At 72.2% G+C, this 57,671-nt stretch carries 49 protein-coding genes, 1 tRNA gene, 1 pseudogene and 1 riboswitch (2 of these 52 cut by a window edge); of the genes and pseudogenes, 34 read left to right on the top strand and 17 right to left on the bottom strand.

Annotated elements, in window-relative coordinates:
• Positions 1-299, bottom strand: partial view of an MFS transporter gene (locus tag BIV25_RS25130; RefSeq protein WP_071374677.1) — the 5' end (the start) only. Its footprint begins 1,234 nt before the window's first position; only the first 299 of its 1,533 coding nucleotides appear in the window; the start codon lies at positions 297-299; its stop codon lies off the left edge, out of view.
• Positions 300-770: 471 nt separating this feature from the next.
• On the opposite strand from BIV25_RS25130, the gene BIV25_RS25125 reads away from it, so the two are divergent.
• The 17 genes from BIV25_RS25125 to BIV25_RS25045 all read left to right on the top strand — a co-directional run bounded on the left by BIV25_RS25125 (position 771) and on the right by BIV25_RS25045 (position 22,404).
• Positions 771-1,559, top strand: a complete 789-nt coding sequence (locus BIV25_RS25125; RefSeq protein WP_071374676.1) for an ABC transporter ATP-binding protein — start codon at positions 771-773, stop codon at positions 1,557-1,559.
• Entirely contained in the window at positions 1,556-4,138 is a 2,583-nt protein-coding gene (locus tag BIV25_RS25120) for an ABC transporter permease (protein ID WP_071374675.1), read from the top strand. The genes BIV25_RS25125 and BIV25_RS25120 overlap by 4 nt, the downstream gene beginning before the upstream one ends.
• 201 nt (positions 4,139-4,339) lie before the next feature.
• Entirely contained in the window at positions 4,340-7,885 is a 3,546-nt protein-coding gene (gene mfd / locus BIV25_RS25115) for a transcription-repair coupling factor (RefSeq protein ID WP_071374674.1), read from the top strand.
• 243 nt (positions 7,886-8,128) lie between these two features.
• Entirely contained in the window at positions 8,129-8,851 is a 723-nt protein-coding gene (locus BIV25_RS25110; RefSeq protein ID WP_071374673.1) for an HNH endonuclease family protein, read from the top strand.
• 116 nt (positions 8,852-8,967) lie between these two features.
• A complete protein-coding gene (locus BIV25_RS25105) occupies positions 8,968-9,705 on the top strand; it encodes an N-acetyltransferase (RefSeq protein WP_071374754.1) in 738 nt (245 codons plus the stop codon).
• Between the two features lie 138 nt (positions 9,706-9,843).
• Positions 9,844-10,473, top strand: a complete 630-nt coding sequence (locus tag BIV25_RS25100) for a hypothetical protein (RefSeq protein WP_071374672.1) — start codon at positions 9,844-9,846, stop codon at positions 10,471-10,473.
• 38 nt (positions 10,474-10,511) lie between these two features.
• Positions 10,512-12,005, top strand: a complete 1,494-nt coding sequence (locus BIV25_RS25095; protein WP_256256057.1) for a serine/threonine-protein kinase — start codon at positions 10,512-10,514, stop codon at positions 12,003-12,005.
• 72 nt (positions 12,006-12,077) lie between these two features.
• Positions 12,078-12,905, top strand: a complete 828-nt coding sequence (locus BIV25_RS25090; RefSeq protein ID WP_071374670.1) for a glycoside hydrolase domain-containing protein — start codon at positions 12,078-12,080, stop codon at positions 12,903-12,905.
• 147 nt (positions 12,906-13,052) lie between these two features.
• Positions 13,053-13,709 carry a SurA N-terminal domain-containing protein gene (locus BIV25_RS25085; RefSeq protein WP_071374669.1) on the top strand — a complete coding sequence of 219 codons (657 nt, stop codon included), beginning with the start codon at positions 13,053-13,055 and terminating at the stop codon, positions 13,707-13,709.
• 122 nt (positions 13,710-13,831) lie between these two features.
• The gene (locus BIV25_RS25080) at positions 13,832-14,830 is read left to right on the top strand and encodes a nucleoside triphosphate pyrophosphohydrolase (RefSeq protein ID WP_071374753.1); all 999 of its coding nucleotides are present in this window, start codon (positions 13,832-13,834) and stop codon (positions 14,828-14,830) included.
• 26 nt (positions 14,831-14,856) lie between these two features.
• On the top strand, positions 14,857-16,227 hold the full coding sequence (locus tag BIV25_RS25075) for a cytochrome P450 (RefSeq protein WP_371273064.1): 1,371 nt from the start codon (positions 14,857-14,859) through the stop codon (positions 16,225-16,227).
• 192 nt (positions 16,228-16,419) lie between these two features.
• Positions 16,420-17,529 carry a transglycosylase family protein gene (locus tag BIV25_RS25070; RefSeq protein ID WP_071374668.1) on the top strand — a complete coding sequence of 370 codons (1,110 nt, stop codon included), beginning with the start codon at positions 16,420-16,422 and terminating at the stop codon, positions 17,527-17,529.
• A 182-nt stretch (positions 17,530-17,711) separates the two neighbouring features.
• Positions 17,712-17,886: riboswitch (cyclic di-AMP (ydaO/yuaA leader) on the top strand.
• Between the two features lie 4 nt (positions 17,887-17,890).
• Complete coding sequence (locus BIV25_RS25065) at positions 17,891-18,610, top strand: transglycosylase family protein (protein WP_071374667.1); 720 nt, start codon at positions 17,891-17,893, stop codon at positions 18,608-18,610.
• A 336-nt stretch (positions 18,611-18,946) separates the two neighbouring features.
• On the top strand, positions 18,947-20,233 hold the full coding sequence (gene eno / locus BIV25_RS25060; RefSeq protein ID WP_071374666.1) for a phosphopyruvate hydratase: 1,287 nt from the start codon (positions 18,947-18,949) through the stop codon (positions 20,231-20,233).
• A gap of 123 nt (positions 20,234-20,356) precedes the next feature.
• Positions 20,357-20,833 (top strand): septum formation initiator family protein, encoded by a 477-nt coding sequence (locus tag BIV25_RS25055; RefSeq protein WP_071374665.1) that lies wholly within the window; start codon positions 20,357-20,359, stop codon positions 20,831-20,833.
• Between the two features lie 72 nt (positions 20,834-20,905).
• Positions 20,906-21,454, top strand: a complete 549-nt coding sequence (locus BIV25_RS25050) for a DUF501 domain-containing protein (RefSeq protein WP_071374664.1) — start codon at positions 20,906-20,908, stop codon at positions 21,452-21,454.
• Positions 21,451-22,404: a Ppx/GppA phosphatase family protein gene (locus BIV25_RS25045; RefSeq protein ID WP_071374663.1), complete on the top strand. Its 954-nt coding sequence runs from the start codon at positions 21,451-21,453 to the stop codon at positions 22,402-22,404. The genes BIV25_RS25050 and BIV25_RS25045 overlap by 4 nt, the downstream gene beginning before the upstream one ends.
• A gap of 78 nt (positions 22,405-22,482) precedes the next feature.
• Here the strand turns inward: BIV25_RS25045 and BIV25_RS50450 are convergent, their stop codons facing one another.
• Complete coding sequence (locus tag BIV25_RS50450) at positions 22,483-22,689, bottom strand: hypothetical protein (RefSeq protein WP_143076701.1); 207 nt, start codon at positions 22,687-22,689, stop codon at positions 22,483-22,485.
• 536 nt (positions 22,690-23,225) lie between these two features.
• Here BIV25_RS50450 and BIV25_RS25040 point away from each other — a divergent pair.
• Together BIV25_RS25040 and BIV25_RS25035 are read left to right on the top strand one after the other, a co-directional pair.
• Positions 23,226-24,602, top strand: coding sequence for an NAD(P)/FAD-dependent oxidoreductase (locus tag BIV25_RS25040; RefSeq protein WP_079176875.1), 1,377 nt, complete (start codon positions 23,226-23,228; stop codon positions 24,600-24,602).
• A gap of 241 nt (positions 24,603-24,843) precedes the next feature.
• Positions 24,844-26,139, top strand: coding sequence for a cyclopropane-fatty-acyl-phospholipid synthase family protein (locus BIV25_RS25035; protein WP_071374661.1), 1,296 nt, complete (start codon positions 24,844-24,846; stop codon positions 26,137-26,139).
• A 63-nt stretch (positions 26,140-26,202) separates the two neighbouring features.
• Here BIV25_RS25035 and BIV25_RS25030 read toward each other — a convergent pair whose 3' ends face one another.
• The gene (locus tag BIV25_RS25030; protein ID WP_071374660.1) at positions 26,203-28,731 is read right to left on the bottom strand and encodes an ABC transporter permease; all 2,529 of its coding nucleotides are present in this window, start codon (positions 28,729-28,731) and stop codon (positions 26,203-26,205) included.
• On the bottom strand, positions 28,731-29,501 hold the full coding sequence (locus BIV25_RS25025) for an ABC transporter ATP-binding protein (protein ID WP_071374659.1): 771 nt from the start codon (positions 29,499-29,501) through the stop codon (positions 28,731-28,733). Before BIV25_RS25025 ends, BIV25_RS25030 begins: the two co-directional genes overlap by 1 nt.
• A 427-nt stretch (positions 29,502-29,928) precedes the next feature.
• Between BIV25_RS25025 and BIV25_RS25020 the strand changes: the two genes are divergently transcribed.
• From BIV25_RS25020 to BIV25_RS25010, 3 genes are all read left to right on the top strand, one after another.
• Positions 29,929-30,015, top strand: a tRNA-Leu gene (locus tag BIV25_RS25020).
• A gap of 153 nt (positions 30,016-30,168) precedes the next feature.
• On the top strand, positions 30,169-31,344 hold the full coding sequence (locus BIV25_RS25015; protein ID WP_071374658.1) for a 4-hydroxybenzoate 3-monooxygenase: 1,176 nt from the start codon (positions 30,169-30,171) through the stop codon (positions 31,342-31,344).
• A gap of 170 nt (positions 31,345-31,514) precedes the next feature.
• Positions 31,515-32,372, top strand: coding sequence for a Bax inhibitor-1/YccA family protein (locus BIV25_RS25010; RefSeq protein WP_071374657.1), 858 nt, complete (start codon positions 31,515-31,517; stop codon positions 32,370-32,372).
• Positions 32,373-32,423: 51 nt separating this feature from the next.
• Here the strand turns inward: BIV25_RS25010 and BIV25_RS25005 are convergent, their stop codons facing one another.
• Positions 32,424-32,654, bottom strand: coding sequence for a DUF4287 domain-containing protein (locus BIV25_RS25005; protein ID WP_020940491.1), 231 nt, complete (start codon positions 32,652-32,654; stop codon positions 32,424-32,426).
• Positions 32,655-32,753: 99 nt separating this feature from the next.
• Between BIV25_RS25005 and BIV25_RS25000 the strand changes: the two genes are divergently transcribed.
• Positions 32,754-33,065, top strand: coding sequence for a hypothetical protein (locus tag BIV25_RS25000; RefSeq protein WP_079172946.1), 312 nt, complete (start codon positions 32,754-32,756; stop codon positions 33,063-33,065).
• Between the two features lie 39 nt (positions 33,066-33,104).
• Here the strand turns inward: BIV25_RS25000 and BIV25_RS24995 are convergent, their stop codons facing one another.
• From BIV25_RS24995 to BIV25_RS24985, 3 genes are all read right to left on the bottom strand, one after another.
• A complete protein-coding gene (locus BIV25_RS24995) occupies positions 33,105-33,887 on the bottom strand; it encodes a hypothetical protein (RefSeq protein WP_071374655.1) in 783 nt (260 codons plus the stop codon).
• Positions 33,888-34,170: 283 nt separating this feature from the next.
• Positions 34,171-35,388 (bottom strand): acetyl-CoA C-acetyltransferase, encoded by a 1,218-nt coding sequence (locus tag BIV25_RS24990; RefSeq protein WP_071374654.1) that lies wholly within the window; start codon positions 35,386-35,388, stop codon positions 34,171-34,173.
• Between the two features lie 285 nt (positions 35,389-35,673).
• The gene (locus BIV25_RS24985; protein WP_177235405.1) at positions 35,674-36,693 is read right to left on the bottom strand and encodes an SGNH/GDSL hydrolase family protein; all 1,020 of its coding nucleotides are present in this window, start codon (positions 36,691-36,693) and stop codon (positions 35,674-35,676) included.
• A gap of 164 nt (positions 36,694-36,857) precedes the next feature.
• Here BIV25_RS24985 and BIV25_RS24980 point away from each other — a divergent pair, with 164 nt between their 5' ends.
• Positions 36,858-38,249: a cystathionine beta-synthase gene (locus BIV25_RS24980; protein ID WP_071374652.1), complete on the top strand. Its 1,392-nt coding sequence runs from the start codon at positions 36,858-36,860 to the stop codon at positions 38,247-38,249.
• 299 nt (positions 38,250-38,548) lie between these two features.
• Here the strand turns inward: BIV25_RS24980 and BIV25_RS24975 are convergent, their stop codons facing one another.
• Positions 38,549-39,376 (bottom strand): helix-turn-helix transcriptional regulator, encoded by an 828-nt coding sequence (locus BIV25_RS24975; protein WP_177235411.1) that lies wholly within the window; start codon positions 39,374-39,376, stop codon positions 38,549-38,551.
• Positions 39,377-39,539: 163 nt separating this feature from the next.
• Here BIV25_RS24975 and BIV25_RS24970 point away from each other — a divergent pair, with 163 nt between their 5' ends.
• Entirely contained in the window at positions 39,540-40,301 is a 762-nt protein-coding gene (locus BIV25_RS24970; RefSeq protein ID WP_071374650.1) for an SDR family oxidoreductase, read from the top strand.
• Between the two features lie 18 nt (positions 40,302-40,319).
• Here BIV25_RS24970 and BIV25_RS24965 read toward each other — a convergent pair whose 3' ends face one another.
• A complete protein-coding gene (locus BIV25_RS24965; RefSeq protein WP_071374649.1) occupies positions 40,320-40,745 on the bottom strand; it encodes a hypothetical protein in 426 nt (141 codons plus the stop codon).
• Positions 40,746-40,968: 223 nt separating this feature from the next.
• Here BIV25_RS24965 and BIV25_RS24960 point away from each other — a divergent pair, with 223 nt between their 5' ends.
• The 3 genes and pseudogenes from BIV25_RS24960 to BIV25_RS47580 form a co-directional block, all read left to right on the top strand.
• Positions 40,969-42,528: an aromatic amino acid ammonia-lyase gene (locus BIV25_RS24960; protein ID WP_071374648.1), complete on the top strand. Its 1,560-nt coding sequence runs from the start codon at positions 40,969-40,971 to the stop codon at positions 42,526-42,528.
• Positions 42,525-43,421 carry a MurR/RpiR family transcriptional regulator gene (locus BIV25_RS24955; RefSeq protein ID WP_256256039.1) on the top strand — a complete coding sequence of 299 codons (897 nt, stop codon included), beginning with the start codon at positions 42,525-42,527 and terminating at the stop codon, positions 43,419-43,421. The genes BIV25_RS24960 and BIV25_RS24955 overlap by 4 nt, the downstream gene beginning before the upstream one ends.
• Before the next feature lie 162 nt (positions 43,422-43,583).
• Positions 43,584-44,135: pseudogene (locus BIV25_RS47580) on the top strand (hypothetical protein); the annotation flags it as partial.
• 25 nt (positions 44,136-44,160) lie between these two features.
• On the opposite strand, the gene BIV25_RS24950 reads toward BIV25_RS47580, so the two are convergent.
• The 5 genes from BIV25_RS24950 to BIV25_RS24930 form a co-directional block, all read right to left on the bottom strand.
• Positions 44,161-44,535, bottom strand: a complete 375-nt coding sequence (locus BIV25_RS24950; RefSeq protein WP_071374647.1) for a hypothetical protein — start codon at positions 44,533-44,535, stop codon at positions 44,161-44,163.
• Positions 44,536-44,555: 20 nt separating this feature from the next.
• Entirely contained in the window at positions 44,556-45,059 is a 504-nt protein-coding gene (locus BIV25_RS24945; RefSeq protein ID WP_071374646.1) for a roadblock/LC7 domain-containing protein, read from the bottom strand.
• Positions 45,060-45,120: 61 nt separating this feature from the next.
• Complete coding sequence (locus tag BIV25_RS24940) at positions 45,121-45,915, bottom strand: hypothetical protein (protein WP_071374645.1); 795 nt, start codon at positions 45,913-45,915, stop codon at positions 45,121-45,123.
• Positions 45,912-46,307: a hypothetical protein gene (locus BIV25_RS24935; RefSeq protein ID WP_071374644.1), complete on the bottom strand. Its 396-nt coding sequence runs from the start codon at positions 46,305-46,307 to the stop codon at positions 45,912-45,914. Before BIV25_RS24935 ends, BIV25_RS24940 begins: the two co-directional genes overlap by 4 nt.
• A gap of 179 nt (positions 46,308-46,486) precedes the next feature.
• Positions 46,487-47,863, bottom strand: a complete 1,377-nt coding sequence (locus BIV25_RS24930) for a diaminopimelate decarboxylase (protein ID WP_071374643.1) — start codon at positions 47,861-47,863, stop codon at positions 46,487-46,489.
• A gap of 138 nt (positions 47,864-48,001) precedes the next feature.
• Between BIV25_RS24930 and hutU the strand changes: the two genes are divergently transcribed.
• From hutU to hutI, 4 genes are all read left to right on the top strand, one after another.
• Positions 48,002-49,666, top strand: a complete 1,665-nt coding sequence (hutU, locus tag BIV25_RS24925) for a urocanate hydratase (RefSeq protein ID WP_071374642.1) — start codon at positions 48,002-48,004, stop codon at positions 49,664-49,666.
• Between the two features lie 89 nt (positions 49,667-49,755).
• Positions 49,756-50,958 carry an allantoate amidohydrolase gene (locus BIV25_RS24920; RefSeq protein WP_071374750.1) on the top strand — a complete coding sequence of 401 codons (1,203 nt, stop codon included), beginning with the start codon at positions 49,756-49,758 and terminating at the stop codon, positions 50,956-50,958.
• The gene (locus BIV25_RS24915; RefSeq protein ID WP_071374641.1) at positions 50,955-52,292 is read left to right on the top strand and encodes a formimidoylglutamate deiminase; all 1,338 of its coding nucleotides are present in this window, start codon (positions 50,955-50,957) and stop codon (positions 52,290-52,292) included. The genes BIV25_RS24920 and BIV25_RS24915 overlap by 4 nt, the downstream gene beginning before the upstream one ends.
• 20 nt (positions 52,293-52,312) lie before the next feature.
• A complete protein-coding gene (gene hutI / locus BIV25_RS24910; RefSeq protein ID WP_071374640.1) occupies positions 52,313-53,488 on the top strand; it encodes an imidazolonepropionase in 1,176 nt (391 codons plus the stop codon).
• Between the two features lie 23 nt (positions 53,489-53,511).
• Here the strand turns inward: hutI and BIV25_RS24905 are convergent, their stop codons facing one another.
• Positions 53,512-55,128, bottom strand: a complete 1,617-nt coding sequence (locus tag BIV25_RS24905) for an RICIN domain-containing protein (protein ID WP_079176873.1) — start codon at positions 55,126-55,128, stop codon at positions 53,512-53,514.
• A gap of 287 nt (positions 55,129-55,415) precedes the next feature.
• Positions 55,416-56,324 carry an RNA polymerase sigma factor SigF gene (locus BIV25_RS24900; protein ID WP_071374639.1) on the bottom strand — a complete coding sequence of 303 codons (909 nt, stop codon included), beginning with the start codon at positions 56,322-56,324 and terminating at the stop codon, positions 55,416-55,418.
• A gap of 249 nt (positions 56,325-56,573) precedes the next feature.
• Here BIV25_RS24900 and BIV25_RS24895 point away from each other — a divergent pair, with 249 nt between their 5' ends.
• Together BIV25_RS24895 and BIV25_RS24890 are read left to right on the top strand one after the other, a co-directional pair.
• On the top strand, positions 56,574-56,951 hold the full coding sequence (locus tag BIV25_RS24895; RefSeq protein ID WP_071374748.1) for an STAS domain-containing protein: 378 nt from the start codon (positions 56,574-56,576) through the stop codon (positions 56,949-56,951).
• Between the two features lie 295 nt (positions 56,952-57,246).
• On the top strand, positions 57,247-57,671 hold the 5' portion of the coding sequence (locus BIV25_RS24890) for an ATP-binding protein (protein WP_071374638.1). The gene runs 181 nt beyond the window's last position; 425 of the gene's 606 nt are visible here — the first part of the coding sequence; it begins with the start codon at positions 57,247-57,249; the stop codon falls past the right edge of the window.

The following is a 57,671-nucleotide window of genomic DNA, read 5'->3' as shown; positions in this document are numbered from 1 at the left end:
CCCAGCAGGAACACGGCCGAGCCCACCACCAGCACCGGCTTGCGGCCGAAGGTGTCGGACAGCTTGCCGTAGACGGGCAGCGAGACGGTCACGGCGAGCAGATAGCCGGAGAACAGCCAGGAGAAGACGGAGAACCCGCCGAGGTCGCCGACGATCTGCGGTACGGCCGTGGAGACGATGGTGGAGTCGAGCGCCGCCAGCGCCATCGACAGCATCAGCGCGGCGACGACCGCCCCGCGCCGCCGTGTGCCGTGCCGCTCGCCGGTGCCGCCGCGTATCGCGGGCTGTGTACTCCCCACCGCTGACCCCTCCCCATGTGTCCCGGACCGCCGGACATCCCCGGATCCCCGGGGAACCTACCCCGTGCCCCTTGCAACCATCTGCACGCCGCGAGACCCCCGCGAGCCCGCGGACTTGACCCTGACGCAAGGGGAGGGTGGAGGCTCGGGGCGTCGAAGGGTGGAGACGACCCCGAGACGGTCTCCGCCGCAGGGCGGAGGACCCCTAAGGGTGTCTCCGTACCAGGGCTCGGGGAGGGTTCGTCCGGGCGGAGGAGGAGAGGGGCCGGGAGCGTTCCTTAACCTGGCTTTACGCCGCTGGGGGGCGGCTGACCGAACCGGCGGGGGTGGGGTTTACCCCCGGGAAAGACGGGGCTTCGCACCAGCGCGAGGCACCGCCGCCGACCGCGAGACTCATCGACGTACTCAGGACGACGCACCGCACCGCGGGGCACCCTGCACCGACCTGCCAACCGACATAGGAGACATACCGTGACATCGGCTGTGACCATTCCCAGGCACGGGGGTACTGGAGGGACTACGGCCGTTGCCGCGCGGGCGCGGCAGGTCGTGAAGGCGTACGGGTCCGGCGAGACCCGCGTCGTCGCCCTCGACCACGTCGACGTGGACATCGCCCGCGGCCAGTTCACCGCGATCATGGGCCCCTCCGGGTCCGGCAAGTCCACCCTGATGCACTGCCTTGCCGGCCTCGACACCGTCTCGTCCGGGCAGATCTACCTGGACGAGACCGAGATCACCGGCCTGAAGGACAAGAAGCTCACCCAGCTGCGGCGCGACCGGATCGGCTTCATCTTCCAGGCGTTCAACCTGCTGCCGACCCTGAACGCGCTGGAGAACATCACGCTGCCCATGGACATAGCCGGCCGCAAGCCGGACCGGGCCTGGCTGGACCGCGTCGTGGAGACCGTCGGGCTCGCCGGGCGGCTCAGGCACCGGCCGACCCAGCTCTCCGGCGGACAGCAGCAGCGCGTCGCCGTGGCCCGCGCGCTCGCCGCCCGCCCGGAGATCATCTTCGGGGACGAGCCGACCGGAAACCTCGACTCGCGCGCGGGTGCCGAGGTGCTCGGCTTCCTGCGCCGCTCCGTGGACGAACTCGGCCAGACCATCGTGATGGTCACCCACGACCCCGTGGCCGCCTCCTACGCGGACCGGGTGCTGTACCTCGCCGACGGCCGGATCGTCGACGAGATGTACCAGCCGACGGCCGATCAGGTCCTGGACCGGATGAAGGACTTCGACGCCCGGGGACGTACGTCATGACTGTCCTGAAGACCTCGATGCGCAACCTCTTCGCGCACAAGGGCCGGATGGCGCTCTCGGCGGTCGCGGTCCTGCTGTCGGTGGCGTTCGTGTGCGGCACCCTCGTCTTCACCGACACGATGAACACCACCTTCGACAAGCTGTTCCAGGCCACGGCCTCGGACGTGACGGTCAGCGCGAAGGGCTCCTCCGACACCGGCCAGACGACCTCCACCACCGGCAAGCCCCCGGTCCTGCCGGCCGCCGTGCTCGGCACGGTCCGCGGCGCCCAGGGCGTGCGGTCGGCCGAGGGCACGGTGTTCTCCACGTCGGTCACCGTGATCGACGCGAACAAGGACAAGCTGTCGCCGAGCAGCGGCGCCCCGACCATCGTGGGCAGCTGGAACGGCAACGACGCCCGCACCATGCAGATCACCGCCGGTACGGCACCCAGGGGCCCGGACCAGGTCATGGTCGACAAGGACACCGCCGACAAGCACCACCTGAGGATCGGCTCCGACATCGGCATGATCTCGGTCGTCGGCACGCACCACGCGCGCGTGTCCGGCATCGCCGCCTTCAAGGTCACCAACCCGGGCGCGGCCATCTTCTACCTGGACACGAAGACCGCCCAGCAGACCCTGGTCGGCCGGACCGGTGTCTACACGAACGTCAACGTCACCGCCGCCCAGGGCGTGACGAACGACCAGCTGAAGAAGAACGTCACGGCCGCCCTCGGCCACGGCTACAAGGTGCAGACCGCCAAGGAGGTCGCCGACGCCAACCAGAAGAGCGTCAAGAGCTTCCTGAACGTCATGAAGTACGCGATGCTCGGATTCGCCGGGATCGCCCTCCTCGTCGGCATCTTCCTCATCATCAACACCTTCTCGATGCTGGTCGCCCAGCGCACCCGCGAGATCGGCCTGATGCGCGCCATCGGCTCCTCCCGCAAGCAGGTCAACCGGTCCGTGCTGATCGAGGCCCTGCTGCTCGGGGTGATCGGCTCCGTGCTCGGCGTCGGCGCGGGCGTCGGCATCGCGGTCGGCCTGATGAAGCTCATGGGCCAGATGGGCATGCACCTGTCCACCGACGACCTGACCATCGCCTGGACGACTCCCACGGTCGGCCTGCTCCTCGGCGTCGTGGTCACCGTCCTCGCCGCCTACCTGCCCGCACGGCGGGCCGGCAAGATCTCCCCGATGGCCGCCCTGCGCGACGCCGGCACCCCGGCCGACGCCAAGGCCGGCGCGGTCCGCGCCGTGATCGGCCTGCTCCTCACCGGCGCCGGCGGCTACAGCCTGTACGTCGCCGCCACCGCCGACAAGGCCAAGGCCGGCTCCGGCTGGCTGGGCCTCGGTGTGGTGGCCACCCTGATCGGCTTCGTCGTCATCGGCCCGCTGCTCGCCGCCGGCCTGGTCCGGGTCCTCGGCGCGGTCATCCTGCGCGTCTTCGGCCCGGTGGGCCGCATGGCCGAGCGCAACGCGCTGCGCAACCCGCGCCGCACCGGCGCCACCGGCGCGGCCCTGATGATCGGCCTGGCCCTGGTGGCCTGTCTGTCGGTGGTCGGCTCCTCGATGGTGGCCTCGGCCACCGACCAGCTCGACAAGACCGTCGGCACGGACTTCATCGTCCAGCCGGACAACCAGCAGCTCATCACCCCCCAGGCGGTCAAGCTCATCAAGGCCACCCCGCAGCTCGCGCGGGTCACCGAGTACCGGCCGACCCTGGCCGACCTCACCACCCCGGACGGCCGGACGCTCAAGGACACGGACATCACGGCGGCCGACCCGACGTACGCGACCGACCTGCGCAAGAAGACCGTCGCCGGGGACCTCAAGGACGCCTACCTGCCCGGTTCGATGTCCGTCCACGACAAGTTCGCCAGGGCGCACGGCATCCACCTCGGCTCGAAGATCACCGTGGCGTTCAAGGACGGCTCCGCCGCCCGCCTGACGGTCCGCGCGATCACCAGCAGCGACGACGTGATCGACCAGGGCGCCATGTACACGTCGATCGCGACGCTCGCGCAGCACGTGCCCGCCGACCGGATGCCGCTCGACCAGATGGTCTTCGCCACCGCCAGGGACGGACAGCAGGCGGCCGCCTACAAGGCGATGAAGTCGGCCCTGCACGACGACTTCCCGCAGCTGACCGTGCGCGACCAGACCGACTACAAGAAGGCGTTGAAGGACCAGATCGGCCAGCTGCTCAACATGATCTACGGCCTCCTCGCCCTCGCGATCATCGTCGCCGTCCTGGGCGTGGTGAACACCCTGGCCCTGTCGGTGGTCGAGCGGACCCGGGAGATCGGCCTCATGCGGGCCATCGGACTCTCCCGCCGCCAGCTGCGCCGGATGATCCGCCTGGAGTCCGTGGTGATCGCCCTCTTCGGCGCCCTGCTCGGCCTCGGCCTGGGCATGGGCTGGGGCGCGACCGCCCAGAAGCTCCTGGCCCTCCAGGGCCTGAAGATCCTGGAGATCCCCTGGCCGACGATCATCACGGTCTTCGTCGCCTCGGCCTTCGTGGGCCTGTTCGCCGCCCTGGTCCCGGCGTTCCGCGCGGGCCGCATGAACGTCCTGAACGCCATCGCGACGGACTAGCGCCCGACCGTCGCCCACAGGGGCGGCCAGCTGCGCCGCAGCTGGTCCTACGACCACCGCATACGGGGGTTGCGGGGGAAAGACCCGGTGCCGGGGAGTTCTGCGGGACTCCCCGGCACCGGGTTGTCCACAGGCCCGACGGCGACGTCGGCAGCGTCGTACGCTGGGGGACGTTGCCCACCCCTCGGACGGAAAGCCCACATGAGCCTGCACGGTCTGCTCGACGCCCTCGTCAAGGACCCCGCCCTCGCGGAAGCGATCACGGCGGCCGCGGACGGCAACCGCATGCATGTCGACCTCGTCGGCCCCCCGGCCGCCCGCCCCTTCGCGGTCGCCGCCCTCGCCCGCGAGGCGGGCCGCCCGGTGCTGGCCGTCACGGCGACGGGCCGTGAGGCCGAGGACCTGGCCGCCGCCCTGCGCTCCCTGCTGCCCGAAGAGGGCGTCGTGGAGTACCCCTCCTGGGAGACCCTCCCGCACGAGCGGCTCAGCCCGCGCAGCGACACCGTCGGCCGCCGCCTCGCCGTCCTGCGGCGGCTGGCCCACCCCCGCCCCGACGACCCCGAGACCGGCCCGGTCTCCGTCGTCGTCGCGCCCGTGCGCTCCGTGCTCCAGCCGCAGGTCAAGGGCCTCGGCGAGCTGGAGCCCGTGTCCCTGCGGACCGGTCAGAGCGCCGACCTGAACGACATCGTGGCAGCCCTCGCCGCCGCTGCCTACGCGCGCGTGGAACTGGTCGAGAAGCGCGGCGAGTTCGCCGTGCGCGGCGGCATCCTGGACGTCTTCCCGCCCACCGAGGAACACCCCCTGCGGGTGGAGTTCTGGGGCGACGACATCGAGGAGATCCGCTACTTCAAGGTCGCCGACCAGCGCTCCCTCGAAGTCGCCGAGCACGGCGTGTGGGCCCCGCCGTGCCGCGAACTGCTCCTCACCGACGACGTCCGCGCACGCGCCCGTGCCCTCGCCGAGGAGCACCCGGAGCTGGGCGAGCTGCTGAACAGGATCGCCGAAGGCATCGCGGTCGAGGGCATGGAGTCCCTCGCGCCGGTCCTCGTGGACGACATGGAGCTGCTGCTCGACGTCCTCCCCAAGGGCTCCATGGCCGTCGTCTGCGACCCGGAGCGGGTCCGTACGCGCGCCGCCGACCTCGTGGCCACCAGCCAGGAGTTCCTGCAGGCCTCCTGGGCGGCCACCGCGGGCGGCGGCGAGGCCCCGATCGACGTCGGCGCGGCCTCCCTGTGGTCCATCGCAGACGTCCGCGACCGCGCGCGCGAGCTGGACATGATGTGGTGGTCGGTCTCGCCGTTCGCCGCCGACGAGGAGTCGGACGCGGACACCCTCAAGCTCGGCATGCACGCGCCCGAGACCTACCGCGGCGACACCGCGCGGGCCCTCGCCGACACCAAGGGCTGGCTGGCCGACGGCTGGCGCGCGGTGTTCGTCACCGAGGGCCACGGCCCGGCCTCCCGGACGGTGGAGGTCCTCGGCGGCGAGGGCATCGCCGCCCGCCTGGACACCGACCTCACCGAACCGACCCCGTCGATCGTGCACGTCTCCTGCGGCTCGATCGAGTACGGCTTCGTGGACCCGGGTCTCAAGCTCGCCGTGCTCACCGAGACCGACCTGTCCGGCCAGCGCACCGCCGGCCGCGAGGGCGCGCGGATGCCGGCCCGCCGCCGCAAGACGATCGACCCGCTGACCCTGGAGTCCGGCGACTACATCGTCCACGAACAGCACGGCGTCGGCCGCTACATCGAGATGGTGCAGCGCACCGTGCAGGGCGCCACGCGCGAGTACCTCGTCGTGGAGTACGCGCCCGCCAAGCGCGGCCAGCCCGGCGACCGGCTCTACATCCCGACCGACCAGCTGGAGCAGATCACCAAGTACGTCGGCGGCGAGGCGCCCACCCTGCACCGTCTGGGCGGCGCGGACTGGACCAAGACCAAGGCCCGCGCCAAGAAGGCCGTCAAGGAGATCGCCGCCGACCTGATCAAGCTCTACAGCGCGCGCATGGCCGCCCCCGGCCACTCCTTCGGCGCCGACACGCCCTGGCAGCGCGAGCTGGAGGACGCCTTTCCCTACGCCGAGACGCCGGACCAGCTCACCACCATCGCCGAGGTCAAGGAGGACATGGAGAAGACGGTCCCCATGGACCGCCTGATCTGCGGCGACGTGGGCTACGGCAAGACCGAGATCGCGGTGCGGGCCGCCTTCAAGGCCGTACAGGACGGCAAGCAGGTCGCCGTCCTCGTGCCGACGACCCTGCTGGTGCAGCAGCACTTCGGCACGTTCTCCGAGCGGTACGGCCAGTTCCCGGTCAGCGTGAAGGCCCTGTCCCGCTTCCAGACCGACACGGAGGCCAAGGCTGTCCTGGAGGGCCTGAAGGACGGCGCGGTGGACGTCGTCATCGGCACCCACCGCCTCTTCTCCTCCGAGACCCGGTTCAAGGACCTCGGCCTGGTCATCGTCGACGAGGAGCAGCGCTTCGGCGTCGAGCACAAGGAGCAGCTGAAGAAGCTCCGCGCCAACGTCGACGTGCTGACCATGTCGGCCACGCCCATCCCGCGCACCCTGGAGATGGCGGTCACCGGCATCCGCGAGATGTCCACGATCACCACCCCGCCCGAGGAGCGCCACCCGGTGCTCACCTTCGTCGGGCCGTACGAGGAGCGGCAGATCGGCGCCGCCATCCGCCGCGAACTGCTGCGCGAGGGCCAGGTCTTCTACATCCACAACCGCGTCGAGTCCATCGACAGGGCCGCGGCCCGGCTGCGTGAGATCGTCCCCGAGGCCCGTATCGCCACCGCGCACGGCCAGATGTCCGAGCAGGCGCTGGAGCAGGTCGTCGTCGACTTCTGGGAGAAGAAGTTCGACGTGCTCGTCTCGACCACGATCGTCGAGTCCGGCATCGACATCTCCAACGCCAACACCCTCATCGTGGAGCGCGGCGACACCTTCGGCCTCTCCCAGCTGCACCAGCTGCGCGGCCGCGTCGGCCGAGGCCGCGAGCGCGGGTACGCGTACTTCCTGTACCCGCCGGAGAAGCCGCTGACCGAGACCGCGCACGAACGCCTCGCCACCATCGCCCAGCACACCGAGATGGGCGCGGGCATGTACGTGGCGATGAAGGACCTGGAGATCCGCGGCGCGGGCAACCTCCTCGGCGGCGAGCAGTCCGGCCACATCGCGGGCGTCGGCTTCGACCTGTACGTCCGCATGGTCGGCGAGGCCGTCGCGGACTACCGGCGGCAGCTGGAGACAGGGGAGCCTTCGGCGGGAGGGGCGGAGGAGGCACCGCTCGAGGTCAAGATCGAGCTGCCCGTCGACGCGCACGTCCCGCACGACTACGCCCCCGGCGAGCGCCTGCGCCTGCAGGCCTACCGCGCCATCGCCTCCGTCAACAGCGAGGAGGACATCAAGGCCGTCCGCGAGGAACTCACCGACCGCTACGGCAAGCTGCCCGAACCGGTGGAGAACCTGCTGCTGGTGGCCGGGCTGCGGATGCTCGCGCGTGCGTGCGGTGTCGGCGAGATCGTGCTCCAGGGCAGCAACATCCGCTTCGCGCCCGTGGAGTTGCGCGAGTCCCAGGAACTGCGGCTCAAGCGCCTCTACCCGGGCACGGTCATCAAGCCGGCCGTGCACCAGGTGCTCGTCCCGCGCCCGAAGCCCGCGAAGATCGGCGGCAAGCCGCTGGTCGGCCGCGAACTGCTGGGCTGGGTCGGCGAGTTCCTCGCCTCGGTCCTCGGGTCGTAGCGGGCGGACCCCGAGGGCCGCGTCAAGGCCGGGCGTGCGGGGGTGCGGAGTGACCGGGCGCACGGGTGCCGCGGCCGTACTCCCCCGGGAGGCCCCCGTATGCCCCGACTCGTTCGCGAATTGCGTGGATACGCCCCTTTGGGCCCCATCTTCCCTTGCCTGCAGGGCGGTTACCGTAAGGGAAGGAACGATTCCGCCTGTGTCCGCGAGCGGGCCGGGCTGAGCGAGCGAGGGGGACGTACCGTGACGCGTCTGAGGGGCGGGGCGGTCGCGGCCGCCGCCGTGGTGGTGGTGACCGCCGTGGCCGGCTGCAACACGGACAGGACCAAGGGGGCCTCCGGGCCCGAGCGGTCCGGCGGCGGGGGCGCGGTCATGGCCGCCGTCGACTCACTGACCGTCAAAGGGCGTGCCCCGAAGACCGGTTACTCCCGCGCCCGGTTCGGCACGGCCTGGGCGGACACCGACTCCAACTCCTGCGACACCCGCGACGACATCCTCAAGCGGGACCTGAAGAGCGTGAAGACGACCGGCGGCAGCTGCAAGGTCACCTACGGCCTGCTCGAACCCGACCCCTACTCCGGCAAGGAGATCACCTACCGGCGCGGCGCCAGCCAGGTCGACATCGACCATGTCGTCCCGCTCTCCGACGCCTGGCAGAAGGGCGCCGGGTACTGGGACGCCGCCAAGCGCATCGCGCTGGCCAACGACCCCCTCAACCTCGTCGCGGTGGACGCGAGCACCAACCGCGGCAAGGGCGACGGCGACGCGGCCACCTGGCTGCCGCCGAACGGGGCGTACCGCTGCACCTATGTGGCCACCCAGGTCGCCGTGAAGAAGAAGTACGGCCTGTGGGTCACCGACGCCGAGAAAGCCGCCATGAAGAAGGTCCTGGCCGGCTGCCCGGGCCAGACACTCCCCTCCGGCGGCAACCCGACCAAGGCACCGGAGCGCTTCACGGCGAAGTGAGCCGGTCCCGGCGTACGCACGAGCGAGGGCGGCCGCACGAGCGAGGGCGGCGCCGTACGCCGGGCGGCGGGTAATCCGGTACCGGGCGGGGCGCGGTGCCGCCTACCGTGGCCGGCATGGATGTCAGGGTGAGCAGCATCGCCGACCGGCCCGACCGGCTCCGCGAGATGCTCGAGATGGCCGACACATGGCCCGAGTTCGTGACCAACGACCCCGTGGGCACCGCGCACTACGGCCGTATCGCCGCCGAGCTGCCGCAGCACGCGCTGTTCGCCGAGGACGAGCACGGCGAGATCCTCGCCCACGCCTTCAGCGTGCCCTTCGCCCTCGACGCCGAGGGCCGGGGTGCGCTGCCCGCGCGGGGCTGGGACCAGATCCTGCTGTGGGCCTTCGCAGACCTGCGCCGCGGCACCCGCCCGGACACGGTGAGCGCCGTCACCATCGCTCCCCGAGCCCAGGGCCACGGCCTGTCCGCCGTCATGCTCTCGGCGATGCGGGACAACGCCCGCGCCCACGGCTTCCACGAGGTCGTCGCCCCCGTCCGCCCGAGCGCAAAACACCTGGAACCGCACACCCCGATGACCGAGTACGCCTACCGGTTACGCCCCGACGGGCTGCCGGAGGACCCGTGGCTGCGCGTGCCCGCGCGCGTGGGCGGCACCATCGACTCCGTCGCCCCGGCCTCGATGACGGTCGGCGCCGCACTGGAGGAGTGGCGCCGCTGGACCGGGCTGCCGTTCGACACCACCGGGGACGTCGAGGTCCCCGGCGCGCTCGTCCCGGTCCGCTGCGAGGCGGAGCGCGGGTACGGCGTCTATGTCGAGCCCAACGTGTGGATGCGGCACGCGTTGTGAGGGTGCTGCCTCCCGCCCGACGAGTTCGAGCGGGCGCCGCGGCAACGGTTCGGTACACCCGGGACCGGCTGTCCGTGTCGGCCTATACGCTCGGACACAGCACACACGTCCGTACGTATCAGGTCTCCAGGAGCAGCCATGCACGGCCACGGCTACGCGCCGCCTCCGCCGCAGCCACCCTCGACCGGGGTGCTGGTCGTGTTGCGCGTGATCTTCGTGGTGGTGGCGCTCGGCAGCCTCGGATTCCTCGCGTGGGTGGCGCCGTTGCGCGCGGCGATCGTGTCCCGCAGGCCCGCCGAGTGGTGGTTCTTCGGCGGTTCCCTGGTGGTCCTCGGCATCTGCTTCGGCCTCTTCAGCACCGACCACACCGACGACTTCAGCTCGGCGAACGGCACCCTGGGCATGAGCATGCTCCTGCTGAACGCCGTCGCCTGCGCCGGTTACTACCTCTACGCGGACATACGCCACTTCCATGGACTCCGCCGGGCCTACGCCGGCCGGGTGCCCTCGGCGCCGGGCTACGGATACCCGCGGCCCGTGGGGCCGTACATCGCGACGACCGCCCCGGCCACCCCGAGCACGCCGCAACTCCCGTACGCCCCCGCCCCGATACCGCACACCCCTGCACCGCCCCAGCCGCACGTCCCGGCACCGCCCCGGCGCCCGGCGCCCAGCCACATCGAGCAGGTCCGCGCCGAACTGGACGAGCTGAGCGACTACCTGCGCAAGCACGACGGCCGGCACGACGGGCACGAGGGCGGAAGGTGAGCGTGGCGGCAGGACGAGTCGTCGCCGGCCGGTACGAACTGTCCACGCTCATCGGGCAGGGCGGCATGGGCCAGGTCTGGACGGCGTACGACCGGCGGCTCGACCGGCGCGTGGCGGTGAAGCTGCTGCGCCCCGACAAGGTGGCGGGCCAGGAGGCGGACGAACTGCGCCGCCGGTTCCTGCGCGAGTGCCGGGTGACCGCGCAGGTCGACCACCCCGGCCTGGTCACCGTGCACGACGCGGGCAGCGAGGGCGAGGAGCTGTTCCTCGTCATGCAGTACGTCGACGGCGCCGACCTGTCCGACCACCTCGCCGAGCGTGACCCGTACCCGTGGCCGTGGGCGGTCGCGGTGGCCGCGCAACTGTGCGCCGTGCTGAGCGCCGTGCACGCCGTGCCGATCGTCCACCGCGACCTCAAGCCGCGCAACGTGATGGTGAAGCAGGACGGCACGGTCACCGTGCTCGACCTGGGCGTGGCCTCGGTCATGGACACCGACACCACCCGCCTGACCCACACCGGCTCCCCGATCGGCTCGCCCGCCTACATGGCGCCGGAGCAGGCGATGGGCGGTGCGGTGGGCCCGTACACCGATCTGTACGCGCTCGGGGTGCTGATGCACGAACTGCTCAGCGGGGACGTGCCGTTCGCGGGCTCCACGGCGCTCGGCGTGCTGCACCGGCATCTGTACGAGCCCCCGCAGCCGGTGCGCCGGATCCGCCCCGAGGTCCCCGAGGCGCTGGAGGCGCTCGTCCTGCGGCTGCTCGCCAAGGACCCCCAGCACCGGCCGGGCTCCGCGCAGGAGGTGTACGAGGACCTGGAGTCGCTCCTGCCCGCGCGGGGGACGCCCACCGGGGCGCCCCTGGACCCCACACGCCCTTTCCTGCGCCCGCACGCCCCATGGCCGGACCGCGCGCGGACGCCCGCGCCCCAGCCCGCCCCCGTCGCGCCGCCGCCCCCGGTGGACGGGAAGCCCGACGTCGCCGCGGCCGTGGACGAGGTCAAGCGGCTGCTGGGGGAGGGGCGCATCACCCAGGCCGTGGACATCCTGGGCGCGATCCTGCCCGCGGCCGCCGCACAACACGGCGAGCACTCCCCGGTCGTGCGCTCCCTGCGCAAGCAGTACGCGGCCACGCTCATGGACGACGGCCAGTACCGGCGCGCGCTGCCCGAACTGCGCCGTCTGGCCGCCGAGCGCGCCACCGAGGCCGGCCACGCCGACCCGCAGTCGCTGCGCTACCGCTACGAGTCCGCGCAGTGCCTGGAACAGCTCGGCGAACCGGCCGCGGCGCTCGCCGAGTACCGCGCGCTGCTGCCGTACTACGAGAACCAGTACGTCTCCGGCGACCCCCAGCTCGCGCACGAGGTGCGCCGGCGCATCGGCCATCTCCTGCTCGCGCTCGGCGACCGGCCCTCCGCCCACGACACGCTCGCGCGCCTGCTGATGGACGTGGAGCGGCTGCACGGCCCCGGCCACCCGACGGCCCTGGAGATCCGGCGCACCCTGCAATGGCTGGGCCAGGTGCGCGGCTAGCGGGGGCAGTTGATACCTTGCGCTTCGCTCCGCCGACCGAGCAGGGGCGACACACGCAAGGGGTGGGGATTCATGGCCGGTCACCGGCAGTCGAAGAAGCGCAGATACATCACGTGGGCGGCGGTCGGAGCCGCCGTGGTCGCCGGGGCCGGGATCGCCGCGCAGACCTCCATGGCCGCGACCGCCTGGCCGGCGCAGAAGACCTTCACCGGGCGCGCGTTCGACACGTGCACCGCGCCCTCGCAGTCCGCGATGAAGGCCTGGCACACCGGCTTCTACGGTGCCGCCGCCGTCTACGTGGGCGGCAGGAACCGCGGCTGCGCCCAGCCCAACCTCACCGCCTCCTGGGTGAAGTCGGTCAACTCCCTGGGCTGGAAGCTCATCCCGCTCTACGTCGGCGCCCAGCCGCCCTGCCAGTCCGGCTCCAGCCCGGAGAAGCTGACCGCGTCGACGGCCGCCTCCCTGGGCACACAGGACGCCGCCGACGCCGTCGCCAAGGCCTCCGCGCTCGGCATGAAGGCGGGCAGCCCGGTCTACCTCGACATGGAGGCGTACGACACCACGAACACCTCGTGCGACAACGCCGTGCTGACGTACGTGCGCGCCTTCGACAAGGGGCTGCGCGCCAAGACGTACCGCAGCGGCTCCTACGGCTTCACCAGCTCCAGCGCCAAGGCGATCGCGACGGCCAAGGACAAGACGGACCTGCCGGGCAACCTCTGGTACGCGCTGTGGGACAAGCAGAACACGACGACCGCGGACTGGCCGTGGGGGACGAGCCAGTTCACCGGTCACAGCCGCGGCCATCAGTACATGGTGAACAGCAAGGAGGCGCACGGCGGCGTCACGCTCACCGTCGACCGGGACGCGTGGGACGCGCCCGTGGCCATCGTCGGCTGAGCCCTGCGGCACAAGGGGCGCGTGCGGCGGTGCCCGAAGCGCGCGTGAATCGTTGGTCCCATGGGTTGGCCCCGGCCCTCCCACTGCCTACCATCGATCACCGCAAGACTTTGTGCTCCGTCGCACAATCTCCCCTTGGAGGTTTCCTTGCACCGCCGCCGTCGCACCGCGCTCGTCCTCACCGCCGCGATCGCCGCCGCGGCACCCCTGCTGACCGCCTGCGGAAGCGATGCGCACCCGGGCGCCGCGGCCGTCGTCGGCGGACAGCGGATCACCGTCTCCCAGCTGGAGAACCGGGTCGACGAGGTCCGCAGGGCACAGCGGGCCGCGGTGCCGGACGAGGCGCAGTACCAGCAGGTCCTCGCCTCCACCAGCAGCCTCACCCGCGACACCCTGCACAACATGGTCCTCGACCAGGTGCTGCACCGCGCCGCGCAGGACCAGGGCATCTCGGTGACCCGCCACGAGGTCGAGCAGATGCGTGCGAACCTGGAGCAGCAGGCGGGCGGCGCGACGGCGCTGGAGACGGCCTGGCTCCAGAAGTACGGCATCGCCCCGGCCCGCCTCGACGACAACCTCCGGCTCCAGCTGGAGGCGCAGCAGCTGGCCAAGCAGCTCGGCACCGACACCAGCCAGCCGGCCTTCTGGAAGGCACTGTCCAAGGCGTCCCAGGAACTGCGCATCGACGTCAATCCGCGCTACGGCGCCTGGGACGTGCAGAAGAGCAGCCGGGTGGACGCCAGGACACCCTGGGTGCGGGAGGTCACGACGAGCGCCGGGGGCGGAGAGCCGGTGACGGCCTAGGAGGGGCGTGCGGCCCTGCCGTCCACGCAACACGTCAGCGTGTCGGTCATACGATCGCATGACTCTCCCCAGCCTGTGGATAACCGAATCCGCTCGTCGGCGCCGTGGGTTACGTTCGGATCGTGAACGCATCCAGCTCCGACCTCGCCCCCACGGCCGGCCCCGGCCGCATCGTCCTGCTCACCACCAGTCACCGCGTCGCTCCCGGCCTGCTGTCCTGGCCCGCCTGGCAGGCCCTGCGCGCGGCCGACACCGTGCTGTGCGCGGACGGCGCGCATCCGCAGCTGCCCTATCTGCGCGAGGCCGGGATAGCGGTGGCGCAGGCGTCCCCCGCCGCGCAGGAGCTGGTCGACGCGTGCGCCGGCGGGCGGACGGTGGTGGTCGTGGCCACCGGCGAGGGCGAGCCCGCCCTCACCGACGGCCTGGCCCGGCTGGCCGGCTCCGGCCGCGTCACCATGCCGGAGCTGGAGCTGCTGCCCGCCTCCTACGACCTGCCCGGCGCCCGCCTGCTGGACCTCGTACAGGTCATGGACCGGATCCGCATGGAATGCCCCTGGTCCTCCCGGCAGACCCACGAGGGCCTCGCCAAGTACGGCATCGAGGAGGCGTACGAACTGGTCGAGGCGATCGAGGCCGGCGACCGCGAGGAGCTGCGCGAGGAGCTGGGCGACGTCCTCCTCCAGGTCGTCTTCCACTCCCGGATCGCCGAGGAGCACCCGGACGCGCCGTTCTCCGTCGACGACGTGGCCGGCGGCATCGTCGCCAAGCTCGTCCACCGCCACCCGCACGTCTTCGGCGACGAGAAGGCCGAGACCCCGGAGGACGTCAAGGAGCACTGGCTGCGCACCAAGGCCGAGGAGAAGCGGCGCACCTCGGTCACGGAGGGCGTCCCGCTCGGCCAGCCCGGCCTGGCCCTCGCCGCCAAGCTCGCCTCCCGCGCCCGTGCGGCGGCCCTGGACGTCCCCCTCCCGCGCGGCGAGGGCGTCGGCTACGAACTGCTGGCCCTGGCGGTCCGCGCCGAGGCGGCCGGCGTCGACCCGGAGGCGGCCCTGCGCGCGGCGGCGCGGGCGTACCGGGACGCGATACGCCAGGCGGAAGGCACGGCACCGGAGCAGGGGTGACGGGCGGGCCCGGATACCGTCGAGGGGTGACCGACCAGCACCACCCCTCGACCGCCCCCGGCGCCCCCGGCAGTCCCGGCACCCCGGCCGGCTCCGCCGCGACCCGCGCCCCGGGATCCGCTCCCGAGCTGTTCTCCTGGGAGTTCGCCACCGATCCGTACCCGGCGTACGCCTGGCTGCGGGAGCACGCCCCCGTGCACCGGACGCGGTTGCCCAGCGGGGTGGAGGCATGGCTGGTCACGCGGTACGCCGATGCCCGGCAGGCCCTCGCCGACCAGCGATTGAGCAAGAACCCGGCACATCACGACGAGCCCGCGCACGCCAGGGGCAAGACCGGAATCCCCGGCGAGCGCAAGGCCGAGCTGATGACACATCTGCTGAACATCGACCCGCCGGACCACACCCGGCTGCGCCGGCTGGTCAGCAAGGCGTTCACGCCCCGCCGTGTCGCCGAGTTCGCGCACCGGGTGCAGGAGCTGACCGACCACCTCATCGACCGGTTCGCGGAAAGGGGGTCGGCCGACCTCATCCACGAGTTCGCCTTCCCCCTGCCCATCTACGCCATCTGCGACATGCTCGGCGTCCCGCGCGAGGACCAGGACGACTTCCGGGACTGGGCGGGCATGATGATCCGGCACGGCGGCGGGCCGAGGGGCGGGGTCGCGCGTTCCGTCAAGAAGATGCGCGGCTACCTCGCCGAGCTGATCCACAAGAAGCGCGAGGCGCTGCCCGTCGAGCCCGTGCCCGGCGAGGACCTGATCTCCGGCCTCATCCGCGCCTCCGACCACGGCGAGCACCTCACCGAGAACGAGGCCGCCGCCATGGCCTTCATCCTCCTGTTCGCCGGTTTCGAGACCACGGTGAACCTGATCGGCAACGGCACCTACGCCCTGCTCACCCACCCCGAGCAGCGCCGGCGCCTCCAGGACTCCCTGGCGCGCGGGGAGCGGAGCCTGCTGGAGACCGGTATCGAGGAACTGCTGCGCTACGACGGCCCGGTGGAGCTGGCCACCTGGCGGTTCGCCACCGAGCCGCTCGTCATCGGCGGGCAGGACATCGCGCCCGGCGACCCGGTGCTCGTGGTGCTCGCGGCGGCCGACCGGGATCCGGAGCGGTTCGCCGAGCCGGATGTGCTGGACCTCTCCCGCCGGGACAACCAGCACCTCGGCTACGGCCACGGCATCCACTACTGCCTCGGTGCCCCGCTCGCCCGCCTGGAGGGCCAGAGCGCGCTCGCCACGCTGTTCACCCGGCTGCCCGACCTGCGGCTCGCCGCCGATCCGGCCGAGCTGCGCTGGCGCGGCGGGCTGATCATGCGGGGGCTGCGCACCCTGCCGGTGGAGTTCACCCCGGCCCCCGAGGGCGGGGGAACCGCGGCTGTCGCAGAAGCGTCGTAGGGGTGGGCGAAACCGGCGTAACGGCCTTGTAGAGAACGAAACATGACCGGGGTTCAACTCTGTGATCTTCACGTGATCTGCGCGGCACTAACTTGTGACAAGTGATCGAGTGCCGATACGTTCACCCATCAGCGTGGCGACCGGCACCGGCCGCCGCCGCGCCGGTCCTGCTGTCGCACGAAAGGCTTCCGCATGCTCACCGGGAACGGTCGTCACCGTCGCCCCCGTCAGGCTCCGGCCCTCCTCGTCGCGGCCGGCGTGACCGGCTCCGCCATCGCCCTCCCGCTGCTCGGTGCCGCGAGCGCCCACGCGGCCGACGGCACCACCTGGGACAAGGTCGCCGAGTGCGAGAGCGGCGGCTCCTGGAGCCAGAACAGCGGTAACGGGTACTACGGCGGTCTCCAGATATCGCAGGACGACTGGGACAAGTACGGCGGCGCGCAGTACGCCGACAGCGCCGACCAGGCCAGCCGCAACCAGCAGATCGCCGTCGCCGAGAAGATCCTCGCCGCCCAGGGCACCAAGCCGTGGACCATGTGCGCGCTGACCGCCGGGCTGACGTCCGACTCGGGTTCGGTCGACGTCGACACGGGTGTCGGTAGCTCCGGGAACTCCGGCAACGGCAAGGGCTCGGGTGATGACTCCGGATCGACGGACAATTCCGACTCGTCCGGCCTGTCGGACTCGTCCGGGGCCGATTCGGGCTCCGGGGACGGGTCGGGCTCCCGCTCCGGCTCCGACGCGGGCGCTTCCTCGGACGCCGGTGCCACGCCCGGGCCGAGCGCGAGCGATGGGAACGGCAGGGGGGCGGGTGCGTCGCACGGCTCCAAGGGGGCGGACGGCCATAAGTCCGACAAGGGTGACAAGGGCGGCAAGGCTGGTGCATCCGGTTCCGGCGGTTCGACCGGTTCCTCCGGCGGCGGGGGCGCGCAGGGCGAGGACAGCTCTCCGAGTGCCACCCCTGGAACCGACGAGTCGGACGATTACGGACAGGGTGCCGGTTCCTGGAGCCTGGTCGACACGGGGGCGCTCAGCAGTGGCGGGCGTCACCGCGGCGGAAGCGCGGACGAAAGCGTGACAAACGGTCAGGATGCCGCGTCCCCGGGTCGCCATGCGGGCCGTGAGACGGACACCTACACGGTCCGCGAGGGTGACACGCTCGCCTCCATCGCCGACTCCCTTGGCGTCGACGGCGGATGGCGTGCGCTCTACGACGGCAACAAGAAGGTGGTAGGGGCCGACCCGAACCAGATCACTGCCGGTCAGACCCTGGAAGTTGGTCACGAAACGGACGCGGAGTAGGGCGAGTTGGCGCCCCGCTTGATCGCTAATGTCCGTTTTGGCGAAAGTGTGGGATGAGTCTCAGAAGCCCTGATCGTCTTTGAAATTCCGTCGATCGCCTGTCTACGGTCAGGACCGCTCGTCACCACGAGCCCCGGCTGCCGCAACGCCGAATCCTGCCAGCGGCCGTCCGGGAACAGTCGTCGCGTCAAGCGCCGTAGGCAGGAGCGGGGGACCCAAGGTAGGTGCTGGGACCGGCAGTTGATGCCGGAACCGGCTTGGGGTGGAGCCGCAGGCCCGCGAAAGCGGGCGTGCGGCCGGGCAACTCAACCGGCCCGAACCCGACAGCTCACCTCGCAGGCGTCGGTGAGGGGATCGATCCATGCTGTTTTCCGGCAAGGGCAAGCACCGCCGTCCGTCCAAGACCGTCCGCGTCGTCGCGCTGGCCGGTGTCACCGGTGCCGCCGTCGCCGCTCCGCTGATGGCGGCCGGCAATGCCTCCGCCGCCACCGCCTCCGAGTGGGACGCGGTCGCCCAGTGCGAGTCGGGTGGCAACTGGTCCATCAACACCGGCAACGGCTTCTACGGCGGTCTCCAGTTCTCCGCCTCCACCTGGGCCGCGTACGGCGGCAGCGCCTACGCCTCGACCGCCAACCAGGCCACCAAGGCGCAGCAGATCGCCGTCGCCGAGAAGGTCCTCGCCTCGCAGGGCAAGGGCGCCTGGCCGGTCTGCGGCACGGGCCTGTCCTCCGCCGCGTACAACGGCTCCGCCCCGAGCACCGGCGCCGGCTCCACCGGCAGCAGCTCCTCCGCCGGCAGCAGCTCGTCGAGCAGCACCGCCACCCGCTCCGCCGACCAGCAGGCCGCCACCCGCTCCGCCGAGCGCACGGCCCCGAAGGCGAGCAAGACCGTCACCACCCCGACCGGCAAGAAGGTCAAGAAGGGCGACGGCGAGTACAAGGTCGTCACGGGTGACACCCTCAGCGCCATCGCCGCGAAGCACCACGTCGCCGGCGGCTGGCAGAAGCTGTTCGAGCTGAACAAGGACATCGTCGAGGACGCGAACCTCATCTACCCCGGTCAGCAGCTGCACCTGAAGTGACATCCGGCTCCGGCCGGACGCACAGCGCCCTCACATCCCCACCCCCCACACCGAGGACCCCGTGAGGGTCACCCCCGTCCCCACGGGCTCCCCGTCCCGGCGCGTGTTCCCCCGTACGCGCCGGGACGGGGCTTTCTGTTTCCCCACACTTCAGCCGGGTCTCATCGGCAGCCCCTTTTGTTCCGAGGGTGAACAATGGGTACCGTCTGCGTGTCCCACCGCGTCCACGGGGCGGTCGGTCGCGGGCCGATCCCCCGGAGACGGTTAGGCTCTAGTCGCACGGCGCCGCCGTAAGGCGCACCGCCCCGCACTTCCAGCGTCACATCCAAGAAGGAGATGCTCGTGCCGTCCATCGACGTCGTCGTAGCCCGGGAAATCCTGGACTCCCGAGGCAACCCCACGGTCGAGGTCGAGGTCGGCCTCGACGACGGCAGCACGGGTCGTGCCGCCGTTCCGTCGGGCGCCTCGACCGGTGCCTTCGAGGCCATCGAGCTGCGCGACGGTGACCCGAACCGCTACCAGGGCAAGGGTGTCGAGAAGGCCGTCCTCGCCGTCATCGAGCAGATCGGCCCGGAGCTCGTCGGCTACGACGCCACCGAGCAGCGTCTGATCGACCAGGCCATGTTCGACCTGGACGCCACCGACAACAAGGGCTCCCTCGGCGCCAACGCCATCCTCGGCGTCTCCCTCGCCGTCGCCCACGCCGCCTCCGAGGCCAGCGACCTGCCGCTGTTCCGCTACCTGGGCGGTCCGAACGCGCACCTGCTGCCGGTGCCGATGATGAACATCCTCAACGGCGGTTCGCACGCGGACTCCAACGTGGACATCCAGGAGTTCATGATCGCTCCGATCGGCGCGGAGTCCTTCTCCGAGGCGCTGCGCTGGGGTGCCGAGGTCTACCACACGCTGAAGAAGGTCCTGAAGAACAAGGGCCTGTCCACGGGCCTGGGCGACGAGGGCGGCTTCGCCCCGAACCTGGAGTCGAACCGCGCCGCCCTCGACCTCATCCTGGAGGCGATCAAGGAGGCCGGTTACGTCCCCGGTCAGCAGATCGCCCTCGCGCTCGACGTCGCCGCCTCCGAGTTCTACAAGGACGGCAAGTACCTCTTCGAGGGCAAGGAGCGCTCCGCCGCCGAGATGACGGAGTACTACGAGGAGCTCGTCTCCGCGTACCCGCTCGTCTCCATCGAGGACCCGCTGTTCGAGGACGACTGGGCCGGCTGGAAGGTCATCACCGACCGCCTCGGCGACAAGGTCCAGCTCGTCGGCGACGACCTGTTCGTCACCAACCCCGAGCGCCTCGCCCGCGGCATCGAGGAGGGCACCGCCAACGCCCTGCTGGTCAAGGTCAACCAGATCGGCTCGCTGACCGAGACCCTGGACGCCGTCGAGCTGGCCCAGCGCAGCGGCTTCAAGTGCATGATGTCGCACCGCTCCGGCGAGACCGAGGACGTCACCATCGCCGACCTGGCCGTCGCCACCAACTGCGGCCAGATCAAGACCGGCGCCCCGGCCCGCTCCGAGCGCGTCGCCAAGTACAACCAGCTGCTGCGCATCGAGGAGATCCTCGACGACGCCGCGGTGTACGCGGGCCGCAGCGCCTTCCCCCGCTTCAAGGGCTGAGCCGTTAAGAGGTAAGTCCTAGCCAGTCGTACGTACGTCCCCGTACCGGTCCCGTACCGTGTCCGGGGACGTACGCACGTGTGCAGCGTGCAAGGCACAGCGCAAGGGGAGGCGGAGAGCCAGATGGGCGCGAGGGACCGGGACCGTTTCTCCACCGCGACCAGGCTGCGGCTGCTCGGTGAGCAGACTGCGGCCCGGGTCTACCGCTCCCAGACCAAGCGGCAGGCCCGCCGCTCCCGGCTCACCGGGCGCGCGGCGCTGCTCGTGCTGGTGCTGTGCACGATGATCGTCGCGCTCGCGTACCCGATGCGCCAGTACGTCACCCAGCGCGCGCAGATCTCCGACCTCCAGCGGCAGAAGCAGCAGGCCGAGCAGCGCGTCGAGCAGCTGCGCGACCTCAAGGCGCGCTGGCAGGACGACACCTACGCCGAGCAGGAGATCCGGCGCCGGCTGCATTATGTGATGCCGGGGGAGACCGGGTACACGGTCGTCGATCCCGGCACGGCCAGGCAGTCCCGCGCCGACCTGAAGGCCGCCCAGCGGCCCTGGTACGCCAATGTCTGGGACGGGGTCGACAAGTCCGACGCCTCCGACCAGTGAACCGACGGCTCGCCCCTTCTCCACCGCCCTTTCCCCACCGTCCCTTCTGAGAAAGCCGCTCTGAAAGCAGTCATGGAAACCCCTCCGCCGCCCACTTCGCGCACCGAGCCCACCGACGCGGACGTCGAGGCCTTCAAGCAGCAGCTCGGCCGCCCGCCGCGGGGCCTGCGGGCCATCGCGCACCGCTGCCCCTGCGGCCAGCCGGACGTCGTGGAGACGGCGCCTCGGCTGCCCGACGGCACGCCCTTCCCGACGCTGTACTACCTGACGTGCCCGAAGGCGTCCTCCGCCATCGGCACGCTGGAGGCGAACGGCGTGATGAAGGAGATGACCGAGCGCCTGGCGACCGACCCGGAGCTGGCCGCCGCCTACCGGGCCGCGCACGAGGACTACATCCGGCGCCGGGACGAGATCGAGGAGCTGAAGGGCTTCCCGAGCGCGGGCGGCATGCCGGACCGGGTCAAGTGCCTGCACGTCCTGGTGGCCCACTCGCTGGCCGCCGGGCCGGGCGTGAACCCGCTCGGCGACGAGGCCCTGGCGATGCTGCCGGAGTGGTGGCGCAAGGGCACGTGCGTGACGCTCACCGAGGCCACCGAGCCCACAGAGGGGGACGAGAAGTGACGCGGGTCGCCGCCGTCGACTGCGGTACCAACTCCATCCGGCTGCTGGTCGCGGACTGCGATCCGGCCACGGGCGAACTGGTCGACCTGGACCGCCGGATGACCATCGTGCGGCTCGGCCAGGGCGTCGACCGCACCGGTCGGCTCGCGCCCGAGGCGCTGGAGCGGACGTTCGCGGCCTGCCGCGAGTACGCCGCGATCATCAAGGAGCACGGCGCCGAGAAGCTCCGCTTCGTCGCCACCTCCGCCTCCCGCGACGCCGAGAACCGCGACGAGTTCGTGCGCGGTGTGCTGGACATCCTCGGGGTCGAGCCGGAGGTGATCACCGGCGACCAGGAGGCCGAGTTCTCCTTCACCGGTGCCACGAAGGAGCTGACCGGCCGCGCCGACCTGGCCCGGCCGTACCTGGTCGTGGACATCGGCGGCGGCTCCACCGAGTTCGTCGTCGGCGAGGAGCACGTGCGGGCCGCGCGCTCGGTCGACGTCGGCTGTGTGCGGATGACGGAGCGCCACCTGGTGCACGGCGGCGAGGTCTCCGACCCGCCCGCCGCGGAGCGGATCGCCGCCATGAGGGCCGACATCGAGGCCGCCCTGGACCTCGCCGAACAGACCGTCCCGCTGCGCGAGGCGCGCACCCTGGTGGGTCTCGCCGGGTCCGTCACCAGCGTCTCGGCCATCGCCCAGGAGCTGCCGGAGTACGACTCCGCGCGCATCCACCACTCCCGGGTCTCCTACGACCGGGTCCGCGAGATCACCGAGTCGCTGCTGCGCTCCACGCACGCCGAGCGCGCCGCCATCCCGTCCCTGCACCCGGGCCGGGTCGACGTCATCGGCGCGGGCGCCCTCGTGCTGCTCGCGATCATGGAGCGGATCGGCGCCGAGGAGGTCGTGGTGAGCGAGCACGACATCCTCGACGGCATCGCGTGGGCCGTGGCGCAGGAGCTCCGGTAGCGCCGCGGTGAGACGGAGCGGCCCCGGTTCCGCCCGGGGGCGGAAACAGGGCCGCCGCTTCGGTCACGGGTACGACCGTCACGCGCAGAGGATGCCGATGAGAGCGTGGCAGCCTCCGTGCCCGCCGGCCAAGGCGGCCGCCTGGGTGGTGAGATGGGGAGCGGGCGCCGCCGCCACCGCGGTTGCGGCCGTCGCCGTTCCCGCGGCAAGAGCGATACCCAGGACCGCGCTGATCGCGCTCATACGCTTCGTGGCCTTACGGGAGGCCTTCTGTGAAGGGTTCATGCCTGGCACGCTAGGGGAGCTTCTGCCGGCTCTCGCGCGGTGCGTGGCTGACGGGTGAACGGCGGGCCGGCCGGGTGATGCGCTGTTGCGCGACTCTCTTTTATTACTCATCGGTAGCCTTCTGCTGAGCAGGTCGGATAACGTTTGAGCGGCTTCCGGGGGTCGTCGGGGCCCCTCGGTGACATGTCGTCGGAAAACTTCGTGAAGTTCTTCACAAGGAATTCGGCCCGACCGGGGTGCTCAAGGGGTCCTGTTGGGCCTTTCGGGGGCCGAAGGGCCCTTTGAACGTGTTCAGATGAGGGTCGTACGCTGCCTTCGGATCGCGTACCGAGGGGGGTGTTTCGACCGGCTCGCACCCCCGGTCGTGACCCAGAGGAGCAGCTCACACGGCCTTGACAACGGACATCGGGATGCGGCGGTTCCCCTCGCCCGTCATGACCTGTGTCACGCGAGCCGCGGAGTGTAGCACGGGCGCTGTCGAACCTTGTGAAGGGGCGCACGAGCACCCCTCCTGGAGCGGGTGGATACTCGATGCCATGAGCACCACGGAGCGTCCCAGGATCCTCGTAGTAGGCGGTGGGTACGTAGGCCTGTACGCAGCTCGGCGCATTCTCAAGAAGATGCGCTTCGGAGAGGCGACCGTCACGGTCGTCGACCCCCGGTCGTACATGACCTACCAGCCCTTCCTCCCCGAAACCGCCGCCGGCAACATCTCCCCGCGCCATGTCGTCGTCCCACTGCGACGCGTGGTCCCCAAGGCGGAGGTCCTCACCGGCCGGGTCACCACCATCGACCAGGACCGCAAGGTCGCCACGATCGCCCCGCTGGTGGGTGAGGCGTACGAACTGCCCTTCGACTACCTGGTGATCGCCCTCGGTGCGGTCTCCCGCACCTTCCCGATCCCCGGCCTCGCCGAGCAGGGCATCGGCATGAAGGGTGTCGAGGAGGCCATCGGCCTGCGCAACCACGTGCTGGAGCAGCTCGACAAGGCCGAGTCCACCACCGACGAGGAGATCCGCCGCAAGGCGCTCACCTTCGTCTTCATCGGCGGTGGCTTCGCGGGTGCGGAGACCATCGGCGAGGTCGAGGACATGGCCCGGGACGCGGCCAAGTACTACAAGAACGTCTCCCGCGAGGACATGCGGTTCGTCCTCGTCGACGCCGCCGACAAGATCCTGCCCGAGGTCGGCCCGAAGCTCGGCCAGTACGGCAAGGAGCACCTGGAGAGCCGGGGCGTGGAGATCTACCTCTCCACCTCCATGGACTCCTGCGTCGACGGCCACGTCGTGCTGAAGAACGGCCTGGAGGTCGACTCCAACACGATCGTGTGGACCGCCGGCGTCAAGCCGAACCCGGCCCTCTCCCGCTTCGGTCTGCCCCTCGGCCCGCGCGGCCACGTCGACTGCGAGCCCACGCTCCAGGTCAAGGGCACGGACTACATCTGGGCCGCCGGCGACAACGCGCAGGTCCCGGACCTCGTCGGCCGCAAGGCGGGCAACGAGAACGCCTGGTGCCCGCCGAACGCCCAGCACGCGCTGCGCCAGGCGAAGGTCCTCGGCGACAACGTGGTCTCCGGCATGCGGGGCTTCCCGCAGAAGGAGTACGAGCACGCCAACAAGGGTGCGGTCGCCGGTCTCGGCCTGCACAAGGGCGTGGCGATGATCGTCATGGGCAAGATGAAGATCAAGCTCAAGGGCCGCCTCGCCTGGTACATGCACCGTGGTTACCACGGCATGGCGATGCCGACCTTCAACCGCAAGATCCGCGTCTTCGCCGACTGGACCCTCGGCATGTTCCTCAAGCGCGAGGTCGTCTCCCTCGGCGCGATGGAGAACCCGCGCGAGGAGTTCTACGAGGCCGCCAAGCCGGCTCCGGTCGCCGCCAAGACCGAGGAGAAGGCCAAGGCCTCCTGACCCTCGGGTCACTTGAGCACATCCTGAAGGGCCCCCTGCCATCCGTGGTGCAGGGGGCCCTTCGGCGTTCCGGGAAGCGAGACAGCCCCTCCGGTGATTGAGGAGCGGGGTCAGGGGCGGAGCCCCGTGGCGTCTGCATCTATTTTGCCCACCTGTAACGCCGGTGGGGGACTGTGGCCGAGCCCCGCAGGTGTTTACGTGGTAACCGGCATCCGGGATCGTCGTCTTGGAGGTGTGCGCCATGGCCGACGCCGCGTCGCGGCTGAGTCGTCTTGCCGAGCAGATGCTGGGAGTTCCGCTCCCGGTACGGATCCAGGCCTGGGACGGATCGCAGGCCGGGCCGCCGGGTGCGCCGACGCTGGTCGTGCGCAACCGCCGTGCCCTGCGCCGCATCCTGTTCAAACCGGGTGAACTGGGCCTCGCCCGCGCCTGGGTCGCCGGCGACCTGGACGTCGAGGGCGACCTGTACTCCGCGCTGGACGCGATGGCGTCCCTGGTGTGGGAGCGCGGCGAGGACGCCCGCACCCTGCGCCAGGCCCTGCGCGACCCCGTCGTCCGCGCCGCCGTCCTCGACCTGCTCCGGATCGCCGGGCCCCCGCTGCCGCCCGCCCCGCCGCGCGAGGAGGTCCGCCGGCCCCGCCGGAGGCTGCACACGCGGCGCACCGACAGGCAGGCCATCAGCCACCACTACGACGTCGGCAACGACTTCTACGAGCTGGTCCTCGGCCCGTCGATGGTGTACTCCTGCGCATACTGGGAGGACGGCGGGACGCTGGAGTCCGCCCAGCGCGACAAACTCGAACTCGTCTGCGCCAAGCTCGGCCTGACGGAGGGTCAGCGGCTGCTGGACGTCGGCTGCGGCTGGGGCTCGATGGCGATCCACGCGGCCCGCGAGCACGGCGTGAGCGTCGTCGGGATCACCCTCTCCCAGGAGCAGGCCGCCTACGCCCGCAAGCGGGTCGCCGACGAGGGGCTGACCGACCTGGTGGAGATCCGCGTCCAGGACTACCGGGACGTCGTGGACGGCCCCTTCGACGCCGTCTCCTCCATCGGCATGGCCGAACACGTCGGTGCCGAGCGCTATCTGGAGTACGCGAGCCAGCTGTACGCCCTGCTCAAGCCGGGCGGACGGCTGCTCAACCACCAGATCGCCCGCCGCCCGCAGCGCGACGAGACGGCGTACGAGGTGGACGACTTCATCGACGCCTACGTCTTCCCCGACGGCGAACTCGCCCCCATCGGCACCACCGTCACCCAGCTGGAGCGCGCCGGGTTCGAGGTGCGGGACGTGGAGGCGATCCGCGAGCACTACGCCCGCACTCTGCGCCGGTGGGTCGGCAACCTGGAGGCGGACTGGGACCGCGCGGTCCGGCTCACCGGCCCCGGCCGCGCCCGCGTCTGGCGGCTGTACATGGCCGCCTCCGCGCTCTCCTTCGAGCGCAACCGCATCGGCGTCAACCAGGTCCTGGCCGTGCGCACCCCGGAGTCGGGCGCCTCGGGGCTGCCGCCGCGGACCCGCACCTGGAACACCGCCTGAGGGTCCGTACGGCGAAGGGGGCCTCGCAGCCGCGAGGCCCCCTTCTCGTTCACTGCCGTACGGCTACTCGGCCTTGATCGCCGCCAGCATGTTCAGCCTGGCCGCGCGCCGGGCCGGCCACAGGGCGGCCAGGACGCCGACCCCGCCGGCCAGCAGCAGGAAGAGCGCCATCCGGCCCCAGGGCAGGACCAGTTCGTACGTCGGCATCTTCGTGCCGAGCAGCTGTCCGGCCGCCCAGCCGAAGAAGACGCCCAGGCCGATGCCGAGCACGCCGCCGAACAGGGAGATCACCAGGGACTCCAGGCGGACCATGCGCTTGACCGCCTTGCGGTCCAGGCCGATCGCGCGGAGCATGCCGATCTCCTGGGAGCGCTCGAAGACCGACATCGCCAGGGTGTTGATGACACCGAGGACCGCGACGATCACCGCCATGCCGAGCAGGCCGTAGAGCATGTTCAGCATCGTCGTGAACATCTGGGCGATCTGGTTTGAGATGTCCTTCTTGTCCTGGATCTTGATCGCCGGGTTGGTGCCCAGGTCCTTGGTCAGCCGGTCCTTCGTCGCCGCGGAGGCGCCGTCCGCCGTCTTGACCATGACCTGCATGTCGGCCGGGTTCTTCAGGTGCGGGGTGAGGACCTTGTTGTCGAGCATGATCCCGTTGATCATGTCGTTGCCCTCGTAGACACCGGCGACGGTCAGCTGCCGGGCCTTGCCGTCCTCGAAGTGCGCGGTGAAGTGCGAACCGGGCGTCCAGCCGTACTCCTTGGCCCGGTCCTTGTCCACGACGACCTGCGAGCCGCCGACCTTGAACGTGCCGTCGTCGACCTTCAGGTCCGTCAGCTTCGTGATGGACGCGCCGTCGACACCCGTCAGGAACTCGGTCTTGCCGTCGATGCGGGACGGGGCGTTGCGCAGCGGGCTGCTGGCGGTGACGCCGTCGGCCGCGGCGAGCTTCGTCGCCACCTCCGGGGAGAGCGGGGAGCGGTTGGCCATCGAGACGACGTAGTCCGCGCGGATCGCCGAGGAGGCCATCTTGTCGATGGCGGTCTGCAGGCTGCCCGCCATCACCGTCATGCCGGTGATCAGGGTCAGGCCGATCATCAGCGCGGAGGCCGTGGCCGCCGTACGGCGCGGGTTGCGCACCGAGTTCTGCCGCGCCAGCTTGCCCGAGACGCCGAAGACGCGCAGCACCGGGGCGGCGGCCGCGATCAGCGGGCGGGACAGCAGCGGGGTCAGGATGAACACGCCGATGATGAGCAGGACCGCGCCGATGCCCATCGGGCCCTGGGCGGAGTCGGCGTTCATCGAGGTGGCCGCGAGGACCACGGCGATGCCCGCCCCGGAGAACAGCGCGCCGAACGTGTTGCGCAGGACCAGCGACTTGGTGGTGGCCTTGGCGTGCACGCTGCTCATCGCCGCCACCGGCGGGATCTTCGCGGCCCGGCGGCCGGGCAGCCAGGCGGCCAGCATGGTGACGAGGACGCCGACCGCGAGCGCCGCGATCACGGTGCCGGAGCTGATCACCAGCGGCCCGTCGGGCACGCTCGCGCCGAAGGAACCGAGCAGCGAACGCAGGCCCGCGCCGATGCCGATACCGGCGGCCAGACCGGCCACACCGGCGACCGCGCCGACCGCGAACGCCTCGATCAGCACCGAGCGGGTGACCTGGCGGCGGGAGGCGCCGACCGCGCGCATCAGGGCCAGTTCCCGGGTGCGCTGGGCGACCAGCATGGTGAAGGTGTTGGCGATGATGAACGTGCCGACGAACAGCGCGATACCGGCGAACACCAGCAGCGCCTGCTTCAGACCGCTCATCGATTCGGCGATGGCCTTCGCCTGGTCGTCGGCGAGCTGCTTGCCGGTGGTGGTCTCCACCAGGTGCTTCGGCAGCGCCGAGTCCAGCGCGGACTTCAGCGTGCTCTGGCTGGTGCCGGCCGCGGCCTTGACGTCGATCTCGTCGTAGCCGCCCTTCTTGCCGAAGAGCTGCTGTGCGGTCGGCGTGTCGAACAGGGCGAGGCTGCCGCCCGCGGCGACGTTGCCGTCGTCGGTGGTGAAGATGCCCGCGACGGTCGGGGTGAGGACCGGGCCGTCGACGGAGAGCCGTACGGTGTCGCCGACCTTGTAGCCGGCCCGCTTGGCGGTCTCGGAGTCGAGCAGCACCTCGCCCTTGCCGTGCGGGGCGTGGCCGCTGACCAGCGGATACCGGGCGTCCTTGGTGCCCCAGTAGTTGCCGCCGGCGGACTGCCAGTCGCCGCCGGCCAGCTTGCCGTCCTTGTCGGCGACGGCGGTGAAGCCGGTGACGACACCGGTGGCGGAGGCGGCGCCGGGGACCTTCGCGGCCTTGTCGAGCACGGCCTGGGTCAGATCCGGCGTCCTGCCGACCTTGTCGCCCTCGGAGTCCTGGTAGGTGGCCCGTACGGCGACGTCGACCTGGTCGAAGCCCTTGGCGGAACTCTTCTGGTAGGCGTCGGAGATGGTGTTGGTGAAGACGAGTGTCCCGGAGACGAAGGCCACGCCGAGCATGACGGCGAGGACCGTCATCAGGAGCCGGGCCTTGTGCGCGAGGACGTTGCGCAGGGCGGTGCGGAACATCAGCTGGTACGGCCCTTCGCGTCGAACTGCTTCATGAGGTCGAGGACGGCGTCGGCGGTCGGGCCGTAGATCTCGTCCACGATCCGCCCGTCCGCGAGGAAGACGACACGGTCCGCGTAGGCGGCGGCGACCGGGTCGTGGGTCACCATGACGACGGTCTGGCCCAGCTCGCGCACCGAGTTGCGCAGGAAGCCCAGCACCTCGGCGCCGGAGCGCGAGTCGAGGTTTCCGGTCGGCTCGTCGCCGAAGATGATGTCGGGCCGGGAGGCGAGGGCGCGGGCGACGGCCACGCGCTGCTGCTGGCCGCCGGAGAGCTGGGAGGGCCGGTGGCTGAGCCGCCCGGACAGCCCGACCATCTCGATCACCTTCTCCAGCCAGGCCTTGTCGGGCCTGCGGCCCGCGATGTCCATCGGGAGGGTGATGTTCTCCAGCGCGGTCAGCGTCGGCAGCAGGTTGAAGGCCTGGAAGATGAAGCCGATCTTGTCCCGGCGGAGCTTGGTGAGCTGCTTGTCCTTCAGGGAGCCCAGCTCGGTCTCGCCGATGCGCACGGAACCCGAGGAGAAGGTGTCCAGGCCCGCCACGCAGTGCATCAGCGTGGACTTGCCGGAGCCGGAGGGGCCCATGATCGCGGTGAACTCGGCCTGCCGGAACTCGACGGAGACCCGGTCCAGGGCGACCACCCGGGTCTCACCCTGCCCGTAGATCTTCGACAGCTCCGTGGCGCGTGCGGCCACGGCGGTGGTCCGGGCTGCGGTGGGTGTGGTGGTCACGGGAGGGTGCTCCTGTCGGGACGACGTGTGTTCGTGGGGACTGCTCCATCGTCTCGGCGCAAGCGGCGCGTGGCGTCAGTCGCTGTTCCGGTTCCCGAGGGGGACTCGGGTCGGACACGAGGTCGCCGTGTCATACCTGGGGAGGACGGCGGACCCTGAGGAACCACGTCGAAGGAGGCACGCGCGCGTGGTGGTCCCGACCGTGTCGAGAACAGGTGGAGTGCCCTCGTTCGGACGGTGAAATTCCGTCATTTCACGTACACACGTGTTCCCGTCACGTCACGCTGTCTGGCAAGTGCGGATGGCGCGTTCCATGGGCTGATGCACCCTCAGACGTCAATAAAATAAGACAACATCGGTCTGCCCTTCCGCTGTTCGGGGGATGGGCCCCGATAGGCTCGGACCCTCGACGCGGAGCCCATGGCCTGCCCGGATGGTGGAATGCAGACACGGCGAGCTTAAACCTCGCTGCCCCTTCGCGGGCGTGCCGGTTCAAGTCCGGCTCCGGGCACCACCGCGCCTCTCTCCCCTTCGGCGTTCACCCGTTGACATCACCCACACCCCGGCGGAGACTCATGCCCGCCAACCGGTGAAGGAAATTTCACCAGGCGAACAACGCGGCCAATGGCGGACAACGGACTCGTCGCTGTGGGAAGGGGCAGGATCCATGCGCACCACCGTCGGGATCATCGGAGCGGGGCCGGCCGGGCTGCTGCTCGCACGGCTGCTGCACCGCGCGGGCGTCGACGCGGTCGTCCTGGAGAGCCGCGACCGGGCCTACGTCGAACACCGCCAGCGCGCCGGGATCCTGGAGCAGGGGACCGCGGACGTGCTGCGCGCGGCGGGCGCCGGGGAGCGGATGGACCGCGAGGGCCTGCGGCACGACGGCATCGAGCTGCGCTTCGACCGCACCCGCCATCGCGTCGACCTCCGCGCCCGCACCGGCGGACGGTCCGTGACGGTCTACGCCCAGACCGAGGTCTGCAAGGACCTCATCGCCCTCCAGCTGAAGGACGGCGGACCGCTGCTGTTCGAGGCGCAGGCGCTCGCCGTCGAGGGGGCCGGCGGCGAGCGCCCGCGGGTGCGGTTCCGGCACGAGGGGCGCGAGGACGTGCTGGAGTGCGACTACGTCGTCGGCTGCGACGGCTTCCGGGGCGTGGCGCGGGCCGCCGTACCGGCCGCGGTCGCCCGCGTGTCCGAGCGGGCGTACCCCTACGCCTGGCTCGGCATCCTCGCCGACGCCCCGCCCTCGCACGACGAACTCGTCTACGCGCGCCACGACCGCGGCTTCGCCCTGCTGTCGATGCGGTCCGCGTCCGTCTCCCGTCTCTACCTCCAGGTGCCGGCGGGGACGCGGGCCGAGGAGTGGGCCGACGGCGAGATCTGGTCGGAACTCGACCGGCGGCTGGAGACGGACGACGGCTGGCGGCTGGAGCGCGGGCCGGTCACCCGGAAGTCGGTCACGCCCATGCGCTCCTTCGTCCACGAACCGATGTGCCACGGCCGCCTCTTCCTCGCCGGTGACGCCGCTCACATCGTCCCGCCGACCGGCGCCAAGGGACTGAACCTCGCCGTCGGTGACGTCGTCACCTTCGCCCGGGCGCTCGTCCACGAGCGGGAGACCGGCTCCCCGGACCTCCTCGACGCCTACTCCGCGACGTGCCTGCGCCGCGTGTGGCAGGCCGAGCGCTTCTCCTACGACATGACGACACTGCTCCATCCGGCCCCCGGCGCCACGCCTTTCGACGTCGGGATCCAGCGGGCGCGGCTGGCCCGGATCGCCTCCTCGCCCGCGGCGCAGACCGATCTGGCCGAGGCCTACACGGGGTTTCCTCTCGGTTAGGTCCCAGGTTCGTCATGGAACGCGATCACCCGTGGCCGGGAATCGCCTGCACGCGTAGCGTGTTGCGCAGCACGGCAGGGGAAAGATCCTCCTCAAGTATCATGGTCGACCCTTTGCCAATCCATTACGCTTTGAGCCAAGGCTGCGCTCGGCAGCCATGGAGGAGTGAGATGAGGAGCAGTAACCCGGTCTTCTCGCGACGGGGGTTCAGCCGCGACAACGGCTACGCCGGCTTCAACACCGCACCGCAGGCCGGGTACGCACAGGGCAACCCGTATGCGCAGAACCCCTACGCGCAGAACCCGTATGCCCAACAGGGCCTTCAGCAGGGCGCGCCCCCGCAGGCCCCGGTCACCACCGACCGCATGACCATGGACGACGTCGTCGTCCGCTCGGCCATGACGCTCGGCACGGTCGCCGTCGGCGCCGTCCTCGCCTGGGCGCTGCTGCCGGTGTCGACGACGAGCTACGGCCTGGCCGTCGGCTCCGCGCTGGTCGCGTTCGTCCTGGCGATGATCCAGAGCTTCAAGCGCACCCCGTCCCCCGCCCTGATCCTGGGGTACGCCGCGTTCGAGGGCGTCTTCCTCGGCGTCATCAGCGAGATGTACAACAGCCGCTGGAGCGGTGCCCCGTTCCAGGCGGTGCTCGGCACGATGGCGGTCGCCGGCGCCACCCTGCTCGTCTACAAGGCGGGCTGGATCCGCGTCACCGCGCGCTACGCCCGGATGGGCCTCGCCATCGCGATGGCCTTCATGGTCGTCATGGCGGTCAACCTGCTGCTGGTCGTGTTCGGCGTCGCCGAGAACGGCGGCCTGCGCAGCTTCGGCCCGCTCGGCGCGCTCGTCGGCATCTTCGCCATCCTGCTCGGCGCGTTCTTCCTGACGCTGGACTTCAAGCAGATCGAGGACGGCATCGCCTACGGCGCACCGCGGGGCGAGGCCTGGCTCGCGGCGTTCGGTCTCACCACGACCCTGGTGTGGATCTACGTCGAGATGCTGCGCCTGGTGGCCATCTTCAGCAGGGACTGACGACCACGTCGGCAAGGGCCCCGGGCTTCACCGCCCGGGGCCCTTCGACGTTCAGAGCAGCTTGCGGGCCGCCCTCCTCAAGTCGTACTCGTGCACGATCGCCTTCGCGTGGCCGTACGCGAGGTCGTACTCGTGCCGGAGCCAGCTGACCTTCTCCTCGAAGCGGAACAGGGCGGGGCCTTCTTCTACGGTGCGCAGCCAGTCGGAGACTTCACGACCGGTGCAGTGCGGGATGCGGGCGAGCAGATTGCGGTGGGTCTCCTCGGAGAAGAGCTGGGACATCGGCGCCTCCGAACGCAAAGGGGATGTAAGCCGGTCCTTCACGTCACGGTGCCTGAGCGTTCGCGTGTTGGCAACAGTCCGGCGGGTTACGCTCGGCGCGTGGTTGATACGACGCCCTTGACCCAAGCAGTGGAGTTCTTCGCCGACCGGTTGCGGGCCGCTCCGCAGAGCCGGCTGCAACGCGGCGCGGCCGCGGAGGCGCTGGCGCTGGCGCGGCAGTTGGCCCGGTGGGCGCAGCGCGTCGAGGAGCCGGGGAGCGAGCCCCGGGAGATGCCGGACGCGGGGATGTTCGCCGCCGCCGACCAGATCCTCGTGGCCGCGCATGATGTGGGACTGGTGCTGCGGACCGAGGACGAGGTCGCCGAAGCGGTGCGGCTGGTGGAGGAGGCGCGGCAGAAGGCGGGGGTCTAGCGGCCCGCTCCGATGGAGCCTTGCCGGGGCACGGGAGCCTTACAGGGACGCTATGACCCGGTCCGCCAGGATGTACACCATCTCCTCGCCGCAGGCGAAGGTGAGGGTGTAGGCGCCGGAGATGCCCGAACCGCCCAGGAGGTAGGGGGTGTCGCCCGACTCCACGGCTGTGGCCAGGCGTTCGGCGGTCTCGCGGTGGCCCGGCGTCATGCACAGGGTGGTGCCGTCGGCGAAGACGTAGACGTCGAGGGTGCCGAGCGGGCCCGGGCGGACGTCGGCCAGTTCGACGCGGTCGGCGGCCAGCTGCTCCAGCGTGGTCACCGTGCGCTCGTGGTCGCCCACGACCGGGGACTGCACCGGGACGAAGTCGGGGTGCGAGGGGTGCCGGCGGCGGGCGGCGGCCAGCTCCGGGGACTCTCCCGCGAACTCGTCGGGCTCGGCGGTCGGCTCGGACACCGGCTCCAGACCGGCGAAGTCGCTCTGCCGCGGCAGGAACAGCTCGGTGTCGCCCAGCCCGAGCAGGGACGGCGCGTCGGAGCCGTCACGGGCTTCCTGGGCGGCCCAGAAGGCGCGCGCCTCGGCCAGCTCGCGCTCCCGCTCCTCGGCGAGCGCCTCGGCCACGGCGGCACGTATCTGCTCGGCGTCGGCATGCGTGCGGGCGCTCGGCAGCAGGGCGCGCGTGGCGGCGGCCCGGTCCTCGGCGAGCTGCTGGTGCAGCGCCGTCAGCTGGCGGCGCAGCTGCAGGACGGTGCGCAGGACGGCGACGCCCACGGCGCCGGTGGCGACCGTGGTGAGCAGCAGGGCGATCGGCATGGCGCTCACTGACGTACTCCCGGTTCAAAGTCGACCCCCGACTTCCTACATCAGCTTGAAGGGCGGACTATCCAGCTGTCAGTGCGTAACGTCACGAAACGGACAGGACTTTGACCTCGTGGACTCCCCCGGCACCGCACTGACCTGCGTTGACCTGCACTGATATGACCGTCAGGCGAGATAGGTCACATCCTGGGTGAGATTGGATCACGAAAAGGCCCGGAACCAAGGCGTTTCCTCGGTTCCGGGCCGTTTCATGACGGGACGTGCCCGCCCCGTTACGGATGGTGGCTCAGCTGAGGCGCTCGATGACCATTGCCATGCCCTGGCCGCCGCCGACGCACATCGTCTCCAGGCCGAACTGCTTGTCGTGCCACTGGAGGGAGTTGATGAGCGTGCCGGTGATGCGCGCGCCGGTCATGCCGAAGGGGTGGCCGACGGCGATGGCGCCACCGTTGACGTTCAGCTTGTCGAGGTCGATGCCGAGCTCCCGGTAGGAGGGGATCACCTGGGCGGCGAAGGCCTCGTTGATCTCGACCAGGTCGATGTCGCCGATGCCCAGGCCGGCCCGGCGCAGCGCCTGCTTGCTGGCCTCGACCGGGCCGAGGCCCATGATCTCGGGGGACAGGCCGGAGACGCCGGTGGACACGATGCGGGCGAGCGGGGTCAGGCCCAGCTCGCGGGCCTTGGTGTCGGACATGATGACCACGGCCGCGGCGCCGTCGTTGAGCGGGCAGCAGTTGCCGGCCGTGACGAGACCGTCGGGGCGGAAGACCGGCTTGAGCCCGGACACGCCCTCCATGGTGACGCCGGCGCGCGGGCCGTCGTCCTTGCTGACGACCGTGCCGTCGGGAAGCGTCACCGGGGTGATCTCGCGCTCCCAGAAGCCGTTCTTGATGGCTTCCTCGGCGAGGTTCTGCGAGCGGACGCCGAACTCGTCCATCTCCTGGCGGGTGACGCCCTTGATCCGGGCCAGGTTCTCGGCGGTCTGGCCCATCGAGATGTACGCGTCGGGCAGCAGGCCGTCCTCGCGCGGGTCGTGCCAGGTGGAGCCGGTCGACTCGGCCACGGCGGCGGTACGGGCCTCGGCCTCGGCGAAGAGCGGGTTGCGGCCGCTCGGCATGTCCGAACTGCCGTTGACGTAGCGGGAGACCGTCTCGACGCCGGCCGAGATGAAGACGTCGCCCTCACCGGCCTTGATGGCGTGCAGGGCCATCCGGGAGGTCTGCAGGGAGGAGGAGCAGTAGCGGGTGATCGTGCAGCCCGGCAGGTGGTCCATGCCCATCTGCACGGCGACGATGCGGCCGAGGTTGTGGCCCTGCTCGCCGCCGGGGAGGCCGCAGCCGAGCATCAGGTCGTCGATGTCCTTCGGGTCCAGCTCGGGGACCTTGGCGAGGGCGGCCTGGATGATCGTGGCGGTCAGGTCGTCGGGGCGCAGATCCTTGAGGGAACCCTTGCCAGCGCGGCCGATGGGGGAGCGGGCGGTCGAGACGATGACGGCTTCGGGCATCACGGCTCCAGTGGACAGAAGTTGGGCAGGGCCGTCTGGGAAGTTACCGCTCCGTATGGTCGGGGTCACGTGTGTGGTGGTGTGACACTGGCCGCAATTTACTAAGCGCTTGCTTTGGCCTTCGGCGGCTCGGCCGAGAGGGGCGCGGGTGTGGGAAGGGGTGAGGGTGCGCAGGGGTTGCCGTCCCAGGGGGCTCCGCCCCCTGGCCCGCCGGCCTGTGCCCCACCCACCACCCGGCCCACGGTCGGCCGAGAGGTGGACGTCTGGGCGGGTGGGCCGGGGCGGTCACATCGACGGAGTCGCCGGTTCGGCTTCCGGGACGCGGCGGCGGCGTCGGCGCTTCAGCAGGGCCCAGGGGCCGCGGGGGCCCGTCGGCATCGCCGCGGTGACCTCCGTGCCCGCCTCCGAGGCGGCCTCGGCCGCGGCCCGGGCCACCGGCAGGAAGCCCTCGCGCCGCATCACGTCCGGGCGCTCCTCCTCCGCCGGCCACAGACCGAGCGCCGCGCACACCGTGGGCAGGACGGCCATCGCCGCCGTCGCGTAGCCCTCGGCCGAGGGGTGGTAGTTGTCCGGGCCGAACAGCTCCCGGGGGTTCGCCTCGAACTCCGGCCCCAGCAGGTCGCCCAGCGACACCGTGCGGCCCCCCTGCTCCACCGCGCCGATCGTCTGGGCCGCCGCCAGCTGCCGCGAGGCCCGCCGGGCCAGCCAGCGCAACGGCTGCTGCACCGGCTCGATCGTGCCGAGGTCGGGACAGGTGCCGACCACCACCTCGGCCCCGGCCGTGCGCAGCCGCCGTACCGCCGACGACAGGTGCCGTACCGAACGGGTCGGCGGCATCCGGTGGGTGACGTCGTTCGCGCCGACCATGATCACGCAGATGTCGGGGACGGGGGAGGGGGCGCCGAGGACCAGCGCCACCTGCCGGTCCAGGTCGTCCGACTGCGCACCGGGCTGGGCGACGTTACGGAGCTCCACCGGGCGTTCCGCCACTGCCGCGAGCCCCGAGGCCAGCAGCGCCCCCGGGGTCTGGCCCGCCCGGTGCACGCCCTGCCCGGCCGCCGTCGAGTCGCCGAGCATGGCCAGCCTGAGGGGCGGCTCGCCGGGGACGTCGTAGGTGTGGCCGTAGATCCCGTCGGCCGTCGGGACCCGGCCGCCGCTGCCGTTGCCCACATGGCGCCGGGCCAGCCGTACCTCCGCCAGCAGCAGGCCGACGGCGGCCGCGCCGGCCAGGCCGACCCCGCCACCGCCGTACGCCGCTCCGGCCGCGATGCGCCGGGCCACCCGCGCCCTCGACATGCTCGTCATGCGTCGCCGCCACCTCCCTCGTAGCCGTACACCCACTCCTTGCCCCGTACAGCCCGTGCGCCAATCTCAACGGGGAGTGAACGGCCACCGCGCCGCACGCCTGGGCCGTAGGCTGGCGGAACCACTACGACCACTGTTTTTGTGCACAGCAACCGGAGACAACGGTGCAATTCCACGACTCGATGATCAGCCTCGTCGGCAACACCCCGCTGGTGCGGCTCAACAACGTGACCAAGGGCATCCAGGCGACCGTCCTTGCCAAGGTCGAGTACTTCAACCCCGGCGGCTCCGTGAAGGACCGCATCGCCCTGCGCATGATCGAGGCCGCCGAGCAGAGCGGCGAGCTGAAGCCGGGCGGCACCATCGTGGAGCCGACCAGCGGCAACACCGGTGTGGGGCTTGCGATCGTCGCTCAGCAGAAGGGGTACAAGTGCATCTTCGTGTGCCCTGACAAGGTGAGCACCGACAAGATCAACGTGCTGCGCGCGTACGGTGCGGAGGTCGTCGTCTGCCCGACCGCCGTGGACCCCGAGCACCCCGACTCGTACTACAACGTCTCCGACCGGCTCGTGCGCGAGACCCCGGGCGCGTGGAAGCCGGACCAGTACTCCAACCCCAACAACCCGCTCTCCCACTATCACTCGACCGGCCCCGAGCTCTGGGAGCAGACCGAGGGGAAGATCACCCACTTCGTGGCGGGCGTGGGCACCGGCGGCACCATCTCCGGCACCGGTCGCTACCTGAAGGACGCCAGTGACGGCACGGTCCAGGTCGTCGGCGCGGACCCGGAGGGCTCCGTCTACTCCGGCGGCTCCGGGCGGCCGTACCTGATCGAGGGCGTCGGCGAGGACTTCTGGCCGACCGCCTACGACCGCACCGTCGCCGACGAGATCGTCGCCGTGTCCGACAAGGACGCCTTCCAGATGACCCGGCGCCTGGCCAAGGAGGAGGGCCTGCTGGTGGGCGGCTCCTGCGGCATGGCCGTCGTCGCCGCGCTGCGGGTCGCCGAGCGGCTCGGCCCGGACGACGTCGTGGTCGTGCTGCTGCCGGACAGCGGGCGCGGGTACCTCAGCAAGATCTTCAACGACGAGTGGATGGCCGACTACGGCTTCCTGGAGGACGAGGGCCCCAGCGCCCGCGTCGCCGACGTCCTGAACCACAAGGCGGGCGGCACCATCCCCTCCCTCGTGCACATGCACCCCGAGGAGACCGTCGGCCAGGCCATCGAGGTGCTGCGCGAGTACGGCGTCTCGCAGATGCCGGTCGTCAAGCCGGGCGCCGGTCACCCGGACGTGATGGCCGCCGAGGTCGTCGGCTCGGTCGTGGAACGGGAGCTGCTGGACGCCCTGTTCTCCCAGCGCGCCTCCCTGGGGGACCCGCTGGAGAAGCACATGTGCCCGCCGCTGCCGCAGGTCGGCTCGGGCGAGGCCGTCGGCGACCTGATGCAGGTGCTGGGCTCGGCGGACGCGGCGATCGTCCTCGTCGAGGGCAAGCCGACCGGCGTGGTCAGCCGCCAGGACCTGCTGGCCTTCCTCGCCCAGGGCGGCAAGCAGTAGCCGGACGCGTGGACTTCGCGGAAGTGGTACGAGCGTGTCACGTCCGCGCAGCACACGCTTAACACGGGTCCGGCACATTAGTGGGCGTCGGCAGGGGTGGGAGCGGCTCCCCGCCCAGGCCGGCGCCGAACGGCGCCAAGGACCTCCGGAGCGGCTCCCGGACCTCCATGGACGCCACGGACGCGTGATGCCCGGCCCTGACCCGGCCCGCGTCCCTCGCGGGGACCGCCGTCGTCCCGCCCCCCGGAAACGGGGGTGCGGCGGTCCCCGCGAAAGCTTTCCGGACGGCCGTCGGCTTTCTAGACGGTCGTCCAACTCGCCAGCAGCGCCAGGCGCTCCGCCGTCTCCGACCCCTTCTCCGGGGTGTACACCACGATCGTCTGCTCCGGGTCCTGGCCGACCGTCAGCGTCTCGTACGGCAGGGTCAGCAGACCCGCGACCGGGTGTCGGATCCGCTTCACGCCGTACGCGCACTCCCGGACCTCGTGGTCCGCCCACAGCCGGCGGAAGTCCTCGCTCTTCAGGGAGAGTTCGCCGACCAGGGCGCACAGCTCGGGGTCGTCGGCGTGCCGGCCGGCGGCAAGCCGCAGATTGGCCACCGTCGTGGCGGCCACCGCCGACCACTCCGGGTACAGCTCACGGGCGGACGGGTTCAGGAAGACCTGCCGGGGCATGTTCCGCGCGGCCGGGGCGACGCGGCTGAAGCCGTTCACCGCGTCGCCGAGCGCGTTCCACGCGAGCACGTCCATGCGGCGGCCCAGCACGAACGCCGGGCTGTGCGCCATGCCGTCGAGCAGGCTCTGCACGCCGGGGCGGACCTGCGGCGCGGGCCGGTGCCGTTCGCCCCGCTGCCGGTGCTGCGGGCGGGCCACCGTCCGCAGGTAGGCGCGCTCGGTCTCGTCCAGCCGCAGCACCCGCGCGATCGCGTCCAGCACGGCGTCGGAGACGCTCGTACCCCGGCCCTGCTCCAGGCGGATGTAGTAGTCGACGCTCACCCCCGCGAGCTGGGCCACCTCCTCGCGGCGCAGGCCCGGTACGCGGCGCCGCCCATGGCTGGGCAGCCCCACCTCCTCGGGCTGGATCCGTGCACGTCGCGAGCGCAGGAAGTCGCCGACTTCCCCGTCCAGCCAGTCCCCGTCCATGGCCCGATCCTAGGGGAGCGGGCGGCCGCGAACCTGGTACTGGCATACCCAGGAAAAGCCCGTCCCTGGGTACGGCCGCCGGGCCCGGCGAGGGTGGTGTCAGCCGCCGGGGAGCAGCCCCCGGCGCCGATCCCCAGAGGGAGCACCCATGTCGTACGCGAACCTGTCCGGCCGCACCGCCGTCGTCACCGGAGCCGCCAGCGGCATCGGCGAGGCGCTCGCCGTCCAACTCGCCGCAGAGGGCGCCCGGGTGGCGCTGCTCGCCCGGCGCGCCGAGCGGCTCCAGGCGCTGGTGGAGAAGATCCGGGCCGACGGGGGCGAGGCGCTCGCCGTGGCCGCCGACGTCACCGACGACGCGTCCGTGGACGCCGCCCGGGACCTGGTGCACACGACGTTCGGGACCGTCGACCTCGTCGTCAACAACGCCGGTGTCATGCTCCCGAACCCCGTCGCCGACGGCCGGACGGACGAGTGGCAGCGGATGCTCGACACCAACGTCGGCGGCGTCCTGCGGGTCATCCGCGCCTTCGGCGCCGACCTGGTGGCCGCCGCCGGCGAGGGCCGCACCGCCGACCTGGTCGACGTCTCCTCGATCGGCGCCCACGTCCCGTTCCCCAACTACGCGGTGTACGGCGCCACGAAGGCCGCGGTCACCTATCTCTCGCAGTCCCTGCGCAGCGAGTTCGGGCCGCGGGACGTGCGGGTGACCAACATCGAGCCGGGACTGACACAGACCGAGCTGGCGACGCACATCGACAGCACGGAACTCTCCGGCCAGCTGGACGGCATGCTCGACGCGATCGGCAGCCTGACGCCGGCGGAGGTCGCGGACGTCGTCGCCTACGCCACCAGCCGTCCCCGGCACGTCAACCTCCGCCAGATCGTGGTCCTTCCGACCCGGCAGGCCTGATCCGGTCCCGGCGTCCGGTCAGCCGTCGTCGCGGGAGCGGTCGCGGCGGCCGGCGAGCAGTTCGGGGTTGAGCCGGACGGCCTGGGCGAAGTTGACGCCGACGATGCCGGCCCAGGCGGCGATGGTCCCGGTCGTCCCCGCGATGCCGCCGCAGACGGCGGTCAGCGGGATCGCGAGGACCAGCGAGATGATCGCGAACCCGAAGCGCTCTCCCCAGCTGTCGGCGTCCTTCGGCCGCCGCTCGCCGCGCGCGCTCGCCATCCGCTGCTCGGCCAGGTGCCGCTGCACCCGGCGGCCCACGATGTCGTCGATGCGCCGCTCGGCCTTCTCCAGGAAGGAGTCCAGCAGCGCGGAGTCGTAGTCCTCGCCCAGCTCGCGGCGGGCCCGCACCGTGGCGTCGAGATCCTTGCGCAGGTCCACGTCCTGCGGGTCCAGAGTGCTCATGCCGTCCAGGCTACGGAGCGGCCGCCCATGGCGCACTGGGGATAGCCCCCCTGTCCGGGGCGGGGGCAGCGGGGGTGGACCCGTCGAGATGCCCCTTGCCCGACTGCATAGCCTCATGCACAGTTCTTGGTGTGTGAATAGCCTGTCGACGGGTCGGTGCCCGTCCGCGGTGACGGACGGCCGACGGGCAGGACCGGCTGTCGGGATCGAGGGGAGCGTGGGTGTGTCGTCGTCACGCATAGTGGACGCTTCGCCGTCCGTGCCGGCCACGCGACCCGCGACGGTGGTGCTGGACGGGTCCGGACTCGGGGTCGAGGACGTCGTACGCCTCGCCGACGGGAGCGCGCGGCCGGTCCCCGCGCCCGAGGCGATGCGGCGGGTGGAGGAATCCTGGAGCACCGCCCGGCGGCTCGCCGCCACCGGACGCGTCTACGGCCGCTCCACCGGCGTCGGCGCCAACCGGAACGAGGACGTGCCCGCCTCCGCGTCCTCCGCCTCCCTCGAACCGGGGGCACCCCCGCGGGCCGCCGCCGATCACGGCATGCGCCTGCTGCGCAGCCACGCCGGGGCGGTCGGTGCGGAACTCCCCGCCCGGCAGGTGCGCGCCGCCCTCGCCGTCCGCGCCAACCAGCTGCTGGCCGGCGGTGCCGGGCTGCGGCCGAGCGTGGTCACCGCGCTGTGCGAGGCGCTGGAGTCGGGCGCGTACCCGGTCGTCAACGAGTTCGGCTCGGTCGGCACCGGCGACATCGCGGGCCTGGCCCAGGTCGGCCTCGCGCTCGCCGGGGAACACCCGTGGCGGGGTGCGGGCGCCCCTGCCCCGCGGCGCCTCGACCACAACGACGCCCTCGCCCTCATCAGCAGCAACGCCCTGACCCTCGGCCAGTCCACGCTCGCCCTGCACGAACTGCGCGGGCTCGTCGGCGCCACCCAGGTCGTCGCCGCGCTGTCGCTGCTCGCCGTCGACGGCTCCCACGAGGCCTACGCCGCCCCCGTGCACGCCGCCCGCCCGGACCGGGGCAGCGCCGAGGCGGCCCGGCGGATGCGCGTGCTGATCGGCGCCGCCGACCGGCCCACCCCGCCGCTCGGCCGGATCCAGGACCCCTACGGCTTCCGCTGCCTGCCCCAGATCCACGGCCCCGCACACGACGCCGCCGACGCCCTGGAGCGGGTGCTGGACGTGGAGATCAACGCGGCCGCCGAGAACCCGCTCATCGTCCCCGAGGACCAGTCCGCCTACCACCACGGCGGCTTCTACGCGGCCCGACTCGCCCTCGCCCTCGACCACTTCAGGCTCGCCCTCACCCAGGTGGCCCGGCTGTCGACCTCCCGCCTGTCCACCCTCAACGAGCCCGCCTACACCCGGCTGCGGCCCTTCCTCGCCGACGCCGAACCGGCCGCCTCCGGCGTGATGATCCTGGAGTACGCGGCCGCCGCCGCCCTCGGTGACCTGCGTGCCTTTTCCGCGCCCGCCTCGCTCGGCCACGCTGTACTCTCCCGGGGCGTCGAGGAACAGGCGAGCTTCGCCTCGCTCGCCGCGCGGCAGACCCTGCGCGCGTGCGGTGCGTATCGTCTGGTGGTCGGCTGCGAACTCGTCGCCGCCGTCCGCGCGCTGCGCCTGCGCGACCTGCGGCCCGATCCGGGGCTGCCGGCCGGCCGGGCCTTCGCGCTCGCCGAGCCCGTCCTCGGCACCGACCCGGCCGACCGGCCGCTCACGGACGACGTGGCGGCGGCGGCCGCACTGCTCGACCGGTTCACGGACATCTGGAGGGGGAGCGCGTCATGAGCGTGGACAGGAGTACCGGCAAGGCCTTCACGGCGGCGTCCGACGGCGCGCCCGGCGCCCCGGACAGCCCCGCGGGCCGGCTGCAGGCCCTCTTCGAGGGGCACCGGCTCACCCCGACCCAGCGCCGGATCGCGCACAGCATGGTCCGCCGGGCCGCCGACGTGGCCTTCCTGTCCAGCGTGGAGCTGGCCGAACTGGCCGGGGTCAGCCAGCCGTCGGTGACCCGGTTCGCCGTCGCGCTCGGCTTCGACGGCTACCCGGCGCTGCGCCGGCATCTGCGCGAGGTCGTGCCCGCCGAACCGGCCGCCGAGGCGGGCGCGTTCAACGAGTACCAGCAGGCCGTCGAGGCCGAGATCGAGAACCTGCGGCACCTCGCCGACCTGCTCGCCGACCCGCGCCCGGTACAGAAGGCAGGCCGGGTCCTGGCCGCCTCCCGCCCGCTCCCGGTGCTGGGGCTGCGCGCGGCCGCCTCGCAGGCCTACGGCTTCTCGTACTTCGCGGCCAAGGTCCACCCGGACGTCCGGCTGCTCGACGAGGGCGGCACGATGCTCCAGGACCGCATCGACGCCGCCGTCCGCGCGGGCGCCTCCGCCCTGCTGTGCTTCGCGCTGCCCCGGCATCCGCGCGAGGTCGTCGACACCCTCGCCTACGCCAAGGACGTGGGGCTGACCACGGTCACGGTGGCCGACTCCGCGTTCGCGCCGGTCGCCAAGTACTCCGACCTCCTCCTGCCCGCCGCTGTCGGCACCGGGCTCGCCTTCGACACCGCGTGCGCGCCGATGCTGCTCGGCCGGGTGCTGCTGGAGGCGGTCTGCGACGACCTGCCGGAGGCACAGGCCCGGCTGGAGGAGTTCGACGCGAAGGCGGCGGTCCGGGGCCTGTTCGTGGAGTGACCCGCCTGCGGGCTCCCGGGGCGCTCTCAGGCTCGTCTCACGTTCACCCGTTAGCTTCCCTGCCGCATACAGGCGCTGTGGGAACTCGTGACACGGGAGGCGGACGTGGCGCGCGCAGGACGAGAGGGAAGAGAAGCACGCGGCGGACGCGGACTGGCCCGGGTGGCCGTCGTCGTACGGGCCGGGGCCGCACCGCTGTGGTGGTCCGGGGTGGTCGCGGCCGGGATCGGGGTGCTGCCGACCGGACTGACCGGACGCCGGATCGGGGTGCTGGCCGGGGCCGCGCTGTTCCTCGTGGCCGCGGCCGCCGTGCCGCTCGTGCGGCGGGGGCGGTACGACGTCCTCGCGCGCGGCGCGGCCCGCGCGGGCAAGTACGACGTGCTCCAGGACCGGGCGGTGACCGTGCGCGTCTGGCGCCGGGGCCATCGCTGGTGGCTGCTGCTCGCTCTCGCCCTGGCGCTGGGCTCGGCCTTCGTCCTCCCCGCGGCCGGCGGTCTGCTGCTCGCCGGGCTCGGTACCGGACTGCGGCTGAAGGCCGCCTGGATCGGGCGGCGCGAGCGGGCCGAGCAGACGCTGCTGTGGGTGCGCGTCGACCGGCTCGGCCCGCGCGGCGGGAATCCGGTGGGCAAGACCGTGACGGGCCTGCGCGGCACGGGCATCGCGGCCGGCGACGCGGCCCCGGGAGGAGCCCGCCGCCGTACCGCGGCGCTCGTCCAGGTCCGGCACCGCCGCCTGGGGGTCAGACCTCCAGTTGCTCCTCGATCCGCTTCAGCTGGTGCCGGGCCATCGCCAGGTTGGCCCGGGACGCGTCCAGGACCAGGTAGAGGAACAGGCCGTTGCCGCCGCGGCTCTTGAGCAGGCGGACCATGTGGTACTGGTCCGTCAGCGTGATCAGGATGTCCTCGATCTCGCCCTTGAGGCCGAGCATCTCCATCGTGCGCATCTTGGCGCGGATCACGTCGGTGTTGCCGGCGGCGGCGACGTTCAGGTCGAAGCTCTTGCCGCCGCCCATCGTGCCCAGCGCCATCCCGCTGGTGTAGTCGACGAGTGCGACGCCGGTGGCGCCCTCGATGGTGGTGAGGGCTTCCTTCAGCGCGGTCTCGGTGTTGGCCATGGTGGGTCCTCTCGGATCGTTCAACCGTCGGTTGCGGTGCGCACGTCGGCGCTCGGGGTGCGGGTGGTACGGGGGCGGGTCGGGGGTGCGGGGCTGACGGCGCCGAGCGCCCTGCGGGACGGGCGGCGGGCCCGGGCGGTGGCCTCGGCGGCGTCGAGCAGCTCCCCGATCCGGGCGCCGGCCCGGCGGCCCTCCAGGTGCAGCCGCCCGACGTTGACCCGGCCCTCGGCGAGCAGGGTCAGTACGGCGGTGCGGCCCGCGGCGTAGGTGGCGACGTAGCCGCCCTCGCCGCGCACGAGCAGCTCGCGGAAGCCGCCGTGTCCGGTGGCGTCGCTGACCCGGACGGCCACGCCGAGTGCGGCGGCGGTCAGCGCGGACAAGCCATCGGGGTCGACCCCGGGGGTGTCGTGGGCGACGACGAGTCCGTCGACGCCGGCGGCCAGGGCGCCGGTGAGCTGCGGCACCCGGGTACGCAGCCGGCGCAGCTCCTCCAGGACCGCCTGGAGGTCCTCCTCGGACAGCATCAGCTCTCTCCTCTTGGCGGGTCGGTGCTCGGCGGGCCGCTGCTCGGCGGGGCGGTGCCGTTCAAAGCGCCTCCAGCGCATCCCTGAGCCTCTTCAGCAGCGCGATGTCGGGGTCGGCGACCGGTGGTGGGTACGGCGGCACAGGGTCCGGGACCGCGCCGGGCGCCGCCGCGAGCCGGCCGGCCGCCGCGAGCCGGCGCACGTCGACCAGCGTGTGGAAGGCCTGTCGGCCCAGGTCCAGGGCGATCCCGGTGGCCGTGCGGACGCCGTCCACGCGGTCCAGGACCGTCCGCTGCCGGGGCGTGAGCGGCGCCGGCGCCGGCGGGTCGGCCCGGATCAGCGGGGCGCTGTCGGCGGCCGGGTCGGGCCACAGCCGGTGCAGCAGCAGCCGGCGGCGCAGCGTCTCGCGTTCCAGCGCGACGACCGGCACCGAGGGCAGCGGCCCGGGCCGGGGGGTGTGGTCGTAGCGGAACCGGCCCGGGGTGCTGCTCGGGGCCAGCGCGAAGTACCCGGCGTCGTACAGCGCGTCCAGGTGGCACAGCTCCAGCGCGCCGACGGGCAACAGCCCTGACTCCAGCAGGAGTTCGGCGGTCTGGGGCGGGCTCGTGGTGCGCGCGGCGGCCTGCTGCCAGGCGGCGGTGGCGAGGGTGCCGTGGGCCGTGAGGAGCACGCCGAGGCCCGGGGAGCAGGGGCTCTCGGCGTGCACCACCCGGCCCTCGGCGAGGTGCAGGACGCCGTGCTCGCGCACCAGGACGCCGGTGGCGCGCTCCTCGGCCAGCCGGGTCAGCATCGGCGACAGGGCCCGGCCGGCCGCCTTGTCGCGCACCGGCAGCGGAGGTATGTGCGTCACGGTCATCCCAGCACCAGCCGGGCGGCCATCTCGCCGAGGCGGATCCGGGCGAGCGCGAGGTTGCCGTCCTCGCGGCCGAGCCACAGGTGCAGGAAGACGGTGCTGTCGAAGGACGTGTCGAGGAACCGCAGCAGGTGGTAGCTGTCGCGGTTGCTGACGATCATGTCCTCGACGGGTGGCCGCCCGTCGTCGGCGCCGTCGCCGTGGAGGGCGAACGCGCCGTGCTCGGCGGCCATCCGGGCCAGCTCGGCGGCCTCGGCGGCGGTCGTCTCGTGATCGCCGCCGGGCGCCTCGCCGACCGTGCCGAGCGCCAGTCCGCTCGTCCAGTCCACGAGCGCGGCGCCCCGCGCACCGGGCAACCGCATCGCTTCCAGCAGGCACTCGTCGATTCCGGGCACCGTGGCTCCCCTCCCGCCTGGGACTCCGGCTGAGTGACGTCGACACTACGCACCGTGCGCGCTGCGGGTGAGGCCTTTGGCATTTTCCAGTGGAACATGCGTCCGGCGTACTAGTGTGGGTCAACTGACCTCTGTGACGGGCGAGTTGATCCAGTTGTGCGCGGGGGAGCGGGTGCGCGTCAACGGCTCCCGGGCGTCCCCAGCGTGGTGAGCGCGTCCGTGTGCGCCCCTCCGGACTCCGCCACCACCTCGGCGACGGTCTGCGGCTCCCGTACGACCGCGAAGGTGACGCCTCCCGCACCGTCCGGCGCGAAGCCGTAGACGCCGGGCCGGGCGAGGGAGTTGTAGGCGTAGTGGTGGGCGAAGTAGTACGCGCCCGTGTCCAGCGCCGCCGCGTGGTCGCCCTGCTCCAGCGCGGGCAGCGCGCGCCTCTCGGCGAGCAGGTCACCCGAGAAACAGGCCGGCCCGGCCACGTCCTGCACCACCTCCGGCCCCTGCTTGGGGCGCCCCTTGGCGTCGTACGCGGCGATCCTGAGCGGCCACGCCTCGGGCGCGTACACCGTCCGTGTCGCCACCTGCACGCCCGCGTGCGTCACCGCGATCCGCCGTCCGCCCGCGCTCTTGGCGTACTCCACCCGCGCCACCACCGTCCCGTGCCGGGCCATGAGCGAGCGCCCGAACTCGGTCACCAGCCCGTAGCGCCCGTCGAACAGCCCCGGCACCTGATCGGCCAGCACGCGCGCGTACTGCGCGTACGTCGGCGCTGCCGCCTCCGAGGCGAAGTCCACGGACAGCCCGCCGCCGATGTCGAGCGTGTCGACCTGCCGCCGTCCGGCACGCGCGTTGACCTCCTCCGCGAGCGCGTGGGCCTCCGCCACGCCCCGCGCCAGCAGCGGCAGCGGAATGCCCTGCGAGCCGGTGTGCGCGTGCAGCCGGGTCAGCCACGGCCGCGCCAGGAACGCCCGCACGACCCACTCGCGCGCCCCCTCGTCGCGCAGGGGCACCCCGAACTTCGAGGTCGCCGTCGCCGTGGACGTCGCCCGGATCGAGCCGCCGCCGAGCTGCGGGTTGACCCGGAGGCCCAGCGGGGAGCGGGTGGACCCCGTGTGGACGAGTGCGTCCAGCCGGTCCAGCTCCTGCGGGTTGTCGGCGTTCACGGCGATGCCGAGGGCCAGCGCCTCGCGCAGTTCGGCCGGGGTCTTCGCGGGCGCGTCCAGCACCGTCCGCTCCGCCGGTACCCCGGCCGCCCGCGCCAGCGCCAGCTCGCCGGGGCTCGCCACCTCCGCGCCGAGCCCCGCCTCGCGCAGCAGCCGCAGCACCGGCACCAGCGGGGTGGCCTTCACCGCGAAGGCGTGCAGCACCGGCGTGCCGGGCGGTACGGCCGTGTCGAACGCCGCCCGCAGCGCCGCCGCCGACCGCCGGATCCCGGTCACGTCCAGCAGCCCCACCACGGCCGCGTCCGGACCGAGCAGCCCCTGCTCCACGGCCGCGCGCACCGCCTCGTCCCGCCGGGCGGCGCGCTCCCGCGCCTCGGCGTCCGCATCCTCCCGCTCCACGGCGTCTCCCCTCAGGCCGGCCTCAGGTGCTTCCAGCCAAACACCGACGGCGCGTGAACGCGCTCCCCCCGATGTATTGACTAGTTCTATTCAGGAAGCCAGGATGTGAATAGACATAGCAACAGGAGGAGGCAGACGATGTCGGGACCCCGCCCCGTACGAGCCCCGCGCGGCACGGAACTCAGTGCCCTGGGATGGCAGCAGGAAGCCGCCCTGCGGATGCTCCAGAACAACCTCGACCCCGAGGTCGCCGAGCACCCCGACAAGCTCGTCGTCTACGGCGGCACCGGCAAGGCCGCCCGTGACTGGCGCTCCTTCGACGCGATGGTCCGCACCCTGAGGACCCTCAAGCAGGACGAGACCATGCTGGTCCAGTCCGGCCGCCCGGTCGGTGTCATGCAGACCCACGAGTGGGCCCCGCGCGTCCTCATCGCCAACTCCAACCTGGTCGGCGACTGGGCCAACTGGGAGGAGTTCCGCCGCCTGGAGGCCCTCGGCCTGACCATGTACGGCCAGATGACCGCCGGCTCCTGGATCTACATCGGCACCCAGGGCATCCTCCAGGGCACCTACGAGACCTTCGCCGCCGTCGCCGCGAAGAAGTTCGGCGGCACCCTCGCCGGCACGATCACCCTCACCGCCGGCCTCGGCGGCATGGGCGGCGCCCAGCCGCTCGCCGTGACCATGAACGACGGCGTCGCGATCTGTATCGACTGCGACCCGCGCGCCATCGAGCGCCGCATCGAGCACCGCTACCTGGACGTGAAGGCCGACTCCCTCGACCACGCCCTCCAGCTCGCCACCGAGGCCCGCGACGCCCGCCGCCCGCTCTCCGTCGGCGTCCTCGGCAACGCCGCCGAGCTGGTCCCGCAGCTGCTCGCGATGAACGCCCCCATCGACATCGTCACCGACCAGACCTCCGCCCACGACCCGCTGTCGTACCTGCCGGTGGGCGTGGCCTTCGAGGACATGGCCGACGCCGCCGCCAAGGACCCGGCCGGCTTCACCACGCGTGCGCGTGAGTCCATGGCGAAGCACGTCGAGGCCATGGTCGGCTTCATGGACGCCGGCGCCGAGGTCTTCGACTACGGCAACTCCATCCGCGGCGAGGCCCAACTCGCCGGGTACGACCGCGCGTTCGCCTTCCCCGGCTTCGTCCCCGCCTACATCCGCCCCCTCTTCTGCGAGGGCAAGGGCCCCTTCCGCTGGGCCGCGCTGTCCGGCGACCCGGCCGACATCGCCAAGACCGACAAGGCGATCCTGGAGCTGTTCCCGGAGAACGAGTCCCTGGCCCGCTGGATCACGATGGCCCGCGAGCGCGTCCACTTCCAGGGCCTGCCCGCGCGCATCTGCTGGCTCGGCTACGGCGAGCGCGACAAGGCCGGCGAGCGCTTCAACGACATGGTCGCCTCCGGCGAGCTGGCCGCCCCACTGGCCATCGGCCGCGACCACCTTGACTGCGGCTCCGTGGCCTCGCCGTACCGCGAGACCGAGGCCATGCTCGACGGCTCCGACGCCATCGCCGACTGGCCGCTGCTGAACGCCATGGTCAACGTCGCCTCCGGCGCCTCCTGGGTCTCCATCCACCACGGTGGCGGCGTGGGCATGGGCCGGTCCATCCACGCCGGGCAGGTCAGCGTGGCCGACGGCACGAAGCTCGCCGGCGAGAAGATCCGCCGCGTGCTCACCAACGACCCGGGCATGGGCGTCATCCGGCACGTGGACGCCGGGTACGACATCGCCGAGTCGGTCGCGGCCGAGCGGGGGGTCCGGGTGCCGATGCGTGAGGGTGACGGCGCGTGACCCAGCGCTCTGCCGCGCCCCAGCCGGTACGGGCCGACGACGCACCGTCCGTCGGCCCCGCCGGCCACCGCACGCCCTCCTTCCAGGAGATGTGGCGTGAGCTCCTCCCCGTCGGCCGGCACTCCGACTCCGGTGGCTACCGGCGGTACGCCTGGACCGGCGCCGACGCCGAGTGCCGGGCCTGGTTCAAGGAGCAGGCCGAGGCACGCGGGCTGGCCTACGAGGTCGACCGGAACGGGAACCAGTGGGCCTGGCTCGGGGACCCCACGGCCGGGGACGCCGTCGTCACCGGCTCGCATCTCGACTCCGTGCCGGACGGCGGGGCCTTCGACGGGCCCCTCGGGGTCGTGTCCTCCTTCGCCGCGCTCGATGAACTGCGCGGCCGGGGAGCGCGGTTCGACAAGCCCCTGGCCATCGTCAACTTCGGGGACGAGGAGGGCGCCCGGTTCGGGCTCGCCTGCGTCGGGTCGCGGCTGACCGCCAGGCAGCTGACCGTCGAGCAGGCGCACCGGCTGACCGACGCGGACGGGGTCACGCTCCCGCGCGCCATGGAGGCCGCCGGGTACGACCCCGGGGCCATCGGGGCCGACCCCGAGCGGCTGGCCCGGATCGGCGCCTTCGTCGAGCTGCACGTCGAACAGGGCCGCGCGCTGGACCTGTCCGGTGACCGGGTCGGCATCGCCAGTGCCATCTGGCCGCACGGACGCTGGCGGTTCGACTTCCGGGGCGAGGCCAACCACGCCGGCACCACCCGGCTGGTGGACCGGCGCGACCCGATGCTGTCCTACGCCGAGACCGTGCTCGCCGCGCGCCGGGAGGCCGCGCTCGCCGGTGCCGTGGCCACCTTCGGGAAGATCTCCGTCGAGCCCAACGGGGTCAACGCCATCCCCTCCCTCGTGCGCGGCTGGCTCGACTCCCGCGCCGCCGACCAGGACACCCTGGACACGGTGGTCGGCGGCATCGAGAAGGCGGCCCGGGAGTACGCGGACGCCCACGGCATCGACCTCGACGTCGTCCGGGAGTCCTTCACCCCCGTCGTCGAGTTCGACCACGCCCTGCGCGACGAACTCGGCCGCCTCCTCGGCAAGGACAGCGGCCTGACCGTGCCCGTCCTCGGGACCGGCGCCGGACACGACGCCGGAATCCTCTCCGGGAGCATTCCGACCGCCATGCTGTTCGTGCGCAACCCCACCGGGGTCTCGCACTCCCCGGCCGAGTCCGCCGCCGAGGACGACTGCCTGGCCGGGGTGCACGCGCTCGCCGACGTACTGGAAGGGCTGGCCCGCACGTGACCAAGGCGACCTACTGGCTGGAGCACGCCTGGCTCGACACCACCGTCGAGCCGGGCGTCGCCCTGGACGTGGCGGGCGGGCGGATCACCGCCGTCCGCACCGGTGTCACCGCCCCGCCGCCCGGCGCCGAGGTGCTGCGCGGCCTGACCCTGCCCGGCCTGGCCAACGCCCACAGCCACGCCTTCCACCGGGCGCTGCGCGGCACCGTCCAGGTCGGCAGCGGCACCTTCTGGACCTGGCGCGAGGTGATGTACTCCGTCGCCGACCGGCTGAACCCGGAGACCTACCACGCGCTCGCCCGCGCGGTGTACGCCGAGATGGCCCTCGCCGGCGTCACGGCGGTCGGCGAGTTCCACTACGTGCACCACGCGCCCGGCGGCACCCCCTACGCGGACCCCAACGCCATGGGTGAGGCGCTGATCGCGGCCGCCGCCGAGGCCGGTATCCGCATCACCCTCCTCGACACCTGCTACCTGTCCTCCGGTTTCGGCAAGGCCCCCGACGCGCATCAGCTCCGGTTCTCCGACGGCAGCGCGGAGGCCTGGGCCGAACGCTGTGCAGTTCTCAAGGAACGGGATCACGCGCGGATCGGGGCGGCCGTCCACTCCGTACGGGCCGTGCCCGCCGGGCAGTTGGCGACCGTGGCCGGATGGGCCGAGGAGCGGCGGGCCCCGCTGCACGTGCACCTGTCGGAGCAGACCGCCGAGAACGACGCCTGCCAGGCCGCCCACGGCTGCACGCCCACCCGGCTGCTCGCCGACCACGGCGTCCTCGGACCGCGCACCACCGGGGTGCACAACACCCACCTCACGGACGCGGACATCGCGCTGCTCGGGGACTCGCGGACCGGCACCTGCATGTGCCCGACGACCGAGCGCGACCTGGCCGACGGCATCGGCCCGGCCGTCGCCCTCCAGCGGGCGGGCTCCCCGCTCTCGCTCGGCTCCGACAGCCACGCCGTCATCGACCTGCTCGAAGAGGCGCGCGCGATGGAGCTGAACGAGCGGCTGCGCACCCGCACCCGGGGCCACTGGACCGCGAACTCCCTGCTGCGGGCCGCCACCGCCGACGGCCACGCCGCCCTCGGCTGGGACGAGGCCGGCACGCTGGAGGCGGGCGCCCTCGCCGACTTCACGACGATCGCCCTCGACTCGGTCAGAACAGCGGGCCCGCTGCCCCGGCTGGGCGCCGAGACGGCCGTATTCGCGGCGACCGGGGCGGACGTACGGCATACGGTCGTGGGCGGGCGGCAGGTCGTACGCGACGGGGCGCACACCCTCGTACCCGACGTTCCGCAGGCCCTCGCGCGGGCAGTCGAAGCCCTCCGCTCCTGACCACCACCCACGAGGACACCATGAGCAGCAGCACCGTCATCACCAACATCGCCACGCTGGTCACCAACGACCCCTCCCTCGGTGACGGCTCCCCTCTGGGCCTGGTCCAGGACGCGGCCGTCGTCATCGACGGCGACCGCGTCGTGTGGACCGGTGAATCCAGCAAAGCACCCGCCACTGACAATCGCGTCGACGCGGGCGGCCGGGCGGTGCTGCCGGGCTTCGTGGACTCGCACTCCCACCTGGTCTTCGCGGGCGACCGCACCCAGGAGTTCAACGCCCGCATGTCCGGCCGCTCCTACACGGCGGGCGGCATCCGCACCACCGTCGCGGCCACCCGGGCGGCGAGCGACGCGGACCTGGAGGCGAACCTGACCCACTACCTGGCGGAGGCGCTCCGCCAGGGCACCACCACCTTCGAGACGAAGTCGGGCTACGGCCTCACGGTCGAGGACGAGTCCCGTGCCCTGCGCATCGCCGCGCGGCACACCGACGAGGTGACGTACCTCGGCGCGCACATCGTCTCCCCCGACTACGCCGACGACCCCGCCGCCTATGTCGCCCTGGTCACCGGCGAGATGCTGGACGCCTGCGCCCCGCACGCCCGCTGGATCGACGTGTTCTGCGAGAAGGGCGCCTTCGACGGCGACCAGGCCCGCGCGATCCTCACCGCCGGCCGGGCGAAGGGCCTGCACCTCCGCATCCACGCCAACCAGCTCTCCTACGGCCCCGGCGTCCAGCTCGCCGTCGAACTCGACGCGGCCAGCGCCGACCACTGCACGCACCTCACCGACGCGGACGTCGACGCCCTCGCGAACAGCTCCACGGTCGCCACCCTCCTGCCCGGCGCGGAGTTCTCCACGCGCGCGCAGTGGCCGGACGCCCGCCGTCTCCTCGACGCCGGTGCGACGGTCGCCCTGTCCACGGACTGCAATCCGGGCTCGTCCTTCACCTCCTCCGTCCCCTTCTGCATCGCCCTGGCCGTCCGCGACATGCGGATGACCCCGGACGAGGCGGTCTGGTCGGCCACGGCGGGCGGCGCGGCGGCCCTGCGCCGCACCGACGTCGGCCGCCTCACCCCGGGCGCCCGCGCCGACCTGACCCTCCTGGACGCTCCGAGCCACGTCCACCTCGCCTACCGGCCGGGCGTGCCCCTGGTCAGCGGGGTGTGGCGGCGGGGGGAGCGGGTGGTCTGAACGGCCCGCGCCGACCGCGGAGTTCAGGCGGCCCCCGCCCGCCAGCGCTGCTCGTCGCCCCCGTCCAGCGGGTCCAGGGAGACGTCGTGGCGGCCGTCGGGGGTCACCGCCGTGTCCGGGGCGATGGCCGGGCGGATCGTGCCGTCGGGGGTGACGGTGAAGCGGAGGTTGTCGCCGTTGCGGCCGTAGACCGAGTCGCAGGTCCAGACGCCGACGCCCCGGTCGGTCGCGCCCCGGCTGTCCAGGCAGAACGAGTCGTCGGCCGCCGAACGGAGCACACCCAGGCCGGTGTCCACGCGCCAGCGCTGGGTCGGGGAGTCGGAGCAGGGGGCCGTGACGACGTCGTTGCCCTGCTCCGGGTCGCCGTCGCGGATGTCCAGACAGCGGCCCGTGGCGAGGTTCACCACCTGGGCCGACGACGTTCTCGGGGGTGTAGGCGAGGGCGTGGGACGCGCAGTGGGTGCCGGAGCCGGTGTGGTCGGGTCGGCGGAAGTCGCGCTGGGGGACGGGGAGTTCGCGGAGGGTGACGGGGACGCGGACGGCGACGGGCGCGGGGACGGGGAGACCGTCGCCGTCACGGTCACCGGGGGAGGGGGCGGGGTCGCCGCCGCCGGTTCCTGCCTTCGGGGGCGGTCCGGGGCGAGCAGGAGGACCAGGAGCGGGATCAGGGCCACGCCCAGGGCCGCCGAGGTCAGCAGGGCGCGGCGCCCGGCGGGCCAGGTCACTCCGGGCCGGACGGCGGGCGGGCCGGCGGTGGCCGTCGGCTCCTCGGTGCGCAGGTATGCCGTGCCGTTCCAGGGCAGCAGGCCCTCCACCAGGGTCTGCCGGGGTGTGTCCCGCAGGGCCCGCAGGTCCTCGTAGGCGGCCGTGCAGTGCGGGCAGTGCGCCCGGTGGGCGTCCAGGTCGGCGCTGCGGCGCGGGCCGTCCGGCCGTACCGCCTCCTCGATCAGCCGGCGGAAGTCGGCGCAGCTCGGATCGTCGGAGGCGGCCAGACGCAGGCGCAGGCAGGCCCGGGACAGGGAGGTGAGGGCCTGCGGGGTGCCGTACGTCACGTCCGCGCGGCTCAGGCCGAGGAAGGCGGCGGTGCGCTCCTGCGGCTCCTGTTCCACCACGCCGTACCAGAGCAGGCCCTGGGCGCGGGTGGGCAGCGAGCGGAACGCCGGGAGGAGGGGCGGCACGGGGCCGTCGGGCAGGCCGGAGGCGTTCCGTACGAGCAGCAGGCCGGGGTCGACGCCCGTGGAGCGCTCGTCGTGCGCCCAGGCCGCCGCCAGCCGGGCGGTCAGCAGCAGGAGGCGGTGGCGCAGCGGGACGGCCGGGTCGACGCCGCGTGCCGTCTCGCGGGCCGCCGTGGTGAAGGTCTCGGCCGCCAGCCGGCGGGCGGCGGACTCGCCCGCCGCGCACAGCCGGGCGTAGGCCAGGACCGCCGGGTGGTGCCGTCGGCGCAGTTCCTGCAACGCGGGGTACGCCGTGGGGGTGGGGGTGCGGAGCAGTTCGGCGAGGCGCGAGTCCGGGGCGTCTGCCAAGTCCCCGTCCGGCACGGGCCCTTCCGGCGCGGACCGTTCCGGCACGCCGCCTTCCGGTACGGCCCTGTCCGGCCCGGCCCCGCCCGCCGCGTCCTCGGCGCCGTCCCCCTGAGCCATCGTCCCGCCTCCTCGCGACGCCGGGCGGCCGCGCCCTTGCGGCCCCCGTCCGACCTACCGGCCGGTTTGTGGGCCCATGGTGGTGGAGGGGGACGGACGGGAAAAGAGGTTTCCCTGGGTAACCGGATAACGGTTGGGGGCACACAGGGCACCCGGCCCGCACATGCGTCACCCGCCCGCACATGCCGCAGCAGCCCGGGGCCGGTGCGGGCCGGCGGCCGGGCCGCTGCTGCGGCGATGTCACCCCGGAACGGCGTCGCGGAGGCGCGGGGTGGTGGTCGCGGAGCTCACTCCTCGACCGTCAGCCCCTTGCGCAGGCGCACCAGTGTGCGGGAGAGCAGCCGGGACACATGCATCTGGGAGATGCCGAGTTCGTCACCGATCTCCGACTGGGTCATGTTCGCCACGAAGCGCAGCGAGAGGATCTTCCGGTCCCGGGAGGGGAGTTCGGCGATCAGCGGCTTGAGGGACTCGACGTACTCGATGCCCTCCAGCCCGTGGTCCTCGTACCCGATCCGGTCCGCCAGCGCGCCCTCGGTCTCGTCCTCCTCGGGCTGGGCGTCCAGCGAGGAGGCGGTGTAGGCGTTCGAGGCGGCCATGCCCTCGACGACCTCGTCCTCGCTGAGGCCGAGCCGCTCGGCCAGCTCCGCGACCGTGGGGGAGCGGTCCAGTTTCTGGGCCAGCTCGTCCCCGGCCTTGGCCAGGTCGAGGCGGAGTTCCTGCAGCCGGCGCGGGACGCGCACGGACCACGACGTGTCACGGAAGAACCGCTTGATCTCGCCGATGATCGTCGGCATCGCGAAGGTGGGGAACTCCACCCCGCGCGACAGCTCGAACCGGTCGATCGCCTTGATCAGCCCGATCGTGCCGACCTGGATGATGTCCTCCATCGGCTCGCTGCGGGAGCGGAAGCGCGAGGCCGAGAACTTGACGAGCGCGAGGTTCAGCTCGACGAGGGTGTTGCGGACGTACGCGTACTCGTGCGTCCCTTCCTCCAGCGTCGCGAGACGCTCGAAGAGGGTCTTGGACAGAGCCCGCGCGTCGACCGGGCCGATCTCGTCGTACGGGGGGATCTCCGGGAGTCCCTCGACGGGGTCGAGGGGGTCGATGGTCCGGTCCAGCTGTTCCGGTGGGGGTGTCGACGTCGCGGACTGGGTATGCGATGCGTCGAGCCGGGGTGACATGGTGTCCTCCATCGTTCTCGGCATATGGCTGCCGATGCCGTGCGTGCACTGCGGAGTGCGGCGCCTCCAAAGCCGACGTGGGCCCGTCGCGGCCCGGTGGGGTTTGTGTCCTTACTAGCCCTACCGGCTTCCGTGAGGCGATCGCAAGTGCGTTCCGTTCGCATATGTCCGAATATGTGAGGTTGTTCAGGTGTCGGAGTGCGTTCGGAAGGCGTAATGTTCGAGGGCATCAGCGGCCACGACCTCGGGAGAGAGAACGGCATGGACCACGGGATGGTCGGCAGCGCACAGTCGGGCCGGCTCCTGGTGGAGGTGCGGGAAGAGGGCTCCAGTGCCGTCGTCCAGCCGGCGGGTGAGCTTGACCACCACACCGCCGATCTGCTGCGCGAGCCCCTCGACCACCTTCTGGCCAAGGGCTTCTCACGCCTTGTCGTGGACTGCACGCGCCTGGAGTTCTGTGACTCCACGGGCCTGAACGTCCTGCTCGGCGCCCGGCTGAAGGCCGAGGCCGCCGGTGGCGGGGTCCATCTGGCGGGGATGCGGCCCGTGGTGGCCCGCGTGTTCGAGATCACGGGAGCCGAAGCGGTCTTCACCGTGCACGACTCCGTGGCCGCGGCCCTGGCGCCCGGCGCCGACTGAGCCCGCCGCCCCGCTCTCCCCGCCTTTCGTGCCCTTCCTGTCCTGCTCGTCCTGTCCGCGCTCCCGCCCGCCGCTCCGGCGGAGGGCGTTCGGGCCCCGCGCACCCCTTGTGGCGAAATCGGGGGGTGTTCCGCCGGATCGGCCGGGCAGGAGAGGGCAGGAGGAGGCAGGAGGGGGCGGAATTGGTCGCGGGAGTGGGCAGAAGTAAGCAGGAGTGGGCAGGTGGCGGCCGGTCGGTGCGGACCGCTGTCGGCCTTTGAAACGTGAACTGGTGGATCGGTGAGGTGAAGCGCTGATGAGCACCACCCGGCCTTGCTCGCCGGGCGACCGCGGCCCGGAGGCCAGCGGCGCTTCCGGGGCGTCCGAGGAGGGTGCGCCGAGCACGGACGCGCCCGTGGGGGCGGCAGCCGCGCCGGCGGCCACGGGCATGCCCGCGCAGACGGAGCCGGACGCGCCGTCCGGGGACGCCGGCGGCGGGCAGGGCGCCGGCGGGCGGCAGACCCGCAGGCTGACCCTGGAGGGCGAGAGCGGGGTCGTCCCGCTCGCCCGCGACTTCACGCGCCAGGCGCTGTACGCGTGGGGCTGGCTGCCCGCCGCCACCGCCGACCAGCGCGCCGCCGCCGAGGACGTGCTGCTCGTCGTCTCCGAGCTGGTCACCAACGCCTGCCTGCACGCCGAGGGCCCCGACGAGCTCGTCCTCGTCCGCGACGACAAGGCGAT

Origin of the sequence: Streptomyces sp. MUSC 14 (assembly GCF_001866675.1) — a bacterium.
Taxonomy (GTDB): domain Bacteria; phylum Actinomycetota; class Actinomycetes; order Streptomycetales; family Streptomycetaceae; genus Streptomyces.
Note: the sequence above shows the minus strand (reverse complement) of the source record. Positions and strands in the feature narration are given on the sequence as shown.

Coding starts and splice junctions, on each gene's coding strand:
- BIV25_RS25120 (WP_071374675.1), top strand. CDS start 1,556: ATGACTGTCCTGAAGACCTCGATGCGCAACCTCTTCGCGCACAAGGGC.
- mfd (WP_071374674.1), top strand. CDS start 4,340: ATGAGCCTGCACGGTCTGCTCGACGCCCTCGTCAAGGACCCCGCCCTC.
- BIV25_RS25105 (WP_071374754.1), top strand. CDS start 8,968: ATGGATGTCAGGGTGAGCAGCATCGCCGACCGGCCCGACCGGCTCCGC.
- BIV25_RS25100 (WP_071374672.1), top strand. CDS start 9,844: ATGCACGGCCACGGCTACGCGCCGCCTCCGCCGCAGCCACCCTCGACC.
- BIV25_RS25090 (WP_071374670.1), top strand. CDS start 12,078: ATGGCCGGTCACCGGCAGTCGAAGAAGCGCAGATACATCACGTGGGCG.
- BIV25_RS25070 (WP_071374668.1), top strand. CDS start 16,420: ATGCTCACCGGGAACGGTCGTCACCGTCGCCCCCGTCAGGCTCCGGCC.
- BIV25_RS25065 (WP_071374667.1), top strand. CDS start 17,891: ATGCTGTTTTCCGGCAAGGGCAAGCACCGCCGTCCGTCCAAGACCGTC.
- eno (WP_071374666.1), top strand. CDS start 18,947: ATGCTCGTGCCGTCCATCGACGTCGTCGTAGCCCGGGAAATCCTGGAC.
- BIV25_RS25055 (WP_071374665.1), top strand. CDS start 20,357: ATGGGCGCGAGGGACCGGGACCGTTTCTCCACCGCGACCAGGCTGCGG.
- BIV25_RS25050 (WP_071374664.1), top strand. CDS start 20,906: ATGGAAACCCCTCCGCCGCCCACTTCGCGCACCGAGCCCACCGACGCG.
- BIV25_RS50450 (WP_143076701.1), bottom strand. CDS start 22,689: ATGAACCCTTCACAGAAGGCCTCCCGTAAGGCCACGAAGCGTATGAGC.
- BIV25_RS25040 (WP_079176875.1), top strand. CDS start 23,226: ATGAGCACCACGGAGCGTCCCAGGATCCTCGTAGTAGGCGGTGGGTAC.
- BIV25_RS25035 (WP_071374661.1), top strand. CDS start 24,844: ATGGCCGACGCCGCGTCGCGGCTGAGTCGTCTTGCCGAGCAGATGCTG.
- BIV25_RS25030 (WP_071374660.1), bottom strand. CDS start 28,731: ATGTTCCGCACCGCCCTGCGCAACGTCCTCGCGCACAAGGCCCGGCTC.
- BIV25_RS25015 (WP_071374658.1), top strand. CDS start 30,169: ATGCGCACCACCGTCGGGATCATCGGAGCGGGGCCGGCCGGGCTGCTG.
- BIV25_RS25010 (WP_071374657.1), top strand. CDS start 31,515: ATGAGGAGCAGTAACCCGGTCTTCTCGCGACGGGGGTTCAGCCGCGAC.
- BIV25_RS25005 (WP_020940491.1), bottom strand. CDS start 32,654: ATGTCCCAGCTCTTCTCCGAGGAGACCCACCGCAATCTGCTCGCCCGC.
- BIV25_RS24990 (WP_071374654.1), bottom strand. CDS start 35,388: ATGCCCGAAGCCGTCATCGTCTCGACCGCCCGCTCCCCCATCGGCCGC.
- BIV25_RS24985 (WP_177235405.1), bottom strand. CDS start 36,693: ATGACGAGCATGTCGAGGGCGCGGGTGGCCCGGCGCATCGCGGCCGGA.
- BIV25_RS24970 (WP_071374650.1), top strand. CDS start 39,540: ATGTCGTACGCGAACCTGTCCGGCCGCACCGCCGTCGTCACCGGAGCC.
- BIV25_RS24965 (WP_071374649.1), bottom strand. CDS start 40,745: ATGAGCACTCTGGACCCGCAGGACGTGGACCTGCGCAAGGATCTCGAC.
- BIV25_RS24955 (WP_256256039.1), top strand. CDS start 42,525: ATGAGCGTGGACAGGAGTACCGGCAAGGCCTTCACGGCGGCGTCCGAC.
- BIV25_RS24950 (WP_071374647.1), bottom strand. CDS start 44,535: ATGGCCAACACCGAGACCGCGCTGAAGGAAGCCCTCACCACCATCGAG.
- BIV25_RS24945 (WP_071374646.1), bottom strand. CDS start 45,059: ATGCTGTCCGAGGAGGACCTCCAGGCGGTCCTGGAGGAGCTGCGCCGG.
- BIV25_RS24940 (WP_071374645.1), bottom strand. CDS start 45,915: ATGACCGTGACGCACATACCTCCGCTGCCGGTGCGCGACAAGGCGGCC.
- hutU (WP_071374642.1), top strand. CDS start 48,002: ATGTCGGGACCCCGCCCCGTACGAGCCCCGCGCGGCACGGAACTCAGT.
- BIV25_RS24920 (WP_071374750.1), top strand. CDS start 49,756: ATGTGGCGTGAGCTCCTCCCCGTCGGCCGGCACTCCGACTCCGGTGGC.
- hutI (WP_071374640.1), top strand. CDS start 52,313: ATGAGCAGCAGCACCGTCATCACCAACATCGCCACGCTGGTCACCAAC.
- BIV25_RS24905 (WP_079176873.1), bottom strand. CDS start 55,128: ATGGCTCAGGGGGACGGCGCCGAGGACGCGGCGGGCGGGGCCGGGCCG.
- BIV25_RS24900 (WP_071374639.1), bottom strand. CDS start 56,324: ATGGAGGACACCATGTCACCCCGGCTCGACGCATCGCATACCCAGTCC.
- BIV25_RS24895 (WP_071374748.1), top strand. CDS start 56,574: ATGGACCACGGGATGGTCGGCAGCGCACAGTCGGGCCGGCTCCTGGTG.